Origin of the sequence: Lonsdalea quercina subsp. quercina (assembly GCF_000688655.1) — a bacterium.
In the GTDB taxonomy this organism is placed as follows: Bacteria; Pseudomonadota; Gammaproteobacteria; order Enterobacterales; family Enterobacteriaceae; genus Lonsdalea; species Lonsdalea quercina.
Genome location: NZ_JIBO01000005.1, coordinates 1 through 57,671, shown reverse-complemented (window position 1 = coordinate 57,671; position 57,671 = coordinate 1). Strand labels below are relative to the sequence as shown.

Annotated in this window: 42 protein-coding genes and 9 pseudogenes (1 of these 51 running past the window's edge); 33 read left to right on the top strand and 18 right to left on the bottom strand. The window is 50.9% G+C overall.

Going from position 1 to position 57,671, the window contains the following annotated elements:
• A protein-coding gene (sseB, locus tag RZ35_RS05035; RefSeq protein WP_026742312.1) for an enhanced serine sensitivity protein SseB crosses the window boundary here: on the top strand, positions 1 to 703 show its 3' portion. The gene continues 92 nt to the left of window position 1, outside the view; only the last 703 of its 795 coding nucleotides appear in the window; the start codon falls outside the window, past its left edge; the stop codon is at positions 701 to 703.
• A 294-nt stretch (positions 704 to 997) separates the two neighbouring features.
• Here the strand turns inward: sseB and sseA are convergent, their stop codons facing one another.
• Complete coding sequence (gene sseA / locus RZ35_RS05030) at positions 998 to 1,858, bottom strand: 3-mercaptopyruvate sulfurtransferase (protein WP_026742311.1); 861 nt, start codon at positions 1,856 to 1,858, stop codon at positions 998 to 1,000.
• Positions 1,859 to 2,255: 397 nt separating this feature from the next.
• On the opposite strand from sseA, the gene ndk reads away from it, so the two are divergent.
• The 10 genes from ndk (at position 2,256) to RZ35_RS04980 (ending at position 12,280) form a co-directional block, all read left to right on the top strand.
• Positions 2,256 to 2,687 carry a nucleoside-diphosphate kinase gene (gene ndk, locus RZ35_RS05025; protein WP_026742310.1) on the top strand — a complete coding sequence of 144 codons (432 nt, stop codon included), beginning with the start codon at positions 2,256 to 2,258 and terminating at the stop codon, positions 2,685 to 2,687.
• A gap of 154 nt (positions 2,688 to 2,841) precedes the next feature.
• Positions 2,842 to 4,020, top strand: coding sequence for a bifunctional tRNA (adenosine(37)-C2)-methyltransferase TrmG/ribosomal RNA large subunit methyltransferase RlmN (locus RZ35_RS05020; RefSeq protein ID WP_026742309.1), 1,179 nt, complete (start codon positions 2,842 to 2,844; stop codon positions 4,018 to 4,020).
• A 136-nt stretch (positions 4,021 to 4,156) separates the two neighbouring features.
• Complete coding sequence (gene pilW, locus RZ35_RS05015) at positions 4,157 to 4,915, top strand: type IV pilus biogenesis/stability protein PilW (RefSeq protein WP_036152732.1); 759 nt, start codon at positions 4,157 to 4,159, stop codon at positions 4,913 to 4,915.
• The gene (gene rodZ, locus RZ35_RS05010) at positions 4,905 to 5,897 is read left to right on the top strand and encodes a cytoskeleton protein RodZ (RefSeq protein WP_026742307.1); all 993 of its coding nucleotides are present in this window, start codon (positions 4,905 to 4,907) and stop codon (positions 5,895 to 5,897) included. Before pilW ends, rodZ begins: the two co-directional genes overlap by 11 nt.
• A 36-nt stretch (positions 5,898 to 5,933) precedes the next feature.
• Positions 5,934 to 7,055: a flavodoxin-dependent (E)-4-hydroxy-3-methylbut-2-enyl-diphosphate synthase gene (ispG, locus tag RZ35_RS05005; RefSeq protein ID WP_026740089.1), complete on the top strand. Its 1,122-nt coding sequence runs from the start codon at positions 5,934 to 5,936 to the stop codon at positions 7,053 to 7,055.
• 134 nt (positions 7,056 to 7,189) lie between these two features.
• Complete coding sequence (gene hisS / locus RZ35_RS05000; protein WP_026742306.1) at positions 7,190 to 8,464, top strand: histidine--tRNA ligase; 1,275 nt, start codon at positions 7,190 to 7,192, stop codon at positions 8,462 to 8,464.
• Positions 8,465 to 8,477: 13 nt separating this feature from the next.
• On the top strand, positions 8,478 to 9,092 hold the full coding sequence (locus RZ35_RS04995) for a YfgM family protein (protein WP_026742305.1): 615 nt from the start codon (positions 8,478 to 8,480) through the stop codon (positions 9,090 to 9,092).
• Between the two features lie 10 nt (positions 9,093 to 9,102).
• Positions 9,103 to 10,284, top strand: coding sequence for an outer membrane protein assembly factor BamB (bamB, locus tag RZ35_RS04990; protein WP_026742304.1), 1,182 nt, complete (start codon positions 9,103 to 9,105; stop codon positions 10,282 to 10,284).
• Positions 10,285 to 10,430: 146 nt separating this feature from the next.
• Positions 10,431 to 11,924, top strand: a complete 1,494-nt coding sequence (gene der / locus RZ35_RS04985; protein WP_026742303.1) for a ribosome biogenesis GTPase Der — start codon at positions 10,431 to 10,433, stop codon at positions 11,922 to 11,924.
• A gap of 113 nt (positions 11,925 to 12,037) precedes the next feature.
• Complete coding sequence (locus RZ35_RS04980) at positions 12,038 to 12,280, top strand: zinc ribbon domain-containing protein (RefSeq protein ID WP_026742302.1); 243 nt, start codon at positions 12,038 to 12,040, stop codon at positions 12,278 to 12,280.
• Positions 12,281 to 12,310: 30 nt separating this feature from the next.
• Here RZ35_RS04980 and RZ35_RS04975 read toward each other — a convergent pair whose 3' ends face one another.
• The 3 genes from RZ35_RS04975 to xseA all read right to left on the bottom strand — a co-directional run bounded on the left by RZ35_RS04975 (position 12,311) and on the right by xseA (position 15,160).
• On the bottom strand, positions 12,311 to 12,652 hold the full coding sequence (locus tag RZ35_RS04975) for a protealysin inhibitor emfourin (RefSeq protein ID WP_394296478.1): 342 nt from the start codon (positions 12,650 to 12,652) through the stop codon (positions 12,311 to 12,313).
• Positions 12,627 to 13,688 carry a M4 family metallopeptidase gene (locus RZ35_RS04970; protein ID WP_026742300.1) on the bottom strand — a complete coding sequence of 354 codons (1,062 nt, stop codon included), beginning with the start codon at positions 13,686 to 13,688 and terminating at the stop codon, positions 12,627 to 12,629. The genes RZ35_RS04975 and RZ35_RS04970 overlap by 26 nt, the downstream gene beginning before the upstream one ends.
• 116 nt (positions 13,689 to 13,804) lie before the next feature.
• Entirely contained in the window at positions 13,805 to 15,160 is a 1,356-nt protein-coding gene (gene xseA / locus RZ35_RS04965) for an exodeoxyribonuclease VII large subunit (protein ID WP_026742299.1), read from the bottom strand.
• Positions 15,161 to 15,330: 170 nt separating this feature from the next.
• Between xseA and guaB the strand changes: the two genes are divergently transcribed.
• The 3 genes from guaB (at position 15,331) to RZ35_RS04950 (ending at position 20,021) form a co-directional block, all read left to right on the top strand.
• Positions 15,331 to 16,800: an IMP dehydrogenase gene (gene guaB / locus RZ35_RS04960; protein ID WP_026742298.1), complete on the top strand. Its 1,470-nt coding sequence runs from the start codon at positions 15,331 to 15,333 to the stop codon at positions 16,798 to 16,800.
• Positions 16,801 to 16,894: 94 nt separating this feature from the next.
• Complete coding sequence (gene guaA, locus RZ35_RS04955; protein ID WP_026742297.1) at positions 16,895 to 18,472, top strand: glutamine-hydrolyzing GMP synthase; 1,578 nt, start codon at positions 16,895 to 16,897, stop codon at positions 18,470 to 18,472.
• Positions 18,473 to 18,770: 298 nt separating this feature from the next.
• Positions 18,771 to 20,021, top strand: a complete 1,251-nt coding sequence (locus RZ35_RS04950) for a tyrosine-type recombinase/integrase (protein ID WP_026742296.1) — start codon at positions 18,771 to 18,773, stop codon at positions 20,019 to 20,021.
• 20 nt (positions 20,022 to 20,041) lie between these two features.
• Here RZ35_RS04950 and RZ35_RS17635 read toward each other — a convergent pair.
• From RZ35_RS17635 to RZ35_RS17215, 5 genes and pseudogenes are all read right to left on the bottom strand, one after another.
• Positions 20,042 to 21,552: pseudogene (locus RZ35_RS17635) on the bottom strand (IS3 family transposase).
• A gap of 46 nt (positions 21,553 to 21,598) precedes the next feature.
• On the bottom strand, positions 21,599 to 22,096 hold the full coding sequence (locus RZ35_RS18170) for an SIR2 family protein (protein ID WP_200873747.1): 498 nt from the start codon (positions 22,094 to 22,096) through the stop codon (positions 21,599 to 21,601).
• Between the two features lie 8 nt (positions 22,097 to 22,104).
• On the bottom strand, positions 22,105 to 22,632 hold the full coding sequence (locus RZ35_RS18165) for a hypothetical protein (protein ID WP_200873746.1): 528 nt from the start codon (positions 22,630 to 22,632) through the stop codon (positions 22,105 to 22,107).
• 527 nt (positions 22,633 to 23,159) lie between these two features.
• Positions 23,160 to 23,370: pseudogene (locus RZ35_RS18580) on the bottom strand (helix-turn-helix domain-containing protein).
• 26 nt (positions 23,371 to 23,396) lie between these two features.
• A pseudogene (locus RZ35_RS17215) lies at positions 23,397 to 24,531 on the bottom strand (IS3 family transposase).
• Positions 24,532 to 24,606: 75 nt separating this feature from the next.
• On the opposite strand from RZ35_RS17215, the pseudogene RZ35_RS17800 reads away from it, so the two are divergent.
• Positions 24,607 to 24,785: pseudogene (locus tag RZ35_RS17800) on the top strand (integrase core domain-containing protein); the annotation flags it as partial.
• A gap of 373 nt (positions 24,786 to 25,158) precedes the next feature.
• Entirely contained in the window at positions 25,159 to 26,526 is a 1,368-nt protein-coding gene (locus RZ35_RS04925) for a hypothetical protein (RefSeq protein ID WP_139171528.1), read from the top strand.
• Positions 26,527 to 26,834: 308 nt separating this feature from the next.
• Here the strand turns inward: RZ35_RS04925 and RZ35_RS17200 are convergent.
• Positions 26,835 to 27,078, bottom strand: a pseudogene (locus RZ35_RS17200) (IS3 family transposase); the annotation flags it as partial.
• Positions 27,079 to 27,110: 32 nt separating this feature from the next.
• Positions 27,111 to 27,955, bottom strand: a pseudogene (locus tag RZ35_RS04920) (IS3 family transposase); the annotation flags it as partial.
• Positions 27,956 to 28,061: 106 nt separating this feature from the next.
• Between RZ35_RS04920 and RZ35_RS18160 the strand changes: the two are divergent.
• Positions 28,062 to 28,262 carry a hypothetical protein gene (locus RZ35_RS18160; RefSeq protein ID WP_200873745.1) on the top strand — a complete coding sequence of 67 codons (201 nt, stop codon included), beginning with the start codon at positions 28,062 to 28,064 and terminating at the stop codon, positions 28,260 to 28,262.
• Positions 28,263 to 28,384: 122 nt separating this feature from the next.
• Positions 28,385 to 29,065 (top strand): annotated as a pseudogene (locus RZ35_RS18155) (IS110 family RNA-guided transposase); the annotation flags it as partial.
• A 236-nt stretch (positions 29,066 to 29,301) separates the two neighbouring features.
• Here the strand turns inward: RZ35_RS18155 and RZ35_RS18275 are convergent.
• Positions 29,302 to 29,559: pseudogene (locus tag RZ35_RS18275) on the bottom strand (transposase); the annotation flags it as partial.
• A gap of 2,548 nt (positions 29,560 to 32,107) precedes the next feature.
• Here RZ35_RS18275 and RZ35_RS04905 point away from each other — a divergent pair.
• From RZ35_RS04905 to RZ35_RS17625, 12 genes and pseudogenes are all read left to right on the top strand, one after another.
• The gene (locus RZ35_RS04905) at positions 32,108 to 32,725 is read left to right on the top strand and encodes a fimbrial protein (protein WP_026742292.1); all 618 of its coding nucleotides are present in this window, start codon (positions 32,108 to 32,110) and stop codon (positions 32,723 to 32,725) included.
• Between the two features lie 160 nt (positions 32,726 to 32,885).
• Positions 32,886 to 33,497, top strand: a complete 612-nt coding sequence (locus RZ35_RS04900) for a fimbria/pilus periplasmic chaperone (protein WP_235195085.1) — start codon at positions 32,886 to 32,888, stop codon at positions 33,495 to 33,497.
• 150 nt (positions 33,498 to 33,647) lie between these two features.
• Positions 33,648 to 36,218: a fimbrial biogenesis usher protein gene (locus RZ35_RS04895; protein ID WP_051625482.1), complete on the top strand. Its 2,571-nt coding sequence runs from the start codon at positions 33,648 to 33,650 to the stop codon at positions 36,216 to 36,218.
• A gap of 54 nt (positions 36,219 to 36,272) precedes the next feature.
• On the top strand, positions 36,273 to 36,839 hold the full coding sequence (locus RZ35_RS04890) for a fimbrial protein (protein ID WP_026742290.1): 567 nt from the start codon (positions 36,273 to 36,275) through the stop codon (positions 36,837 to 36,839).
• A gap of 77 nt (positions 36,840 to 36,916) precedes the next feature.
• Entirely contained in the window at positions 36,917 to 37,834 is a 918-nt protein-coding gene (locus RZ35_RS04885; protein ID WP_139171529.1) for a hypothetical protein, read from the top strand.
• Positions 37,835 to 38,279: 445 nt separating this feature from the next.
• Positions 38,280 to 38,567, top strand: coding sequence for a Bor family protein (locus tag RZ35_RS04880; RefSeq protein WP_026742288.1), 288 nt, complete (start codon positions 38,280 to 38,282; stop codon positions 38,565 to 38,567).
• Between the two features lie 1,394 nt (positions 38,568 to 39,961).
• Complete coding sequence (locus tag RZ35_RS16920) at positions 39,962 to 40,780, top strand: winged helix-turn-helix domain-containing protein (protein ID WP_026742287.1); 819 nt, start codon at positions 39,962 to 39,964, stop codon at positions 40,778 to 40,780.
• Between the two features lie 4 nt (positions 40,781 to 40,784).
• A complete protein-coding gene (locus RZ35_RS04870) occupies positions 40,785 to 41,240 on the top strand; it encodes a hypothetical protein (protein ID WP_051625481.1) in 456 nt (151 codons plus the stop codon).
• Between the two features lie 420 nt (positions 41,241 to 41,660).
• Complete coding sequence (locus RZ35_RS04865) at positions 41,661 to 42,359, top strand: DUF1120 domain-containing protein (RefSeq protein ID WP_081825698.1); 699 nt, start codon at positions 41,661 to 41,663, stop codon at positions 42,357 to 42,359.
• A 57-nt stretch (positions 42,360 to 42,416) separates the two neighbouring features.
• Entirely contained in the window at positions 42,417 to 44,777 is a 2,361-nt protein-coding gene (locus RZ35_RS04860; RefSeq protein WP_026742285.1) for a fimbria/pilus outer membrane usher protein, read from the top strand.
• Positions 44,749 to 45,453: a fimbria/pilus periplasmic chaperone gene (locus RZ35_RS04855; protein ID WP_026742284.1), complete on the top strand. Its 705-nt coding sequence runs from the start codon at positions 44,749 to 44,751 to the stop codon at positions 45,451 to 45,453. Before RZ35_RS04860 ends, RZ35_RS04855 begins: the two co-directional genes overlap by 29 nt.
• Before the next feature lie 237 nt (positions 45,454 to 45,690).
• Positions 45,691 to 45,914, top strand: a pseudogene (locus RZ35_RS17625) (transposase); the annotation flags it as partial.
• 118 nt (positions 45,915 to 46,032) lie between these two features.
• Here the strand turns inward: RZ35_RS17625 and RZ35_RS04845 are convergent.
• Together RZ35_RS04845 and RZ35_RS18670 are read right to left on the bottom strand one after the other, a co-directional pair.
• Complete coding sequence (locus RZ35_RS04845; RefSeq protein WP_026742283.1) at positions 46,033 to 46,725, bottom strand: hypothetical protein; 693 nt, start codon at positions 46,723 to 46,725, stop codon at positions 46,033 to 46,035.
• Positions 46,722 to 47,354: a DUF3289 family protein gene (locus RZ35_RS18670; RefSeq protein ID WP_455709697.1), complete on the bottom strand. Its 633-nt coding sequence runs from the start codon at positions 47,352 to 47,354 to the stop codon at positions 46,722 to 46,724. Before RZ35_RS18670 ends, RZ35_RS04845 begins: the two co-directional genes overlap by 4 nt.
• A gap of 1,355 nt (positions 47,355 to 48,709) precedes the next feature.
• Between RZ35_RS18670 and RZ35_RS04835 the strand changes: the two genes are divergently transcribed.
• On the top strand, positions 48,710 to 49,765 hold the full coding sequence (locus RZ35_RS04835) for a glycosyl hydrolase (protein ID WP_051625480.1): 1,056 nt from the start codon (positions 48,710 to 48,712) through the stop codon (positions 49,763 to 49,765).
• Positions 49,766 to 49,905: 140 nt separating this feature from the next.
• On the opposite strand, the gene RZ35_RS04830 is transcribed toward RZ35_RS04835, so the two are convergent.
• The 4 genes from RZ35_RS04830 to RZ35_RS04815 all read right to left on the bottom strand — a co-directional run bounded on the left by RZ35_RS04830 (position 49,906) and on the right by RZ35_RS04815 (position 55,560).
• Positions 49,906 to 51,003 carry an MBL fold metallo-hydrolase gene (locus RZ35_RS04830; protein WP_026742281.1) on the bottom strand — a complete coding sequence of 366 codons (1,098 nt, stop codon included), beginning with the start codon at positions 51,001 to 51,003 and terminating at the stop codon, positions 49,906 to 49,908.
• Positions 51,004 to 51,315: 312 nt separating this feature from the next.
• On the bottom strand, positions 51,316 to 52,860 hold the full coding sequence (locus tag RZ35_RS04825; RefSeq protein WP_026742280.1) for an efflux transporter outer membrane subunit: 1,545 nt from the start codon (positions 52,858 to 52,860) through the stop codon (positions 51,316 to 51,318).
• A 1-nt stretch (position 52,861) separates the two neighbouring features.
• Positions 52,862 to 54,430 carry a DHA2 family efflux MFS transporter permease subunit gene (locus RZ35_RS04820; protein ID WP_026742279.1) on the bottom strand — a complete coding sequence of 523 codons (1,569 nt, stop codon included), beginning with the start codon at positions 54,428 to 54,430 and terminating at the stop codon, positions 52,862 to 52,864.
• Positions 54,427 to 55,560: an HlyD family secretion protein gene (locus tag RZ35_RS04815; RefSeq protein ID WP_051625479.1), complete on the bottom strand. Its 1,134-nt coding sequence runs from the start codon at positions 55,558 to 55,560 to the stop codon at positions 54,427 to 54,429. The genes RZ35_RS04820 and RZ35_RS04815 overlap by 4 nt, the downstream gene beginning before the upstream one ends.
• Positions 55,561 to 56,415: 855 nt before the next feature.
• Between RZ35_RS04815 and RZ35_RS04810 the strand changes: the two genes are divergently transcribed.
• Positions 56,416 to 56,934: an Hcp family type VI secretion system effector gene (locus RZ35_RS04810; RefSeq protein WP_026742277.1), complete on the top strand. Its 519-nt coding sequence runs from the start codon at positions 56,416 to 56,418 to the stop codon at positions 56,932 to 56,934.
• Between the two features lie 212 nt (positions 56,935 to 57,146).
• A partial coding sequence (gene tssI / locus RZ35_RS04805; RefSeq protein ID WP_157755369.1) for a type VI secretion system tip protein TssI/VgrG occupies positions 57,147 to 57,671 on the top strand: 525 nt, incomplete at its 3' end.

Genomic DNA, 57,671 nt, shown 5'->3' with positions numbered 1-57,671 from the left:
GACGGCTACAGTGTACGTACTGGGAAACAGCGACGGTAATACCACTTTTGGTGAGCAGACGCTTCAGGCCGGAAGCCATGTGCATCTTCAGCATTGGGAGAAGCCGGATGGCACTTCGGCGATCCCATTTTTTTCTTCCCTTGAGGCTTTACAGTCAGCCATCACCGAAGAACAGTCCTTTTTGGCCTTACCGGCGCGAGCGCTGTTCGAACTGACACAGGGCGCCGTGTTATTCCTCAATCCGAAATTGCCTTACGGGAAAGAGTTTCTGCCGCAGGAGGTTGAACACCTGTTGGCTGGCGAAGGCACCGGACTCGTGACGAAAAAGGTGATTGAGGAGGACACTCAAGTCCTGATTGGTCAGCCGGCAGAAATGCCCGCGCAGATGATCGACTCTTTGACCCAGCTGTTTGCGAAATATCCCGGGGTGCGCCGTGCGTTTCTGGTGCAAATCAAGGAACCGGACGAAGAACAACCGCATCTGTTGGTTGGCATCGACGTGGATGAAGATGTGGAAGCGATCATTCAGGCGGCAGGCACCGTTGCCAGCGACACGCTGCCGGACGATCGCCCAATCGACCTCTGCGTCGTTGCCGACAACGAGCCGGGCATCAGTCATTATATGATCAAGCACACCACGCCATTTTATGAGCGTAAGTGGGGCAGCTTTCTTCGCGACTTTAAAAACAGCGGCCACGCCTGAGCGGATAATGTTGCTTGACCGCTTGACCGCTTGACCGCTTGACCGCTTGACCGCTTGACCGCTTGACCGCTTGACCGCTTGACCGCTTGACCGTATAGCTGCAAAAGCCAAACGCATCTATGGCGCTGCGCGCGAACGCGCCTCATGATCGATAACGATAGCGGCCCGTTCGGCCACGTCAGGCAAGAACCTTATCTACCGCTGAGTGTGTGATACCTGCTATCACTCACGCTGTAACGGCCACGTTGAGTGGCCGTTTTCACGAGGCTATTTTCGATTTCGGGCGGATTGGCCTTAGCGATCCGCGCCAGTTTCAATAGGCAGGTCGTCTCGGCCGCCCCATTCGCCCCAGGAGCCGTCGTACAGTTTGACTTGAGGAGCATTCAGCACATACAGCGCTAATACGATCACCGCTGCCGTCACGCCGGACCCACAGCTTGCGACGATGGGACGTTGAATATCAATCCCCTTCTGTTTGAATACGGCGGCCAGCTCCTCCGGCGTTTTCAGCGCGCCGTTTTCCACCAGCTCATTCCACGGTACGTTAAAGCTGCCGGGAATATGCCCGCGGCGCAGTCCTGGACGAGGCTCATCGACATCGCCAGCAAAGCGTGGTGCCGGACGGGCGTCGACAATCTGCGCGGAATGATCATGGGTGATTGCCAGCACGACCTCGGCCTGACAGATCACGCCGGCGTCCAGCCGAGCGTTGAATGTCCGGGTCTGATGGGAGACATTTCCCCGCTCCAGTGGTCGTTGCCCCTGTTTCCATCCGGCCAGCCCGCCAGCCAAGATAGAAACCTTGGTCACGCCGAAAGTTCGCAGCATCCACCAGGCGCGAGGTGCTGAAAATAAGTTACCCTCATCGTAAATGATGCAGTGTTGGTCTTCGCTCACGCCTAGATCCCCCATCGCCTGAGCGAAGGATGTGCTATCCGGCATCATATGTGGCAAAGGCGAAGCCGCATCCGATAGCGTTTCGATATCGAAAAAAGCCGCTCCTGGCAGGTGTCCGGCTTCATATTCGGCCTGGATATCCCGCGAGGTATCACCAGGCGGAAGCATCCGCGCATCAAGCAGTGTGATATCCGCGTCGTTAAGATGAGAATTCAGCCAAGCGGCGGTGACAAAGATGTCGGAGCTGGATACAGACATGTGACCTCCCGTGCGGGCTGTCGATATAGCCCGAGATAAGATGAGGATTGAATTGTCAGTGATTTTTTAGCAACGGACAAGTGCAAACCTGTATCTCATGCCAGTTTCGGCGCACGCTATTTCAGGAATGCGTGCGTGATTGGGACACACGGATGAAACAGATGAAAAGCGGTGGTTTGTTTGCTATCCGTGCCGCAGGTCGGGCAGAGAGTGAGTGTCAGACAAGGATTCAGCGTTATAATGATAGGAAAAGGACGATAAGATAACGTTATTTTAAAAAAATGTTATTTGACCGTAGGCAAGATGGAAGAGCAACCCTATAATCTGCGCCACTTTACGGTGCCGGAGTCATCATTTTTAACCGGCAGTTATCAGACAGTTATCAAATGAGGTCACTATGACGGTAGAACGTACTTTTTCTATCATTAAGCCCAATGCGGTCGCCAAGAATCTGATTGGCGCTATCTACAACCGCTTTGAAAGCGCAGGCTTCAAGATTGTTGCTGCCAAAATGCTTCATCTGACTCGCGAACAGGCCGAAGGCTTTTATGCTGAGCACAAGGGCAAACCTTTCTTTGACGGTCTGGTGACGTTCATGACTTCCGGTCCCATTATGGTTCAGGTTTTGGAAGGTGAAGATGCCGTGCAGCGTCACCGTGACCTGATGGGGGCGACGAATCCTGAGAATGCGCTGGCGGGCACGCTGCGCGCTGACTACGCAGATAGCCTGACTGAAAATGCGGTGCATGGTTCGGACTCTCAGGCATCCGCCGAACGCGAAATCGCCTATTTCTTCAGTGCGGATGAGTTGCACGCACGCACCCGCTAAGCTGAGACCAAGAATTAAAAGCTGAGTGGCTCTGGCACCGCTCTATTAAACTTTGTACAATGCCGCGCCCCGGAGCGAGCAGGCGCTCGGCCGGGGCTTTTCTTTTATCACTTCTTTCGAGCCATAACGTGTAACAACGAGGCCATGAGTCAATATGTCTGAGCAAACCGTATCCCCGATCTCCAACGAGTCTGACGCTATCGCTGTTAAGCCGACAAGCACTGAAAAAATCAACCTGCTGGATCTTAACCGTCAGCAAATGCGCGCCTTTTTTGCCTCAATGGGAGAAAAGCCATTTCGTGCCGATCAGGTCATGAAATGGATCTATCACTACTGCTGTGATGATTTCAACGAGATGACCGACATCAACAAGGTGCTACGCACCAAATTGCAGGAGATCGCTGAAATTCGCGCCCCTGTTGTGGTGGATGAGCAGCGATCCTCTGATGGTACGATCAAGNGGGCCATCCTGGTTGACGGCCAGCGCGTGGAAACGGTCTACATCCCGGAAGATGAACGCGCGACGCTGTGCGTATCTTCTCAAGTCGGTTGTGCGTTGGAATGTAAGTTTTGCTCAACGGCGCAGCAAGGGTTCAACCGCAACCTGCGGGTTTCTGAAATCATCGGTCAGGTATGGCGGGCGGCGAAAATTATCGGTGCGGCCAAAGTCACCGGCCAGCGTCCTATCACTAACGTCGTGATGATGGGCATGGGCGAACCGTTGCTGAACCTGACCAACGTGGTGCCGGCGATGGAAATCATGCTGGACGATTTCGGTTTCGGTCTGTCTAAACGTCGCGTGACGCTGTCGACTTCCGGCGTCGTGCCTGCGCTGGATAAGCTGGGCGACATGATCGACGTCGCATTGGCGATCTCGCTGCACGCGCCGAACGATGAAATCCGTAACGAAATCATGCCGATTAACAAAAAATATAATATCGAAACCTTTTTGTCGGCAGTACGGCGTTACCTGGATAAATCGAACGCCAATCAGGGGCGTGTCACCATTGAATACGTCATGTTGGATCACATCAATGACGGAACGGAGCACGCGCATGAATTGGCGGAATGCCTGAAAANCACGCCGTGCAAGATCAACCTGATCCCGTGGAACCCGTTCCCTGGCGCGCCGTATGGACGCAGCTCCAACAGCCGCGTTGACCGCTTCTCCAAGGTACTGATGGAATACGGTTTCACCACCATCGTACGTAAAACGCGCGGTGACGACATTGATGCAGCTTGTGGGCAGTTGGCTGGGGAAGTCGTTGACCGCACCAAGCGGACAATGAAGAAAAAAATGGTCAAGGATACAATAGCCGTCAAAAGCGTATGATCGCTGTCAGCCTGAAAGGGGCAGACAGATGATAATTACATTTCAGAGGCTTATCATACTATGCTGTAGTAACGGCGGCCTCATGGGCTGAGACCGCTTGCCTTCGGCGAGAGACAATGGCTAAGGATAGTCAGAAATGAATTCACGGTGGCAGGGAAGGTGGCGGCGCGCTTTGGCCGTCGTATGCGTGATGATAAGCGGGTGTGTGAATACCTCGGAAACAGTCTTGCTCTCGCCCCAGGCGCAGACGCGTTTGCAATTGGGGTTGGCGTACCTTGAACGCGGGCAGTTAGACGTTGCCCACAGTAACCTGCTCATCGCCTTGAGGGCGTCCCCGAATGACTATCGCACTCAACTGGGGATGGCGCTGTACGAACAGCGAATCGGCGAAAATGCGGCGGCGGAAAAGCGTTATCGCCAGTTGTTGCGACAGAGTCCCGTCAATGGGAGCGTAATGAATAATTACGGTGCGTTTCTGTGTGGTTTAGGGCAGTATGTAACGGCGCAACAACAGTTTAGCCGCGCAGCGCAGCTCGCGGATTATCCGCCGGTTGCTGATGCTCTGGAAAATGCCGGTTATTGTTTTTTAGACGCCGGGCAGCCTGATGAGGCGAAGCAATGGCTTAGTCGGGCTTTGAACCACGACCCGCGCAAAGGCCAACGCTTACTCGCGGAAGCCGAGCATCGTATGCATACCGGCCATCCGGAACAAACGCGGATGCTCTTGAATATACATCAGCCGAAATTTCCGGCGAGTGCCGAAAGTTTATGGCTACAGATTCGTTTCGCCGCGCTGGCGGGGGATACCGATGACGCGATGCGTTACGGTGCGATGCTGGCGCGAAGTTTTCCACAATCTAAACAGTACCAGCAATTCTTAGCTAATGAATACTGAAGCCAATCAAGATAGAACAGCATCACCCATAGCCACTCCTGGGGAGCGACTGCGTCAGGCGCGTGAAAGCTTAGGGTTGTCGCAGCAAGTCGTCGCGGAGAGGTTGTGCCTGAAAGTCTCGACCGTTCGTGAGATTGAAGAAGGCAACACGCCTGCCGGGCTTGCTCCGACATTTCTGCGTGGATATATCCGGTCTTATGCCAAGTTGGTGCATCTGCCTGAAGACGAACTGCTGCCGATGCTGGAAAAACACGTGGTGCCGAGCCGCACCTCCAACGTTTCCCCTATGCAGCACCTCGCGCTAGGCAAAAGCCGCAAGAAGCGCGACGGCTGGCTCATGACCTTTACTTGGTTGATATTGTTGGGCGTTTTGGGGCTGACGGTCGCCTGGTGGTGGCAAAATCATCAGGCGCAGCAGCAGGAAATCAATTCCATGGTCGATCATGCGAACGCTACGCAGACTTCGCAGGATGGACAGTCGCTGGATTTGGGCAATGGCGAACCGGACCCGGTCGTACCGGACGATAGCGCCACGAGTGGCGCAGCTAGAGAAGTAACGCCGCCTGCCGATGCGTCTTCTGCAACAACGTCTGCGCCAACGGCTAATTCGCCTGCGCCGGTCGCTCCCGCCACGCCGGCTCCTGCGCCGAGCGTGTCTCCGACTCAACCTTCTCCAGCGCCATCGCCATCCTCCGCGGCTCCGGCTGTTGAGACTCCGGCGCCTTCCGTGCCTGCGTCAAATGCATTAGCGATGTCGTTCTCTGCGGACTGCTGGCTGGAGGTGGTGGATAGCACCGGCAAAAAGCTGTTCAGCGGTATGCAACGCAACGGCGGTTCGCTGAATCTGAGCGGACAACCTCCTTATCGGCTCAAAATCGGCGCCCCTGCTGCTGTTCAGATTCAGTATCAGGGTAAACCGGTTGATTTGAGTCAGTACGTCAGAAGCAATCAGGTTGCACGTTTAACGCTGGCCGGCCAGTAATTTTCCGGCCGGTAGCGGCATTTTGGAGGTGAAGTTGTGAATAACCCCGCACCCATAACCCGTCGCAAATCAAAGCGCATTTACGTTGGTAAGGTGCCCGTCGGTGACGGCGCGCCGATAGCGGTGCAGTCGATGACGAACACCCGCACAACGAATGTTGAAGCGACGGTGAATCAAATTAAAGCGTTGGAACGCGTGGGCGTCGATATCGTTCGAGTCTCTGTCCCCACCATGGATGCCGCTGAGGCATTCAAGTTGATCAAGCAACAGGTGAATGTGCCGCTGGTTGCGGATATCCATTTTGACTATCGCATCGCGTTGAAAGTCGCTGAATACGGCGTGGATTGCCTGCGCATTAACCCCGGCAACATCGGTAACGAAGAGCGTATCCGCGCTGTCGTGGACTGCGCGCGGGACAACAACATCCCGATCCGTATCGGCGTCAACGCCGGCTCATTGGAAAAGGATCTGCAGGAAAAGTACGGCGAGCCTACGCCGGAAGCGCTGCTCGAATCCGCCATGCGCCACGTCGATATTCTGGACAGACTCAACTTCGACCAGTTCAAAGTCAGTGTGAAGGCGTCGGACGTCTTCCTGGCTGTTCAGTCCTACCGTCTGCTGGCGTCCCGCATCGATCAGCCGCTGCATCTTGGTATCACGGAAGCGGGCGGCGCGCGGAGCGGGGCGGTTAAATCCGCCATCGGTCTGGGGCTGCTGCTCTCCGAAGGGATTGGCGACACGCTGCGTATCTCGCTGGCGGCCGACCCGGTGGAAGAAGTGAAAGTCGGTTTCGATATTCTGAAGTCACTGCGCATTCGCGCGCGCGGCATCAACTTTATCGCCTGCCCGACCTGCTCGCGTCAGGAGTTTGACGTGATTGGCACCGTTAACGCGTTGGAGCAGCGACTGGAAGATATCATTACGCCGATGGACGTCTCGATTATCGGTTGCGTGGTCAACGGACCGGGCGAAGCGCTGGTGTCGACGCTGGGCGTGACCGGCGGCAACAAGAAAAGCGGCTTTTATGAAGACGGCGTTCGCCAGCGTGAACGTTTTGACAATGAACAGATGATCGACCAATTGGAGTCTAAAATCCGCGCCAAAGCGGCGATGCTGAACGAAAGTAACCGCATCACCATCAACGTGGTCGATAAGTGACGGCGGTGGCATCGCATGAGATGCCACCCTGTCGACAGCTTCCCAACCCGACGGCGACGGCCGCGCATTGATGCCGCAGTGCCGCTCCCTCTATAATCGGGCCTATTTTCGAGAAAACGGATTAGAGAACTGACGTGGCAAAAAATATCCAAGCCATCCGAGGCATGAACGATTACCTGCCGGCCGATACGGCTCTATGGCACCGCATTGAAGCCAGCTTGAAACAGATCCTCGCCAGCTATGGCTATGGCGAAATTCGTACGCCTATCGTTGAGCAGACTTCTCTGTTCAAGCGCGCTATCGGTGAAGTGACCGACGTCGTAGAAAAAGAGATGTACACGTTTGAGGACCGCAACGGCGACAGCCTGACGCTGCGTCCCGAGAACACGGCGAGCTGCGTCCGCGCCGGCATCGAGCACGGTATCCTCTACAACCAGGAACAGCGCCTGTGGTACACAGGCCCGATGTTCCGTCACGAACGTCCTCAGAAAGGCCGCTACCGTCAGTTCCACCAGCTCGGTTGTGAAGTCTTCGGCCTGAAAGGCCCGGATATCGATGCCGAAATGATCATGATGACGGCGCGCTGGTGGCGCGAACTGGGCATCGCCGAACACGTCTCGCTGGAACTGAATTCTATCGGTTCGCTGGAAGCGCGCGCGCGTTATCGCGAGGCGCTGATTGCGTTTCTGGAACAGCATCAGGATGTCCTGGATGAAGACTGCAAACGTCGTATGTACACCAACCCGCTGCGCGTCCTGGATTCTAAAAATCGCGATGTGCAGACGCTGTTGAACGACGCGCCGGTGCTTACCGATTACCTCGATGACGAGTCGCGCGAGCATTTTAACGGCCTGTGTGAACTTTTAACTCAGGCGAGCATCCCATATAAGGTTAATCCGCGCCTGGTCCGTGGGCTGGATTATTACAACCGCACTGTGTTCGAATGGGTGACGACCAGCCTCGGTTCACAGGGTACTGTGTGCGGCGGCGGACGCTACGACGGCATGGTGGAACAGCTGGGCGGTTCCAGTACGCCTGCGGTCGGTTTCGCGATGGGTTTAGAACGCCTGGTGCTGCTGGTTCAAACGGTCAATCCGGAGTTCAAAGCGCTGCCGGCTGTGGACGTTTACGTCATTTCTTCCGGCGCGGGAACCCAAAGCGCGGCGATGCTGCTGGCGGAATCGCTGCGTGATGCGCTGCCCGGATTAAAGCTGATGACCAACTTTGGCGGCGGCAATTTTAAAAAGCAGTTTGCCCGTGCGGATAAAAGCGGGGCGCGCGTCGCTCTGGTGCTGGGCGAAAATGAAGTCGCGGCAGGACAGGCAGTAGTGAAAAACTTGTCCAGCGGCGAACAAGAAACTCTGGCGCAGGCTGACGTTGCAGCCCGGCTGACGACGCTACTGGATTGAGGAGAAAGACACCGTGGAAGTCTATACCACAGAAAATGAACAGGTTGATGCGCTGCGACGTTTCTTGAGAGAAAACGGCAAGGCGTTGGCTGTCGGTGTAGTCCTGGGTATCGGGGCGCTGGTAGGTTGGCGTTTCTGGCAAAGCCATCAGGACAATAGCGCGATGGAAATATCGTCGGCTTATCAGCAAGCCAGTGAAACGCTGACGGCAGGTAAGGGCACCACGGCGGTGGAAGCGTTTGCTGCCGGCAACAAAAACAACTACGGCGCGCTTGCTTCGATGGAGCTGGCGGCTCACTACGCTGAATTGAAAGATTTCGCCAAAGCAGAGCAGCAGCTGACTCAGGCGCTGTCTCAGAGCAACAACGCCGATCTGCAAACGCTGATCAACCTGCGCCTGGCGCGGGTCCAGCTTGCACAGAAAAAAGCGGACGACGCGCTGAAAACGCTGGATGCCATCAAGACGGAAAGCTGGGCCGCGATGATTGCAGACGTTCGCGGCGACGTGCTGGTCAGCAAAGGCGATAACCAGGGCGCGCGCAGTGCGTACGAAAAAGGCATTGAGTCTCAGCCTCCTCAGGGGCTGCAGGCCCTGTTACGAATGAAACTGAACAACCTGTCCAGCTAAGAGGAATTCCATGCAATTGCGTAAAACACTTTTGGTAGGACTGGTTTCAACTGCCCTGCTGAGCGGCTGTTCGCTATTCGACCGTGAAGAGGACGTCGTTAAAATGTCCCCTCTGCCGCAGGTAGAGAATCAGTTCACGCCGACGAAAGTCTGGAGTCGTTCAATCGGCAGCGGTATCGGTGATTTCTATTCCAATTTGCGTCCGGCCTGGCAGGACAGCCGTGTGTATGCGGCTGACCGACGCGGTACGGTCAAAGCGATGGACTTGAGCAACGGCGAAGAAAAATGGAAGGCTGACCTGTCTGAGAAGACGGGGCTGTTGTCGGCGAATCGTCCGGCGCTGCTGTCCGGCGGCGTCTCGGTTGCCGGTAATCACGTCTACGTCGGCAGCGAAAGAGCGAAGATGTTCGCCCTGAATGCCGATGACGGTTCACGGGTCTGGGAAACGCCGGTCGCAGGCGAAGTCACTTCCCATCCGGTTATCAGTGATGGCGTAGTGCTGGTGCACACCAGCAATGGTATGCTGCAGGCGCTGAACGAATCTGACGGTGCCGTCAAGTGGACGGTAAACCTGGATATGCCGTCATTGTCGGTACGCGGTGAATCTGCTCCTGCGACTGCCTTTGGCGCAGCCATCGTTGGCGGCGACAACGGTCGCGTGAGCGCCGTACTGATTAATCAGGGGCAACTGATTTGGCAGCAGCGAATTTCCCAGCCGAGCGGCGCCACTGAAATCGATCGTCTGAACGACGTCGATACCACGCCAGTGATCGTCGGCGAAGTGGTCTATGCGCTGGGTTACCACGGCAACCTGACGGCGCTGGACCTGCGCTCCGGTCAGATTTTGTGGAAACGTGAGCTGGGTTCGGTGAATGACTTCATCGTTGATGGCGACCGTATCTATCTGGTCGATCAGGACGATCGTATCGTGGCCTTGAGTACCAACGGCGGCGTGAGCATCTGGCGTCAGAGCGAATTGTTGCATCGTAATCTGACGGCACCGGCGCTGTATAATGGTTATCTGGTGGTTGCGGATGCTGAAGGCTATATGCATTGGGTCAACACGACCGATGGCCGTTTCGTTTCTCAGCAGAAAGTGGATAGCTCCGGATTCCTGAGCAATCCCGTGGTAGCCAGCGATAAGCTGCTGATCCAGGCTAAAGGCGGAGAGGTTTACGCCTTTACTCGCTAGTACACGTGTTTTACTCCGGGCTAAGGCGCCAGAAGGCCTTCGCCCGTCGAACGGCTCCTGACGCTATCAGGAGCCGTTTCGTCTTTGATGATCAGCCGGCTAAGCTCGCTGTAACGAATTGAAATATAAGCAATGAGGTTGTAACAATGATACCTGTCGTCGCGCTGGTCGGGCGCCCGAATGTGGGGAAATCCACGCTGTTTAACCGCTTGACGCGTACTCGTGACGCATTGGTGGCGGATTTCCCTGGGCTGACGCGTGACCGCAAGTATGGTCGTGCCGAGGTGGAAGGAAACGAGTTCATTATCATCGATACGGGCGGTATTGACGGTAGCGAAGAGGGCGTGGAAACGCGGATGGCGGACCAGTCTCTGCTGGCGATTGAAGAAGCGGATATCGTTCTGTTCATGGTTGACGCCCGTGATGGATTGATGCCGGCGGATCTGGGCATCGCCCGGCATCTGCGCAACCGTCAAAAGTCCACCTTCCTGGTCGCCAACAAAATCGACGGTATTGATGTGGATACCGGCACGGCGGACTTCTATTCGCTGGGCCTCGGGGAAGTCTACCCGATTGCGGCATCGCACGGCCGCGGCGTGACCAGCCTGCTGGAAAAAGTGCTGCTTCCGTTCGCGGAAGACCAGGACGAAGAGCCGCAGGAACTGACGGAAGAAGAAGCTAATGCCGCTTATTGGGCGGAGCAGTTGGCCATCGAAACGGAGGCCGAAGAGGACGCCGAAGCCGAGGATAACTTCGATCCGGAGTCTTTGCCGATCAAGCTGGCTATCGTCGGTCGCCCTAACGTGGGTAAGTCGACCTTGACCAACCGTATCCTGGGTGAAGACCGGGTCGTGGTTTACGACATGCCTGGTACGACGCGCGACAGCATTTACATTCCTATGGAACGTGACGAGCGCGAATATATTCTGATTGATACCGCAGGGGTGCGTAAGCGCGGCAAGATCACGGAAACCGTCGAAAAATTCTCCGTCATCAAAACACTGCAGGCGATTGAAGACGCCAATGTGGTACTGCTGGTGATCGATGCGCGCGAAGGGATCTCCGATCAGGATCTGTCTCTGTTGGGCTTTATCCTGAACAGCGGTCGTTCGCTGGTGATCGTGGTCAACAAGTGGGATGGTCTTTCCCAGGATGTAAGAGAGCAAGTGAAGGAGACGCTGGATCTGCGTCTGGGCTTCATTGATTTCGCCCGTATTCACTTCATTTCCGCGTTGCACGGCAGTGGCGTAGGTAACCTCTTTGAGTCGATTACAGAGGCCTACACTTGCTCGACTCGCCGGGTCAGCACTTCGCTTCTGACGCGCATTATGCGTATGGCCGTTGACGACCATCAGCCGCCGCTGGTGCGTGGGCGCCGCGTGAAACTCAAATATGCGCACGCTGGGGGCTACAACCCGCCTATCGTCGTGATCCACGGCAACCAGGTGAAAGATCTGGCCGACTCTTATAAACGCTACCTGATGAACTACTTCCGTCGTTCGTTGGAAGTGATGGGAACGCCGATTCGTATTCAGTTCAAAGAAGGGGAAAACCCGTTCGCGAACAAACGTAATACGTTGACGCCAAACCAGCTACGTAAACGTAAGCGGTTGATGCAGCACATCAAAAAAGGCAAATAAGCCAACTTGGAACGGTAACTCCGACCTGCGGGGCAGAATATTTTCTGCCCCGTTTTTATTTCAGGACGACAAGACGGATGAGAGGGAACAACACGATGGAAAAAGAGAGTGGCATGACCTTTTTATGTCCACGGTGCCAGCATGAAATGAGAGAGCGCAGCGATGAGCGTTTTCGCTGTGCCGAGTGTCAACAGGATTATCGGCGTGAGCCTCTGTGTCCGGATTGTGGGCAGCCGCTACAGGTGCTCAAAGCCTGCGGCGCGGTCGATTATTTTTGTCCGCAGGAGAAGGCGTTGGTTTCAAAAAAACGTGTGACGTTTCGCTGCCAACCGGTTCTGCCTGACGCGCTCCCCTGATGCCGATGGTTTGAGTTGCCGCTGCTGACATCAGGGTGCTGGCTGTGCGTTCTGCCACAGGACGTCCAGTTCCGGCGCAGCCCGTTCGGGAACCAGCCACACCTGAGGGGGCGCGCCGCCGCCTGAATCGCCATGGAAAATGTGAATCCGGTAGTAAAATTGATCGCCCCGGCCGGGGCGATCGGCCGGATCGTCGGTCTGTGCTGAAGGCAACACGCTGTGCAATATCGCACGGATCCGTTGGCGTTCTTCCGCAGGCAGTTTGGCTAAGACCACCCATCTCGGGCCGGATAATTTAGGTATCCAGGCGATGCCGCCTTCTCGCGCCAGTTCGATAATGGCGTCGTCAGTCAAGCGGGGCTGTGCGTTCATACTCATTCGGGAGTCCTGTATCCACACCTACTCGATGCCAGGCATGTAGCACGGTATTGGCGACCGCCATGCCGAAGCGCTGTTCAGCATGATTCACCGTGTATTGGGCAAACAGTGTAAAGTCGGCGTTCTGCGGTAGAGATTTGTCGCACAAAACGTCATACCAGATGACGCCCGCTTTCTCCCAGGCATACCCGCCCAGATCGGTCGCCGCCAGATAAAAGGCGCGGCTCGGTATTCCGGAATTAAGGTGTACGCCGCCGTTATCCTCACGGGTATTGATGTAATCACGCATGTGGGCTGGCTGCGGGTCTGTGCCGAGCAGCGGGTCGTCATAGGCTGTTCCCGGCCGGGCCAGGGATCTTAACCCCTTGCCGTCGATCTCCTCAGTCAGCAAGCCAGCGCCGACAATCCAGTCCGCCTCCTGCGCCGTTTGCTTGAAATAGAACTGTTTCACCATAGCGCCGAAGACGTCGGACAACGATTCGTTCAGTGCGCCGGACTGGCGGGTGTAAAGAAGATTCGCCTCGCTCTCCGTGACGCCGTGCGCCAGCTCGTGGGCGATGATGTCGATGGCGGTGGTGAAGCGGTTGAAGATTTTTCCATCGCCGTCGCCGAAGACCATTTGCTGCCCGTTCCAGAAGGCGTTCTGATAATTCTGACCGTAGTGTACGGAGCCAAGCAGCGGCAGCCCGGCGTTGTCCAGAGAGTTACGGCCGAAAATCTGCCAAAAGAAATCATAGGTGGCGCCCAGATACTCATAGGCTTCGTCCGTGGCGATATCGCCCGTGGCGGCCTGGCCCTCTTCTCGAACGAGCGTTCCCGGCAGCGTTTGCTGATTTTGCGCATCATGAATGTGGCGGTGGACCTGTCCGCCGGGAAGCGCGTCGTGCTCGGGGAGAGGCGTTTGGGCGGAAACCATCAGCGACTGCACGTGCATCAGCGTCTGCTGAGCGAGTCGACGCTCTTCGTCAGAACCGTTGCTGACGATGCGATGAAGGATATACGGGGGTACTATGCTATGAATCGCTTTCATACATCATCTCCACATGGATGCATATCTCTCGGTATGAGCGGACGTCCATAACGTAGATAACCAGCAAAGGAGCGATAAGTATAGTTCAGGAACTCATTTTCAGACGAAGCCCGAGATCAGGCTTTGTCGACCGAATGAATGGCGGTGACCTGGCTTTCGACCCATCCCTCTTGCAGCCGCGTGCTGAGGGTATCTCCGGGGGTAATCTGTCCCGCCTTTTTCAACACTTCGCCCGATGAGATCGTGGTGACGCTGTAGCCTCGGCCCAGCGTGGCCAGCGGACTGACGGCTTGCAGGTGGGAGCAGGCCTCGCCAAAGCGCTGTTTGTTCTGAGCGATCTGCTTGTCGAGCGCGTGTTGCAGCCGATAGTTCAACTGCTGAAGGTGTTGCTGAGCGCGATGGATCCTCGGCTGCGGCGGCTGTTGCATCAACCGTTGCTGGAGGTGCTCTTGCCTGCGCAGGCTTTGGCGCAATCTGAGTTGTACGGCATCGTCCAGTCGCCGACGCAACCGGATAAGCCGGTTTTGCTGACGCGCCAGCCTCAGTTGAGGGTGTTGCTGTTGCAGGCGGTGGTGCAGACGCGTGAACAGGCTCTGACGCTGCGCCAGATAGTAATCCATCGCCATTTCCAGCCGTTGGCGCTGGATTGTCACCTGACGCAACAGCTCCAGCTGATTGCGGCTGACCAGTTCTGCGGCGGCAGAGGGCGTCGGGGCGCGTAAATCCGCGACGAAATCAGAGATGGTGACATCAGTTTCATGACCGACGGCGCTAACGATGGGAATGCGGCTGGCGAAAATCGCTCTGGCGACGCGTTCGTCGTTGAAGCTCCACAGATCTTCCAAAGAACCGCCGCCGCGGCCGACGATCAGGACATCGCACTCATCGCGAAGGTTAGCCAGTTCGATGGCGCGGATGATTTGCGGCGGGGCATCGGTTCCCTGAACGGAAGTCGGGTAGATGATGACCGGCAGCGACGGATCGCGTCGTTGCAGCACCTGCAAAATGTCATGTAATGCGGCGCCGCTTGCGGATGTGATCACCCCTACGCGTTTGGCCGGTTTCGGCAGCGGCTGCTTGAACTGCTGGTCGAACAATCCTTCGCCGGACAAGCGCTGCTTCAACTGTTCAAACTGCTGTTGCAACAGGCCGTCGCCGGCAGGCTGCATGCTATCCGCCAGCAGCTGATAGTCGCCTCGTGGTTCATACAGCGTAATCATGGCGCGGATGAGCACCTGCTGACCGTTCTGGGGTCGGAACGTCACACGACGGTTACTGCCACGGAACATGGCGCAGCGCACCTGCGCTCGCTCGTCTTTCAGCGTGAAGTACCAGTGGCCGGAGGACGGTTGGGAAAAGTTGGAGATTTCTCCGCTGAGCCAGATATGGCCCATCTCGCCTTCCAGCAGTTGTTTGACCGTCTGATTGAGGCGGCTGACGGTAAATATGGCGCTTGAAGGAGTCTGTGGCATGAGAGAGAGATCGCGTTTCTAAGCAGTGGGTTAATCTTTTCATACTACCGGGCAAAGGGCTGCACGCAAGGCTTTTTATAAAAAACGCTGGAGGCAATCATACATGCTCTGTATAATGCCGCGGCAATATTTTATCTAATCTTCCAACCCTCCTCGGTGAGATATTGCCCATGTTACGTATCGCAAAAGAAGCATTGACGTTTGATGATGTCCTGCTCGTTCCCGCACATTCTACCGTTCTTCCCAACACGGCCGAACTCGGCACTCAACTGACCAAAAACATTCGCCTGAACATCCCTATGCTGTCCGCCGCCATGGATACGGTAACCGAATCTGCTCTGGCGATCGCGCTGGCTCAGGAAGGCGGTCTCGGCTTCATTCACAAGAACATGACTATTGAGCGTCAGGCGGAAGAAGTCGGCCGCGTGAAGCGTCACGAAAGCGGCGTGGTGGTTGAACCGCAGACCGTCACTCCGGCGACGACGCTCCAGCAGGTGAAAGACCTGACCGAACGTAACGGCTTTGCCGGTTATCCGGTGGTGACGGAAGGCAACGAGCTGGTCGGTATTATCACCGGCCGCGNCGTGCGTTTCGTGACCGATATGAACAAGCCGGTCAGTGCCGTGATGACGCCGAAAGAGCGTTTGGTCACGGTCAGCGAGAGTGAAGCGCGCGAACGTGAAGTCGTGCTGCACAAATTGCATGAACGCCGCATCGAGAAGGCGCTGGTCGTCGACGAGCAGTTTCGCCTGAAGGGCATGATCACCGTCAAAGACTTCCAGAAAGCGGAGCGTAAACCGAACGCCTGTAAAGACGAACGCGGCCGTCTGCGCGTTGGCGCAGCCGTTGGCGCGGGCGAAGGCAATGAAGAGCGTATCGACGCCCTGGTCGCCGCCGGTGTCGACGTCCTGCTGATCGACTCTTCCCACGGTCATTCCGAAGGCGTATTGCAGCGTATTCGTGACACTCGCGCCAAATATCCTGACCTTCAAATCATCGGCGGCAACGTGGCAACCGGCGCGGGCGCCTTAGCTCTGGCCGAAGCGGGCGTCAATGCGGTGAAAGTCGGCATCGGCCCTGGCTCTATCTGTACGACGCGTATCGTGACCGGCGTGGGCGTACCGCAGATTACGGCGATCTCAGACGCGGTGGCAGCATTGGATGGCACGGGCATTCCGGTGATTGCCGACGGCGGTATCCGCTTCTCCGGCGACATCGCCAAAGCGATTGCCGCTGGCGCGGCCTGCGTGATGGTCGGCTCCATGCTGGCGGGTACGGAAGAATCTCCGGGCGAAATTGAACTTTATCAGGGCCGCTCGTTCAAGTCGTACCGCGGCATGGGGTCTCTGGGCGCAATGTCCAAAGGCTCTTCAGACCGGTATTTCCAATCAGACAACGCGGCCGACAAACTGGTGCCGGAAGGTATCGAAGGCCGTGTCGCCTATAAAGGCTACCTCAAGGCGATTGTCCATCAGCAAATGGGGGGGCTGCGTTCCTGCATGGGGCTGACCGGTTGTCCGACTATCGATGCGTTGCGCACCAAGGCTGAGTTTGTCCGCATCAGCGGCGCAGGCATTCAGGAAAGCCATGTTCACGACGTTACCATTACTAAAGAATCGCCTAACTATCGCATGGGTTAAGCGCTTTTGTTGACTGATTTAACGAACAGAACCCGGTAATATTTATCGGGTTCTATTTTTCATTCGCTTCTATCCGTATTGGAATACGCCTCTCATGACAGAAAACATTCATCAACACCGCATTCTTATTCTGGATTTCGGTTCGCAATATACGCAACTCGTCGCTCGCCGTGTGCGTGAGTTGGGCGTGTACTGTGAACTTTGGGCATGGGACGTCACCGAAGCGCAGATTCGTGAATTCAATCCGAACGGCATTATTCTCTCCGGCGGCCCGGAAAGCACCACTGAGTTCAACAGCCCGCGCGCGCCTGAGTATGTATTCCAGGCTGGTGTACCTGTGTTGGGCGTTTGCTACGGCATGCAAACCATGGCGATGCAGCTGGGCGGAAAAGTTGAAGGCTCCAACCAGCGTGAATTCGGTTATGCGCAGGTGGAAGTGAAATCTGCCAGCGCGCTGGTTCGCGACATTCAGGACACCGTCAGCGCAGCAGGCGAGCCGTTGCTGGATGTGTGGATGAGCCACGGCGATAAAGTGACCGCGATCCCGCAAGGTTTTGAGACCGTAGCCAGTACCGATACCTGTCCGTTTGCCATTATGGCGAATGAAGAAAAGCGTTTTTACGGCGTACAGTTCCATCCTGAAGTGACGCACACTCGCCAGGGCCAGCGCATGCTGGAACGTTTCGTCCTCGATATCTGTCGTTGTGAAGCGCTGTGGACGCCGGCGAAAATCATCGACGATGCCGTCGCCCGCATTCGTGAACAGGTCGGTGAAGACAAAGTCATCCTTGGCTTGTCTGGCGGCGTAGACTCCTCGGTAACTGCGATGCTGCTGCACCGCGCCATCGGCGACCGTCTGACCTGCGTCTTTGTGGACAACGGCTTGCTGCGACTGAACGAAGCCGATCAGGTGCTGGAAATGTTCGGCGACCAGTTCGGTCTGAACATTGTTCATGTCCCGGCTGAAGAGCGTTTCCTGAGCGCGCTGGCGGGCATTGACGAGCCGGAAGCCAAGCGTAAAACCATCGGTCGTGTGTTTGTTGAGGTCTTCGATGAAGAAGCCTGCAAGCTGACGGACGTCAAATGGCTGGCGCAGGGCACCATCTACCCGGATGTAATCGAATCCGCCGCCTCTGCCACCGGTAAAGCGCACGTCATCAAATCCCACCACAACGTGGGCGGCCTGCCGAAAGAGATGAAGCTTGGCCTCGTCGAGCCGCTGAAAGAGCTGTTCAAAGACGAAGTGCGCAGAATCGGTCTGGAACTGGGCTTACCGCATGACATGCTGTTCCGTCATCCGTTCCCAGGACCGGGTCTGGGCGTGCGTGTACTGGGCGAAGTGAAAAAAGAGTACTGCGATCTGCTGCGTCGCGCCGACGCCATCTTCATCGAAGAGCTGCACAAGGCCGATCTGTATCAGAAGGTCAGCCAGGCGTTCACCGTCTTCCTGCCGGTGCGCTCCGTGGGCGTGATGGGCGACGGCCGTAAGTACGACTGGGTCGTCTCTCTGCGTGCGGTGGAAACCGTGGACTTCATGACCGCGCACTGGGCGCATCTGCCGTACGAGTTCCTCGGCCGCGTCTCCAACCGCATTATCAACGAAGTGGACGGTATCTCCCGCGTCGTTTACGACGTCTCCGGCAAACCGCCTGCGACGATTGAGTGGGAATGATCCAAGGTTCTTCAAGAACTATCGCTAACTATCGAAAAATCGCTATAACAGTTTGATTTATAATTAAATAGGTTGTGGCGACTATCGGTGACTATCGCCGGCCAGCAGAACAGGCTGGCGGTAGACGCGACGGTAAATCAAGAGACCCGGATTATGACCCTCCCGTTGATGATTGATTNTTTTTCGGTCATGACGGTAAAAATCCCCGCCAAAAGCTAGACGTGATGCGGCTTTCGGGGCATCTTCAGACTTCCTGACCCCTGACGGTAAAACCGCCATTGAACAGGAGGAAAACGCGATGCTCACCGACACCGCACTACGCAATCTCAAGCCCAAAGCCAGACCGTACAAGGTTTCCGACCGGGACGGCATGTATGTCATGGTATCCATCGCCGGTACCGTCACCTTCCGCTACGATTACCGTCTTAACGGACGGCGCGAAACCCTCACTATTGGCCGCTACGGCCCCGCCGGTATTTCTCTGGCGCTGGCCCGCGAAAAGCTGCTGGATGCCAAGCGTGCAATTAGTGAAGGGCGTTCCCCGGCACATGAAAAACAACGTGAGAAACGCCGTTTGACCGCTGCCAAACATTTTGATGATATGGCGGCCCGCTGGCTGGTGGACGCGCGCATGGCCGACAGCACCCGCTCTATGCGCAAAAGTATCATGGAGCGCGATATCCTGCCGGTTTACCGTAACCGGCTACTCACCGAAATCAGCCCAGATGATTTACGTGCCTTGTGCAACAAGGTTAAGGCGCGTGGCGCTCCGGCGACGGCGGTGCATATCCGCGATATCGTTAAACAGATTTATGGTTTTGCCATTTTGCATGGGGAGAAGGTCACTAACCCGGCCGATGAGGTCAAAGCCGCCTCGATTGCCACTTTCGCGCCGAAGGAAAGGGCGCTCTCGCCAACCGAGATCCGCCTGGCGTTCCATCAACTTGAGTCTGTGGCTTCTTACCCGACCATCCGTCTGGCTCTGCGTCTGGTTCTGTTGACCCTGGTGCGCAAAAGCGAGCTGGTGGAGGCTACCTGGAATGAAATCGATTTCGAGAACGCTACCTGGACCATCCCTAAAGAACGGATGAAGCGACGAAACCCACACGTCGTTTATTTGTCCCGACAAATGCTGGATATTTTTGTGGCGCTGCATACCTGTGCTTCCGGCTCAAGGTTCGTGCTGCCTTCACGTTATGACGGTCATCGCAGCATGTCGCACGCCACGCTTAATCGGGTCACGCAGCTTGTGGTTCAGCGTGCTCAGGCCAACGGTTTACCATTGGAGCCGTTTACCGTTCACGATTTGCGTCGCACCGGCTCTACATTGCTTAACGAGGTGGGGTTCAACCGGGACTGGATTGAAAAATGCTTGGCGCATGAAGAAGGTCGCTCCTCGCGCTCGATCTACAACAAGGCTGAGTATGCGGAGCAGCGTCGGCATATGCTGCAAGAGTGGTCCGACATGGTCGAAGCCTGGATTGATGGCCGGAACTACGTACCAACGCTGATGCCGGAAAGTGTCACGGTGCCGGTATTGAGAGCATAGGTATGAAGCATTATTCGTTTTTATGCTGCCGTTTTCAGCCCAGTTTCTGGCTTCTCCGGATTCAACATCACCACCTCGACCCGCTGCCATTGACGGCATGAGGTTGACCATCGTTCCGGTCGGGCTTTTTGAGCCGTCTCATATAAGGTTTTTCGTTTTGCCAGCAGGCTTATATCTTCCCCCCGATGCCGTTGGTCCGGCGTCACATAACCGATGGCGCTATGCCGGTGCTCTTCGTTATATCACTGCCTGANCACCTCGACCCAACGCCGCGCTTCATCCAGGTCCAGGAAGCCTGATGACGGCCAAGCCGGAACATATTTTAGCGTCCTGAACAGCCACTCCACATAGGGATTATCGTTGCTGACTCATGGGCGACTGTGCGAGCCGGTGATATTCAGTTCTTCCAGTTTCGCTTTCAACGTCTGGGATTTCATTGGCGCACCATTGTCGGCATGCAGCACTAACGGATGTCGGTAGCACCCTTCACGTAAGGAGCGCGGCGGCCTGCTCGCCGTTTTTCTCTTCATGAACCTCGTAACCGACGATTTTTCGGCTAAAATATCTTCTATTAAATAGAGATAAAAATAGCGACCACGAACCCGTGAGGCTAACCAGGTGACGTCCCACGTCCACACCTGGCATGGCTCAATAGCCTGATAAGTGGTCGGTTTATTCACTTTCTGTGGTGCCCGACTACGGCCACGGTGATGTACCTAGCCGTCTCGCCGGAGCACCCGGTAAAACGTCGACTCACTGGCCAGGTAGATACCCTTGTCCGCCAAACATGGCACGATCTGTGCTGGCGGCAGGCTGGCATATTCCGGCTCGTTACATACCGCGACTATTTGATGCTCTTCTTCAGCTGTCAGTTTATTGGCCGGGACCGGACGCACGGCCGTGGGCCGACGGTCTTCAGCCTGGCCGTTCCAGCGCCGCCAGGTGCTCAGGCTTAACCCCACTTCCCGGCAAGTAGAGAGCAGACGTGCGCCGGCGCGCATGGCTTCACGTATCCATTGGATAAATTGCGTGCGTTCGTGAGCGGGGGTCAGTCGTCCTCGTCCTCCACACCGTAATAGTGATTCAGCTTTTTTCGCAAGACCAGCAACGCAGCCGCCTCGGCCAGGGCCTTTTCTTTGCGCGCCAATTCGCGCTCCAGCCCTTTGATTTTCTTTTGGGCCTGCTTTTGCGACTGGCGGGTATCAGCTTGTGGCGTCTGGAGAAAAGCCTGTTTCCACTGGGCGATTTGTTCAGGATAAAGTCCTTTGCGACGGCAGTATTCACTCAGTTCGGCTTCACTGAGTGTGGCGGTTTCGACGATGACCGCAAAGCGCGCTTCTGTCGACCAAAGGTCGGTGGTTTTGTTAGCTCCGGGCACCGGTTTTCCCACCAGCTTGGCTTGGGTTCGCCAATTATAAAGGGTAGCTTCCGATATCCTTTCCTGTTGTGCAAGTGCGGTAACGGTCATGTTGTAGGGCGGCAGTAATTTGGACAAAACGGCGGCTTTACGTTCCGGTGAATAGCGTTTCATAACAGGCTCCGTTGCCCCCATAGAGATTTTCAGTAAGGGGTGTCAACTATCCTGCCAGAGGGGGATTAGGATAAATCATCAATTGATGAGCAGTAGTCCCGGCAAGACCCGGTGCTTTTAAGTATGGTTCGGTACTTTCCGCACCAAAGGGAAGGCCGACGCGATGGATATCCTTCTTAGTTTGCACCCAGTCAACCGAACCGTGAAGCTTGGTATAACGCGCGACACCTTCCAAGTAACGCGGTTCTCCACGAATGCCGGGAGGATTGTAGTGCATATCTAAATCTAACCGAGAGGAACGGAAAATAGGCATAAGGTTGCCCAATAAACGAACTAATAAATGCAATCCAGCCAATTCAGCACCTGCTTCAATGAGCCGATCATAGTTAGTTGTGAAAATATTTAGTCGATCCCGCACCCCGGTACGGCTGGCAAAACTCATCAGAAAAGTAACCAGAGTATTGAACGCCTGCTCTCGTGTATGTTCCGCAGCAATCGCGATACCTTCTTCACTCTTCAGAATTGAATATGCGAAATTTTGCATGCCGCTTTTTAGTTCTGCACAAATAGCTTCAGCCTCAGTTTTTTTTGCAATATCTCAAAGCCGCGGAGTAACTCATTAGCAACTCGCAGTTGATCTTCGAGATTGCATTCTTTGCGTCCAGCAGCGATGGCTGCTTTCTTTGTGGCTTGATTAATTTCGGTGCGGTGGTTGCTAAGAGGCAGAGTATTCATACCAGCAGCACCTTTCCCGGTAGCCAGATAGTGAATCGCATGTGTTAAGCTGGAACCAGCCAATAAAGAAAGGTGCTCTGACTGAAACAGTGAAGTTAGCCAAGGTTCGATGTGGTTGCGCAAATCTTTAGACCCAAATGAATCAGAGCTTAGCCAAGACACCTCTATTCCTTCAGTCAATTTAAATTTGGCAGTCTGATTTTCATCAGCGATGAACTGTAACGGTACGTGGTCATCGCGCACTTTAATTATGTTGATGTTTGGTGTTTTCTTCTCATCTTGGGATGCCGGAGGGGTAGCTGTTTCGTCACTATCAGCTGAGAATGAAGACTCATTAGCATTCACAATTACTGCTCCTTACTATGTGCATGTAAAAATTTGATAGCATTACTGCGTGTTGCGGATCGGTATTTTCTAACTAAAATGTTTATAACAGCGTATTCAATTATTCTTCAGACGAGGTGGCAACAATTCTGCAACGGTTGTGTTTTTCACTACCGTTTCAACTAAAAATGAATATAAACCGAAGAGACATGTGTTCGGTAGACATCTTATAGGCGATTAAGATAACGAAAATGTGACGATTGGCGGAAATTGTTAATGTCTCCTCCTTGCTCATAACAGACAACAGGAGTCTTCTATAATATTCTGCACGAGAGTATGAATTATTTGGGTTCTCCGAAAAGACGAAGATCTCTAACTCCTCAGTGCATTTAGAACATGGCCAAGACTCGGAAATTGCAAATAATGTGTGGAGCTAATAACATTATGCATACAGTTATAATATTTTCTTGGCTAAGAATAAATATTATCAATCATCTCTCAAGGTTTCTCTGATTATTTATTTTGTAAATAATTGCAGCTAGAGAATTTTAAAAATCATACAAAGCCTTAAAATCAATCCCTAACTCATCAGCAATCACCCCATCACTTCCAGCGTCGGATTTCCAACGCCTCGCTCAATACCACTAATATAGGTGCGATCCAAACCACACTTATCGGCGAAAGCCTCTTTGGAGAGTCCGGCCTGTAAGCAAAGTATTTTACGCGTTGTCCAAAACGGACGGTGATGTTTTTTGTGATCCTACCCACGTAATGTGGACACCGCCCTAAGCGAGGTTCTGGTTTTCAAATTGTTCCGGGCTGAGACCGCTGCAGGCACTGTGCCGGTGCCAGCGATTGTAATCACACTCTATATAATTAAACACTGTGCTTCGCATTATTTCACGGCTGGCGAAGTGTTCACCGTGGATGCATTCCACCTTCAGTGAGTGAAAGTAGCTTTCTGCACAGGCATTATCATAACAGCAGCCTTTTGCACTCATACTGCCACGCAGATTATGCCGTTTCAGTAAAGTCTGGTAATCCGCTGAACAATACTGACCGCCTCTGTCTGTATGAACAATAACCTGTTCCGGCCGCTTCCGACGCCACATCGCCATCTGTAACGCATCGCAAACCAACTGTGACGTCATCCGCGAGGACATCGACCAACCGATAACTGACCGGGACCACAGGTCGATAACGACCGCAAGGTAAAGCCAACCCTTCATCTGTTCGTAAGTACGTGATGTCACCCGCCCACTTCTGGTTCGGGCCGCTGGCGATAAAGTCCTGCTTCAGCAGGTTTTCCGATACTGGCAGGCCGTGTGCACGGTAGCTGACCGGACTGAACTTCCGGCTGGCTTTTGCTCTCAGCCCCTGACGATGCAGGCTGGCGGCGATGGTTTTCACGTTGTATTCCGGTAGTTCGACTGCAAGACGCGGCGCACCATACCGTTGTTTTGCCGCACTGAATGCCTTGCGAACAGCATTATCGCAGTTAAGGCGGAACTGCTGACGCGGGCTGACCTGATAACGGCGCAGACGCCAGGCATACCAGCCGCTGCGGGCGACAATGGCCTTGATGCTGAACTCAGACTGATATTTTTCGATAAAGACATACTCCATTTCAGGCGCTTCGCGAAGTATGTCGCGGCCTTTTAAAGAGAATGGCCAGCTCCTCATCCCGCTCGGCCAGCTGTCGCTTTAACCGAGCACTTTCTGCGGCCAGTTCACTTTCATGTTCTGAAGAGGTCATTTGTTGCTGTTGCTTACTGCGCCAGGTATAGAGCTGCGATTCATAATGAGCTGGCGGGCAGCAGCAGCAGCGACGATGCGCTCAGCCAGTTTCAGGGTTTCATCGCGGAATTCAGGTGTGTGTTGTTTACGGGGCTTTTTGCTGGTTGATGTCGGTTTTGTCATGAGTCGCCTCTGGTTGAGAGTTTACTCACTTAATCGCGTGTCCACTATTGCTGGGTAGGATCACGAGGTATAAGGATTGACTTTTCGAGGCCTGGAACACCCACAGATAATGCCACGGTGGAGTCTTTTAACGGCAGACTGCGGCAGGGGTGCCTGAATAAAACGGATTTATGTCTCAGGAGGATGCACTGTGCTAAATCAAGGCCTGGCGCATACTCTATAATCAGAGCCGCCCCCATTCTGCGCTGGGATGAACGACCCCTGCTGAATTTGCCGAAAAATCTGCCGGTTGCCAGAATATGCAACCAACCTGAAGCCGGTTATTTATGATTATGTCCAAATCAGATTTGGGATCATGATCAAGGTAAAATATCAAGGCATGAATCCAGTCCAAATATTCAGTAAAAATAAGGATATGCAGCCAAGAGATGTCGGGTCATTGTTGTATTTTTCTATAGATGTAAGAAGAGATTGAAGGTAATATATGCTTCTACAATTCCATTATCTAACACAGGTTAAAAAATGAATAAAAGGAACTTCATCCACTATGGATTATACTTAGTCATAGCCTTAGTTATGTCACTTATCTACTATAAAATAAGTCAAAGAATAAACATAAATTCGGATATGGCTTCTGGGTTCCTTGCCGCTAGCGATTTAAGTAAAGGTAATATATATCTTAAAGGCTGGAGTCTATCAACTGTTCCATTTTACTTTACAGAATTAGTTTGGTATTCACTGGTGATCCTCATCGGTGGATATAATTATATGTACAACTATGCTCTACCAGCAATATATCTAGTGGTTTTATGCACCCTCATAATAATGTGCTGTGATAATAAAAAAATAGGTTTTTTTCTTACATTTTTCTTGCTGGGAACACCGGGCCTGTTTTTGACAAGTAACATACTAGTTCCCGTAATTCATATCGGCGCATATATTTTTAGCCTGACATCTCTATTACTTACTATGAAATACGTTAAAAGCGGTTTGAACTGTCATCTCATCATCAATTATTTTATACTAACGATGGTTTTTTTCAGTGATAGTATCTCTATATTTATAATACTTGTCCCTTTTTTAACTGTTTCTTTTGTCACGTTTATACAAGGTAAGATAAGTAAGCGCTGGTCTGCACTTACACTAATATCCTTAGTTTCATATGGATCATCATTGTTAATATGGAATCTATTCAAAAAATACGGGTTTAATGTTCCAGGATATTCATCCCCAACATTTGTATCATTGGATGATTTTTATAGTAACCTAAATATTTTAGTTGAAGGTTTTTTACGATTACAAGACTCTTTCTTTTTCGGTGCAGATCCACACAACCGCCAGACTATATTTATTTGTTTATCCTTTGCATGTCTAAGTTATATTATGATCATGCTTTTTTTAAAATTAAAAAAAGCAAAAGACTTTGATAGCCTTGATGTTTATCTTTGTTCAGCAACCTTTGTTATGCCCATAGCTTTTGTAGTAAGTAGCGTAAATGTTGGGGTATCATCAATCAGATATATAATTCCATTTTTTATTTTTACGACAATACTCCTTAGTAGAAAAAATGATGGAGAATGTAGCAACACACGATTGAAGTATCTTGTATTTTTTGTAATGTTTGTTGTATCTATTTACAGTATTTACAACATGCTAAATACTCCTAAAGCCCTCAATCAAATGCATAATGTTTCTGAAATTATCAAAAAAAATGGTCTAAAAAAAGGCTATGCTGAGTTTTGGCATGCTTCATCTATTTCAGTATATGGTGATGTACAAGTAGCACCAATATATTATGATGGTATGAAGCTGATAAAGATGAAATGGCTAAGTAAAGATGAGTGGTATAACTCAGGAAATAATTTTGTCATCGTTAACAACAATGATATTGAGGCAACTGTTGTTAGGCAATTCGGTAATCCCGACAAAGTAATCGAAGTAGAAGGCGTAAAAATATTTATTTGGAATAAAAACCTCATAGCTTCAGATCATTGATAGCATAAAAATTTATAATACCAGATTTTCAAACCGCCCCCAAATTGGGGGCCTTATACTAGCTAAAAATTTAGTAAAACTGCCACTGATGACAGTTTTAATCCACTGATAATCAAAAGTAATCGACTTAAAGTTAGCTGCATATTCTGACAACCGGCGGATTGCGGCTCACGCGCAGCACAAGTAATAGCTGTCTTTCTCTGCAGTGGGCACGCCGGCGGCAGTTTTTTGCCAGCACATCCTGCAGCATCATCTTGTCGAAGTGAATCGCCACGAAAAATCCAGACACTTTCGAGTCGATGATAATATTAGTTTTCGTATTCTGCCGGTGGAATCTGATTGCTTGAACCATGCCGACGCTTACAGTTATAAAACATTTCGATGTAATCAAAAATATTGATGCGGGCTTCTTCCCGCGTTCCTTAAATCTTTTTCTTTATCCGATCGCGTTTAAGTAGCTGGAAAAAGCTTTCCGCAACTGCGTTATCGTGACAGTTACCACGACGCTCATGCTGCCTTCAAGACCGTGTGATTTAGGAACGACTGCCACTCATGGTGTAAGTGTAAGCACACCCGTTTTAGTTTCACGCATTTTTTGAGAGTTTCAGTTTTTCAGCCATTAGCCGGTACTCTTCCGGTGTCAGGTTATTCAGGGATTCATGAGGCCGCTCGCTGTTGTATTCCGTCAGCCTGCGCTCTGTGATTTCCCGTGCCTCGTTCAGTGTTCTGAACAGGTAAAAATCCAGTATTTCTGTCCAGTATGTCCGGTTAAAGCGTTCGATAAAAGCATTTTGCGCAGGTTTACCCGGCTTGATTAACTCCAGCATCACACCATGATCCTCATCCCACTGTGCCAAAGTCAGCGAGACTAATTCCGGCCCATTGTCCATCCGTATCTTCAGTGGATATCCGCGGTGTGCCACTATCCTATCCAGTACCCGGACGACATGCTGAGCCGGGATATTCAGATCGATTTCTATCGCCAGCGCCTTACGGTTAAATTATCAACCACGTTGAAGGTTCTGATACGTCTGCCGCAGACGAGCGCATCGTGAATAAAATCGATGGACCAACTCTGGTTCAGCGCTCCCGGTGTGGCCAGCGGAACCGGATTACGCAAGGGCAGTCGTTGTTTTACTTTGCGACGAAAATTCAGTTTCAGCAGGAAGTAAATCCGGTGTACACGCTTATGATTTCAGGTATTTCCCTGCCTGCGAAGAACCTGAAATAGCTTCTTAAATCCGTAGCGAGGATAGAGTTCAGCCGCCTCAGTCAGGCTCTGGATCACCGGTTCATCACGCCGTGTATCCGGTTGATAACGAAACACCGTCCTGCTCAGCGATAACGTCTTGCATGCCTGGCGTATGCTCATCGTAAACTGCGTCGTCAGATGGCTGACAAGCTCACGCTTTATCGATGGTTTTAAAGCTAATGGAATGGTTCGCTCCCACCCGGCTTGCTAAAATTTCACTTGTTGTCAGCCTTTATATTGGATGTGTGTTATGTCGAGAATAAAGACACAGTCCCTGAGCAGAATGGGTATTGATATCGGTAAAAATAGGTTTCGTTTAGTCGGGATGGACGACAAAGCAAATATCCTGATTCGGCGATGTTTTACCCGCGATAAATTAATTGAGTATCTGGCCCGTGTACCCCAGATGACAATCGGCATGGGGGTTGCCATTGGCTGGCCAGAAAAGCTAAATCATTTGGATATACGCCCTTCATTGTCCTAGCCCAATTTGTAAAACCTTTCGTTAAATCAAACGAGAATGATCTGATTGGTGCTGAAGCAATCGCTGAAGCTATCTCTCACCCTACTATGCGAACAGTGATACCATAAACAACGGCACAACTCGATCTGCAGGCATTACATCGGATCAGAGAACGCATGGTGTCTCATAAAACAGCGGTGGTTAATCAGACCAGAGCATTTCTCCTGGAATACGGGCTGACTATTCATAGTGGGATTGCGAAATTTACACATGGTATGCCTTCACTGTTAGCAGACGAGCAAAACGAGTTGAGTCCATCAATGAGGGATATACTCACTGATCTCTGGCAGGAATACCGTGCCCTTGAAGAAAAGCTTTTGCACATTCGTCGCCGTATTGAATCTATCGCTGATGCGGATGGAATAGCTAAAAGGCTAACGTCGATTCCCGGCGTAGGAAAATTGACAGCGACAGCAATGACGGCGTTTGTCGGTAATGGTCAACAATTTAAATCAGGGCGCAATTTAGCAGCCTGGCTTGGCCTTGTCCCCCGAGAATACTCAACAGGAGGCAAGCAACGTTTATTAGGTATGAGTAAACGTGGTAATGCATACCTTAGAAAACTGCTTATCCATGGTGCCCGAACCTGTGTTCTGCATTTAAACAGAACAACAAATCTGCTGGGACAGTGGATACAAATTATGGAAGAGCGTGGGGTACACCGCAATAAGGTTGTTGTTGCACTGGCGAACAAAATTGCCCGAATTATCTGGGCTGTCATGACTCGACCGGGCACTTTCTATTTACAACAACGAGATGTCTAAAATCGCTTAAAATCTTACCAGTGTGCAGGGTATGTGATGACAAAACTGTGCAATGGCGTCTTGTAAACCTGGGACAAAAAAGCGGCTTTAGCAGCCGAAGAAGTTTATCGAGAACTTGACGCGCTTATTCCATCATGGCCTTGCTGCCAAAAGCAGCTGACTTGCAAGAGGCCGGATACATTAACGCAAACAGCTTTTATCATCGTGTGCTTGCAAAACGGTAGCGAACCATACATTTTTGTCAGCTCGTTCTGTAGCATGGCCTTATCGAGGCTCTGGTCGGCCACCAGCTTCTTCTGCCTGAGATTATCTTCTTCCAACTGCCGCATGTGTTTTAGTTCTGAAGGCGAAATCCCGCCGTATTTCTTACGCCAGGCGTAAAAAGTGGCGTCGTAGATACCGAACTTGCGTCAGATGTCCGGCACAGAGGTTCCAAGCTTTGCCTACTTAAGGGCAAAAACAACCAGCTCTTTAGTGAATCGTGATCTTTTCATCGGCACCACCTCCGTTCAGGGGGGAGGTTATCATGCCGGAATTTTGTTTCTGAATGGAGCAAGATTTCGGGTCAGGGTCAGGGTCAGGGTCAGGGTCAGGGTCAGGGTCAGTGTCTTTTAACTGCTTGTCAGAAAGCAAAGGGTCCGAAAACGCTTCTTGGTCAAGTCAGAGCATTGCGCAAAGAGCGGCTCAGTCAACCGTGCAGCATCCTGGATGGCGGCAATCCTCCTTGCAAAAGCCATGGCGAAGTACTTGTTGACTATCAGGATCTTTTGGCAAAGCCATGCTACGGTGTGAGTATTCGAGTACTCACTGCCATCATGGGGATAAATGACGGAATTGGCGAAGTGCGCATCCGAGTGATGTTAGGAGCGGTAGGTAGATTTTGCGCTGCAATGATAGTTCACCAAAAAGCGAATATGGCCGCGACGAACCAGCGAGGCTTTGGTGCCACTACGGTGGTCAAAACAGTTACACTTAGGATATGAGCACATCACCTCAGATAGTTGATGACGTTGTGCGCTGCTGTCGCAGCGACCTCTTGATGTCCCAGAGTAAGTGCTGTCTTCGACTGCGAAAGACCACAACGCTATGCATAGCGGTCATTATTTTGACTCATTAAACGTCTGAATTGGGTCTAGAGCAGTCTTTTTCCACTGGCCGCTTTTGGTTGGCAGACGCTTGCTGCAATCGGTTGGAGTCGTCCAGAATCAGACGGTTTTGTGGTGGTCTGAACGGGTTATTCTTGAAGCTTGAGTGCTAGGCGAACTTTATGAAAGACAGTAGCCATTAAGAGGCAATGGCTAAGCTTTTATAGGCCGATCCGTCTTATACGGCTGAGTTGTTGGCTAAGGGTGCTCGTGATGATGATCTGGCTGTCTTTGAACGGTAGCTATCGGCTAGCTTTGCCATTAGCAGCGCTAACCCGTCCTCTTAGGTAGTTTTTTGACTCTGTATGGCATTTTTCATAGCCTTACGATTCCGGAATATATGAATGTTATGTTTTATAATGAATTTATTGATTGGTTGATAATCTTGTTGGAATGATTTCGCTTCTGGCAACAGCCTGCACGTATAAGCAGTAAAAACACCTCTAAGCCCGCGTAACTGCGGGCTTTTTTGTTTTTGTGTCTGGCACTTTCTGGCAGCGGTTAGCTACGGGGAAGCACGGTTTTTCATGGAGGGATCGGACTGCAAAACCACATTTAGGAGGGGCACACAACCACTACCGGCGACATCAGGCCTGTGCCGAATATTAAATATCTTTATTTAACAATGTGTTACGAGTTTATTTGTCAGCATGTAATCGGCCAGATGTGTTCGTCTGACACACCTTACTCCACTTATAGCGTGGGGTTAATGTTAATAACCACACAATAAATAATATTTAGAAACGAATCACCTGGTGACATCTCGAATCTGATTTTATTTAGACAATAAGTAATTTAACCGAGCTTCTTTGAAAAGCTAAACGTGGGTTAAACGAGTGGCGTCAATTTAATTAAAAAGGTGTGTCTTGATACATCAAATTCCATCTATCGCGTGAGTCAGTGTTAAACATTTCAGAATGGGTGATATTTTAAGACGAACAACATCACTACAATTTGTATCTGTTCTTTTCTCGAAAATATATATTCAAAATTGTGCTTTATTATAAAATTAAATGGAAGTTAAACGGCTAGCGTTAATTTAGATAATGAAATCTGTTGCCATTTTGTTTATTTCTCACTTTTAACGATTGATAACGTGTTTGCGAATACATGATGGGAAAGTTAATTTCCTTATATATAACAGTGATTTTACTTGTGTGTGAGTTTATTTTGATGATCGGAATCAGCGATCGGTGACCCAATATTTGATTTGTATTAACTATTAAAGTTGCTTGATTGATCGCCTTTGACGATCGGTTTGGTTTATGGATAATGCACCAAGTCAATTTGAGGGGTGAAAATAAAATAATGCCAATTTGATTTGAATCAATCCTCAGGTGTGGGGGTGGTGAAAATTAATTAATCTCACATTCTTACGTCAACGAAATCGCTGTGGATCGGATAAAACCAGAGTAGATGAAGCGGTTATAGTGAAATAAGTCCCACTTCGTAGGTTATGGCGCTCAGGAGTGAAGGAGCGGAAGTTGCCGGTGTAATTAATATTTTGGTGAGTGTGAAAACTGTTTTATTACTTAAGATAACTAACGTTATTTTTATTTCAATCAAACGATATTGCTTAACTTGGATTTGTTTCCACATAACTTTAGTTAGCTAAGTCTTTTTTACTATGGCTGTTTTTCTCTGATTTGATGAGGCGTTTTATTAGTTTCTGGGGTTACTTTAATAAGAGGTATTACTGTCTTTAAATGTTTTTATTTGTTTAGCACTTCATTTTGTCAGGTGGAAGTATGGTCTTGCGAAATCCAGGGAATACATTTGTCTATTTACTGAGTGGACAAATGTATTCGCATGACATGCGAATGAAGTATGACATCAAGAACGTGGTGTTTTTGACTGTCTAATGAAATATATGAATATCAAATAGCAGGATTTTTAAATGAAAAAACTCATTCTGGCTTCATTGTTACCGGTATTAATGGCTGGGTCGTTCACTTGTCACGCAGATGACGAAGGTGGTGGCGGTGATGAGCCAACGACGGTTTCCCCTAAAGCGATTAGTGTTGATGGTGGCAAAATCAACTTTACGGGTTCCGTTGTTGCTGCGCCATGTGCGGTAGATAGCTCTTCGAATGGTCAGAGTGTCACTCTGGGGCAAATTGCCACCAATCAGTTGGCAACAGAAGGCGCCACCGGCTCCGCAGTACCATTCACCATCAAGTTGGTGGGTTGTGACTTGTCACCGCAGGCGGGTGCGGCTACCGGGACGAGCAACTACACCAAAGCGTCCATTACGTTCAATGGGTCTACCGTGGATTCCACCACCCTGCAGTTGACCGCTGATGGAGCTGGCTCTACGCCGGCCAAAAACGTAGGTATCCAGATTATGCAGGCTGGACAGACTGTCACGGTTGATGGCAGCACCAGCACCAAATCACAGAACATCATTGCGGGTGAAAATGAAATTCCTTTCACTGCAACCTATGTGGCGACTGGTACGTCTGTTACCGCTGGCGCAGCAAATGCCTCCGTTAACTTCAAAGTGAACTACGAATAATCGCAGAGTCACTGTGTCCGCGACATGAGTGTCGCGGACATCGGTTTCATCATCATCAGGGGAAACAATCGTGCCCGGTTTTAAAATACGAAACACCTTAATAGCAGTATTTATGTCGACAGTATGTCTGATGCCCTCCTTGGCAAATGCAGGAGGCATCATGCTGGGGGGGACCCGCATTATTTACCCGGCAAACCAGAAGCAGGTCCCTATGTCCGTGCGCAATACCTCGGAACAGAGCAGCTTCCTGGTCCAGTCTTGGGTAGAACAGGCAGATGAGAAAAAGAGTCAGGATTTTGTTGTTACCCCGCCACTATATGTTAGCGGGCCGGGTAATGAGAACACCCTTCGTCTGATGTATGTCGGCGCATCGGCAGCGCCTGACCGGGAAACCCTTTACTACTTCAACACTAAAGCTATTCCCTCAATCGACAAGAAGAAGATGGAAGGCAAAAACATGCTGTTGCTGGCGGCGGTAACGCGCATCAAATTATTCCTGCGCCCTGCCGGACTGAAGCCGACCGTAGATAAAGCGCCAACTGAACTGACCTTTCACCGTGCCGGCGGCCAGATACGAATTGATAATCCGACGCCTTATTATCTCACTTTGGTCGAGATGAAGGTCGGAGGGAGCAAGCTGCCTGACACCATGGTTTCACCGCGTAGCAGTGCCACGCTAGCGCTTCCGGCTTCACCGGGAGGAACGGTGACGTATCGGACAATCAACGATTATGGTGCGGCGACACCGGAAATGCGCTCAGAGCTGAAGTAATGCTGTTCTTTTTTTTTACTCAGGTTTGATTTGGGTGCTTGCTGAATGCAGATTTTACATGACAACAAACAACACAAGGGAAAGACAGCACCAGAGAACAGGCGGTTTTGCGCCATATCATCTGTGGCGGCCTGGGTTACTGCAGCACTGATGCTGCCGTTGTGCGCGCACGCTGAACTTTATTTCCCGGCGGAGCTTATTGCCTCGGATGCACAGATGGTGGCGGATCTGTCCCGTTTTGGGAAAGAGGGCGCTCAACTGCCCGGAAATTATCAGGTTGATATTTATGTTAATCATCAACAGGTTGCAAGTCGCAACCTGCGGTTCACTGAGGCTGTAGGTCATGGTGATCCCCGTTCAGGGGCCTCGGGGGCGGAAAAGCAAGACGCATCGGACATCTTGGATAAGACAGGATTGATGGCTTGTCTGACCCGTCAGGACCTTGAGGAGTTTGGGGTGAATCTGACGTCATTCCCCGTTCTGAACGCGATTAAGGACGATGCGTGCATTTCTCCCGGAAGATACATTCCGCAAGCATCCACCTCATTCGATTTTCAGAAAATGAGGCTCGATATCAGTATTCCACAGGCTGCCATGCACAATCGCGCACGGGGCTATATTTCGCCGAAAAAGTGGGATGAGGGGATCAATGCAGCGCTGTTGAACTATAGCTTCAGCGGCAATATCAATCACGGACGTTACAGCAACAGTAGCAGCCATTACCTAAACCTGAATAGCGGACTGAACGTGGGGCCATGGCGACTGCGGGATTACCGTACGTGGAATGAATATGAAAGCCGTTATTACCGTTACCGTAAATGGCAGCGCATAAAAACCTACGCTGAGCGTGCGATTGTTCCGCTGCGCAGTGAACTGGTGATGGGCGAGAGCACAACCAGTGGTGATGTATTTGATTCGCTCGGATTCAGAGGGATGCAAGTGGCGACGGATGACAACATGTATCCAGACAGTCTCCGAGGATTCGCGCCCGTTATTCGGGGCGTGGCCACTACCAATGCGAAAGTCAGCATTAAACAGAACGGCTATAGGGTTTATCAGACCTTTGTTTCCCCCGGCGCGTTTGCAATTAATGACCTTTATCCGGTGTATTCCAGTGGCGACCTTGAGGTTACCGTCACTGAAGCGGATGGCAGCACACATACTTTTACCGTGCCTTATTCGTCCGTACCCGTGTTACAGCGTGAAGGTCATCTTAAATATTCCTTGACGGCGGGGCGGTATCAGGCGGGAAGTGACAGCTACAACAGCCCGGAGTTTGCCCAGGGGACGCTGATATGGGGGCTGCCTCATAACATCACTGTTTACGGTGGCATGCAGTATTCGCAGAACTATCTGTCCGGTCTGATCGGCGGTGGGCTGAATCTGGGGCTGCTGGGTGCCTTTTCTGCTGATATCACTCAGGCAGACAGTACCCTTGTGGATGGCTCCCGTCATCAGGGGCAGTCACTAAGGTTCTTATACGCTCGTTCGCTTAACTCGCTGGGTACGACGTTCCAGCTAACGGGGTATCGTTATTCCACTCAGGGTTTCCACTCACTGGATGAAACGGCCCTGAAAGGAATGACGGGCTGGCGTTATGACACAGATACCGTTGACGTTGAAGGTAAACCAGTAAAGCGGCCCTATACCGATTATTACAATCTATATAACAACCGGCGGGCGAAAGTTCAGGCAAGTATCTCTCAGCGGGTAGGAAAGATCGGCTCTGTATACCTCACAGGGGTCAGGCAGACATATTGGAATCGCACTGGCGCCGCTGATTCTCTGCAGGCTGGGTTTAACAGTTCCGTTGGAAGCGTTAGCTACAGCCTGTCATGGAGTTACAGCCGGGAAACCGGACAGAGTGGCGCGGATAAATCGCTGTATCTATCCCTGTCCGTACCGCTGGATGCCTTTTTGTCGGGCGATAGGGAGAACCGTCACCATCCTGTATATGCCACCTACAGCGCAGGGCAGGACACTACCGGGAATATTACTCATCAAGCCGGCCTTAGCGGCACAGCACTTGAAGGGAACAACCTTGGCTGGAACGTATCCCAGGGATATTCGCGCACCAGTGGCGACAGTGGCAGCGTAAGCGCGAGCTATCAGGGCGGGTATGGAAGTAGTAACGCGGGCTACAGCTATAGCAGCACCTACAAGCAAGTGAGTTATGGCGTCAGCGGGGGAGGGCTGCTGCATGCAAACGGTCTGACCCTGGGACAGCAAATAGGTGAGACCGGCGTCTTGATTGCAGCGCCGGGGGTATCCGGCGTGGCGGTAGAAAACGAAGCCGGGGTCCGCACGGACTGGCGCGGGTATGCGATTAAGCCCTATGCCACCATCTACCGGGAAAATCGGATCGCGCTGGACACTGCATCGCTGGATGACCATACCGATATTGATTACGCGGTCAGCCGTGTGGTGCCAACCCGTGGAGCTATTGTGCGAGCTAGGTTTAAGGGGTATTCCGGTAGTCGAATACTGATGACGCTGATGTATAGAGGCAAACCGGTGCCTTTCGGGGCGATGGTGACGGCCGGTGAGCGGTCGGGCATTGTGGGTGATGATGGTCTGGTGTTTTTGTCCGGGATGCCGCGGGAAGGGACGGTCAATGCGGATTGGGGCGACGGAGCTGGCAGACGGTGTTCCGCTCCTTGGTCCTTGCCCGCGGATGCTGAAAAACAGTCCGTAGTGAGGATCAATATGGAATGTCATTGAACAATCACTGATTCAGCGATGGGTTACTTACTGGTATCAAAATGAGATTAATAGGTGGGTTCGAAAGTGAAGTTAAAAACACATGCAATCACTACTGTTTTTGCCGCAATGTTACTGCTTATCAACAATCTGTTTAGTTATGTCTATGCTGCCGACGACACTGCGACAATTACTATAACAGGCACTGTCAAAGCTAACACATGTGCTATTGACGATAATTCTAAAAATCAGACAGTCCCTCTGCCCGATATTTCTGACAGAGATATCCAAAAAAGTAAAACGGCAGGGGAAAGAAGTTTCAATATAATCCTCACCGGATGCGGCGCCGCCGCCTCTGCCGTCAAAGTGACGGCGTCAGGCACCGCAGATGAAAATGATGTCATGGCTTTTGCGAACAACGCGAGTAGTAGTGAAGGGGGGGCAACAGGCGTCGGAGTTTATGTCTACGAGACAGATAACGCGACGCAATTTAAACCCGATGGGAGCACGACAGAAACCAGTACTTTAACCCCTTCTCAGGATAATACATTAACGTATAAAGTTGCCTACGTCGGAACCCAAAATACGGCCACTGCGGGAAAATTTAGTTCGATAATGAATATGAAATTCGAATATCAATAAGTTACACATATTATATGAAAGAGAGTACCCCCCCTTATTAAGATAAGGTGAAACATCCCTTTGGAAATATAAATCTCATGAATCTAAAAAATAGAACGCTTAATCTGGCTGTTAGCTTGGCAATATTCCTTTCTCCCATAGGATATTGTGGTGTAGGTGGTCATATTTCATGGTATGGAACGAGTGAAGGAAATGATGGTTCGGGAATAGCAACTTTAAATTTGCCACCTCCCAGTCAGAAGACAAGCTCCGCCTCTATTAGCCAAGGCAACGTTTGGGTCAGCGAGAGTCCTGATGAGTATGACGTGGATTCGCAGTGCATCGCCTTTTCAGGAAGCCTGGAAGCGGATATTACCTATAAAGTTCATCGTGGTGGAGCAGCTGATAATGAAAAAGTCGTATTTAGTTCTGACTTTTTTCTGTCAAATGCCCATCTCGATGGCCCTGGGGTCAGCAAAGCAATGGATGCAGTAACCATCAATAGTATTGATACGTCATCCCTTAAAGTGACGAACCAATGCGCTGATAGCAAAACGATAAAAATTTCCAGAGTAATCAGTGTCGGTGAAAACCACTGGGATCTATATCTATCTGGGGAAGTTCCCTATAAATCTCAGTGTTCATTATCCACAGATGCGCTGGTGGATCTTGGTGATATCGCCATAGCTGAGCTATCAAGCGCGGGGGATAGTTTACTATTCAGTAAACAAAAAGAACTGCCGGTGAAATGGCAGTGCACAGAAACTCCGACAAAAGTAAATTTGACTCTTTCAACCAGTAAAAGTGATGGCGCCTGCATCGGCACAGATAATGACTCATTACGATATTGTGTATTTAGAAATCAAGTGGCTATCGACATGACAAATAGCACATCCTCGGTAGATGTAGCGGAAGACCAAGGTGATACGGTCTTGACGATTATTCCAGGCGCCGGGAAAACACCGGTAATAGGTAAAAGCCAAGGGGTGATGGTCATGAAGATTGAGCCTGAATGAATCGCCACGAATAATTTGAACACCCCAGGTCTGTTGTTGATCTCTCTTGCTGAGGTCGACAATTTACGGCGATGACCTGTGATCAAAAAATGACACGTGCAGGCAGGTCAGCGCGAATTCGGATTAACAGAATCAGTCGGTCTTAGGGACGCTGTTATGTAGATCCGATTCATTCACCGAAGCCATGTGATGACTAAATTAAAACAAGGCTGGGGTACGCGGATTAACGGCTTTTCAGGTGCGCCAGATACCGAATTATGGTGCGATTAACCCGATGGTGGCTGAACCAAACTTTACAGAGAAAATTTTTCGAGGCGCGCTGTATGGCAGTTATTTATCATTTTTTTGAATGAATAATGTAAGTGCTTTCTATTTAAGCCCGGTTTAGACACACCAAGAAATAGTATGAAATAATCTGTCTCCTTTCGATTTAACTGAGGCTTTTATGAAAAAAGTTTTAATGGTGAGTTTAATGGTCATGCTCAGCGGTTGTGCAAAACAGGGCTTTGATTTCAAACAGAATGTGCCGCTCAGTCCCACAAAAGTAGAAACGCATCATTTCTTTATTTCTGGGTTGGGTCAGGAGAAAACTATTGATGCAGCAGCTGTCTGCGGCGGGGCCGATAAAGTTTCCCGAACCGAAACGCAGCTCACCTTCATGAATGGCTTCCTCAATGTCATCNCCTTCGGTATTTATACGCCGCGTGAAGCTCGCGTATATTGCGAAAAATAAGCCTGCTAAGCGAATGGTCCGTTCGATGTCCGGATGAACTATTTCGTCGACCGGAGAAATCCGGGTCGTCTAAGCCCCAATTGTGAGATCAGCGTAATGAAGCATCGTTATATACAAAGATGGATACTGCCTATCGGGGCACTGACCGTGGTCATGATGCTCACGGGCTGTGAGGGGACACGTCTGGGGCTTGGGAATATGAATCAGAAAAACGATATCTGCCCTGCAAAAAGCGCTCAAACGCTCGATCCGGGTAAATGTATTTGATAGTTGGTCGGGGCGTATCGTCTTTTTTTGGGCGATAATACCGNCCCAGCCATGCCACAAGCCAGCCTCTCTTTATAGGACACTTACCAGTGTCCACTTTCAATAAGCACTCTTTAACACCGTTGGGGAAATCCTGTAGCGCGTTAATTATTTTGGCTTGGTATCTTAAACAGGTTATTTGCGTAAATAGTCGAAATATCAGCTACAGATCTGATGATGAATAATAGATTAACCACCGTAATCATTATTCATAAGACGCTTATGTTATTACTGTCGGAGAACGATACTTTCTCCTTACACGGAAATCGATGACTCAATGTCATATTTATTTTCTGCCTAAATAGTGTTGGATGTTAATATGACTTTGTCATTGAATCTCGTCATGGAAAGGTGTGTCTGAGGAGCAATTCAGTTTGATGATATACACGAGCCTATTTTCAGTCGAGGTTATGCTCTTTTAGATATTGAGTTTTAAGTAGTCTTTCCTCAATACTAACTTATTCATCCATCCGACCACGACTGCCTGCCTGCACGTGTCATTTGGTTTTACTTGTGGTTGATCGTCATCGCTTCCCGACCTGCGCATTATCATCACACAGCGTTAAATACGCACTCCGAACAGCAATCCGTCCGGTTTTCGGTGGGCACGACGGATAAGTCCCGGGATAACCTTCCTATCAGTCACGTTATTGAGTGGGAACCGTCAATATCACCCGCCATCACCGGCGTCCACCGGCAGGGGCAGTGACCTTTTTCCTGCCTACGATTTTCACTTTCTCTTCGCCAATACGGAAACCTTCAGTCCTGTGGAGCGATCACGCGAGGGTGTTGTTGGCTCCGCATACCCCGCCTGGATGAACGAATCATCAGAATAGCGCAATCGCGGACGACACCCTCGAGCGTCTTACTCTAAGTTGTTCAATCTGAGATTTTTATTGTTGCCACGCTATGCTGTTACAGGATGGGGCATGTGGTGATTTAACCCTCATTACGGCCAATGGTTCGGTTTGTTCAACAAAGCCTAAATAAGCTTGAAATTCCATAAATAAATATCATTCACAATGCTAGGAATGCTTTATAAGAGGGTTCAATCCTACATGTTTGAATAGCATTTTTGGGAGATATACTTGAGCAGAAAAATAACAATAAATAAGATAGTGACATTTGAGCCTGATAAAAAAATCATTTCCGGGAAAAAAAACGCCATCCGGCTTAGTGCTTCTGCAACCCTGTGTCTGGAACTGCTGATTGATAACCTTGGCGTACTAGTGACTCACCAACAATTATATGACTTTGCATGGCGTCGTTTTGGAATGGAGCCTACAGCCACGTCGTTGTATCAGAATATCTCTAATCTTCGGCGAGCGCTAAACAGCACGGGGCTGAAAGAAGAAATAATACGCACTATGCCGCGTCGCGGATTTATTCTTTCCCCCCTTACCGACATTCACTATGAACGCAAGCCACCCGTCGACACTGACAATCAGACGCCGGATGACACTGATATAAATGTCAATATAGAAGAAAAATTAAGCCCTGATGAAGAGGTGACTAAGATCTCAGCTAAAGATGACGGGTTCTTGAGACGTTATGTTCTTAGTTTATTCAAAAAAAACTTTTATTTCTGTACGGTTTGTTTTCTACTTACTGTATTAGTAGGGGGGGGAATGATAAGACAGCAGTCTGCTGATGAGAGGGTTTTATATCGTCCAATAAAACTCAAGTTCAGAGAGTGTCACGCTTACACCAATGCCGACAATAGTATGGACGATGCCAAGCTAGAAAAAATCATGGAATCCTCACGTCTCAACTGTAAAAAGAAAAAATTTCTTTATGTGACAACCTACAAAAAATCAGAACGTAGTTCCATTCTTCTTTGCCAGAATGCTATTGGCTTGAATCAACGAGCAAACTGCAACTCTTATTATTACATTGAGCACATATAACACCATGAAATCAGTATTAGCTATTTTATTTATCACTTTTGCAGCAGTATCTATTGTTTTTTATTACAAGAAAGGAACGGTGCTCTCGTGTAAATCTGAACTAACCGTGATTAAGAAAAACACACAATTAGATATGATTACTATGCTGTCACTTAGCTCTGGAAAAGGCGTAATGACGATATCGGGCGTTCTTTACGATGGAAAAGATACCTCGGCGCATATCAGTAAAAACATCCGTTTTACATACGAAAAAAATGGTGAAATATATATTTTAAAGTCCGATATTATTGTTAATTCGCCCCTCATGGTTATGTCACCCGAGCTTGAGAAAAAATGGTTCCCTGGATTTTATAGCCATCAAGGACAGGTCATGGTCCTGAAAATCAGGCCTGTGGGCGAGCAAGGATGGTTCATCTATTCAGGCGTGGTTCCTCAATACCTCTGTGAAAAAGAACCATAGAACTTTAGGTGATAGCGAAAAAAATGAATGAAGCGTCTCCTATACGTCTTTTACGTTAAGAGATGTACAGGAGCGGCCTACCTAATATTAAAAAACAAATTTTCCCTCATCAGTATACGCTCCCACTTACTAATAAACGTCGAATGTCACCTCGATTATCTGAATGTTCATTTGATAACCTCATCAATCTATCTATTTATATCTTCACTGGGCATTAATTTTTCTCTCAACCTCTGTAAATACCTGTGAAATCTCTTGAATTATTCAAGATTAACAAAGAGAACGGTCTTAATGTGTTGAATTTACTGCATATTATTTATTTATAAAGCTTGAGAGAGATATTAATGCCTTGTTTTTCGATACGGCCAGGTAATATTTTCTGGCCGGAATGGCCGGTAATTCACGTACTCGATAATATAAATGGAAGACAAAATGCCTATAAAAAAAATTGCAGCAGTTCTATCAATCAGCAGTAGTGTACTGTTATGTGGCAATGCCTATTCCGCCATGAACATTAATGTACATGGCATCATCGCCCCCAATGCATGTATTGCCACTATCGTGGGTGGGGATAATCTGGACTGGGGTATCACGCAGCACGCGAGTTTAAAGCAGAAATCGCTGAATAACTTTCCTGCAAAAAAAGTCACCTTGCAGTTCAATTGTCCGTCAGACCAAAGTGTAGCATTCTGGGCAACTGACCCTAATCAGGACAGTGCTCTGGTTGGGGAAAATATTGATGGCAGAACTGGTCATGCCGATGTCAACCGTATATTCGGACTTGGTTTTGATCCTGTGACTGGGAATAAACTCGGTAATTTCACCCTGAATCCCGTATCAACGACGGTTGATGGTATTACTAATGATACCTCTTTTGGTTATATGGTCAGTGGCGCTCATAATGGAACCGCATTCGGTAGAGTTCTGACTAAGTCATGGGCCTATAAAAAGACCGAAGACTACACGCCGTGGAATGAAACCACAAATAAACCTGCAGTGGGGAAATCATTCTCATGGGTATTCGATATTGAGCCTCAGCTCAACAATGGTGAAATGATTACTAATGCGGAACAGGTTGACTGGCAGGGGACGGCACAGGTTAACGTTCGTTATTTCTGACTCTAACTTCCATTAATTTGTGGCAGGCATCTTGGCTTGCTGAGATGCCTATTTATTATGATAAAAAATCTGCGTATTCTTTTTGCTGTTTTCGCGATGTTATATGCTTTTATATCATCGGCACAAACACTGCATTTTGACAGAAACCTTCTTGAGGCTAATGGAATTACCGCAGGGCAGCTAAATGATGCCCTTAATAGAAATACTGCACCCCCCGGTTTTTCTGTGGTTGACATTTATGTGAACAATAAGTATGTGTCAACTGGTTCAATATTTTCGGAGAATAATATTATCTATTACTCGGAAGATATAAAGAATAATGCAGGAATATCTTCTGAATCATGGACGTCAACCAAAGTCGTTAATAACGCCAAATTTCACCGTCTTAATCATTCGATACGGACGGAATACGATCGTTCTGATGCAACTCTGAGGCTTGTCGTCTCAACCAAACTCCTCATCAATCCTGATGGTATGAATCGCGTTACGGGGGGGACCGGCGCGTTCGTCAACTACAACGCCTACGGATACCGTTTCAACGGAGGTGAAAGCCAGCTCAGTAGTCTGAATGCCGATTACGAAGCGGGCATTAATACCCATAATATGATTATCCGGGCGCACGGCACTTATAGCGCCTTCCGGAGCCATGAAACTCACGCTCGTTATAACCATATCCGCGACGGTTACGCTGAGCGAGATATCGGACAGATCAGGATCCGCGCCGGCCGCTCCATGGTCAGTGACGGTGGATTTGGCACTGGCTTTATCGATGGCGCGATGGTGTCTTCTTCAACTGGCAATAATCAGGCTTTTGTCGATTTTGACTATGACGCTTCCGAAATTCTGACCATTGAGTTCTTGCAGAATAATCTGCTGCTATGGAAGCAGACGGTGCAGAAGGGCCACGCCGAGCTGAAGAATATTCCGGTGTCAGGCTTCGCTGACGATGTCATTGTGTTAATTAAACGAAATGACCAGGTTATTGACTCCAGATTAATCGTACGCGGGCAAATTAATGCCGCTCAGGACGGAAGCGCCGGGTATTACGCTTTTTCGGGACGTACGACCAGTGGAAGCCGTAGTCCGGTCACCGGTGCTGGCTTTAGTCACCGATTCAGTGACAAATTACGTCCCGCAGCAGCAATGGTCTCCACCTCCCGTTACCACGGCATTGCGCTCAGTAACTATTCAGATATCGGACGATTACGCTCTAACCTCTGGCTGACTACTGTCCGTAATGAAAACCGTGAAATGGGTTCTAGCCTGAATCTCACTGTCAGCTTTATGAATTCAAGCCTGAGTTACATGCAAAATAGCCGGCACTTCAGTTACCTCGATCAGGCTTTATTGGGGGGCGTTAATAGTCAACGCAGCAGTATCGGTATTGCACAAAGCCTTAGGCTGAACGACCGCATCACCGGGAATTTTTCATTCACCCATTACAACTTTTATGACGCCCCAGGTTTTAACTCGGTGTCTACCGGTTTGAACCTGGCTCTGCCACGGGCTTCGGTGGGGGTAAACCTCTCATATATGTCGCCCATACAGAGACGTAAAGAAGCAGATAAAGTCAGCATGAATCTGTTCCTTAGCGTTCCCCTGAATTTTGGTGAACATCAGGCCACCTGGCGTAGTCAATATTACAATTATGCCGGTACGTCGCGATTAATGAACTCGCTGGGTGCACATGTCAGCGACAATTATACGCTGACCGCTAGCCAGATGCGTACGACGGGTGCGCAACGAAGTGACGCGTTTTCTCTGGATAATTCGGTCACCACGCCTTATACGACCGCAGATATTTCGCTGTCGCAGAATAAACAAAGTGGCCTGTCTTCCCAGACAACGGCGGTCTATGCTTCCGGAGCCATTGCCGCAAGTCGGAAAGGCATTATCTTTTCTCCGTCGCGTGTCAGCGACACCTGGGCGGTTGTTGATACCGGCGTCCGTCAGTATCTGAAGGTCTCATCGTTGCAGGGGGGCGCCGTCACCAATCACGACGGCAAAGCGATTATCAGTCCAATAACCGACAGCGGTAATGATTTCATCCGAGTCAGTCCGGAAGGGTTACCTCAAGGGGTTGTTATTGCGAATAATATCCGGGAATTTTCGGCCAAACGTGGTTCGGTGGCACACTTTAATTTCAACGCCTATAGAAACCGTTTACTGCTTTTAAAATGGAGGAATAAACCCGCCAAAATTAGTCAGAGTGACGTCTTTTACGACAGCAATGGAAAAATGCTTGCCCGTTTCATTGACAAGGACATTCTTATTATTGATGAGGGAGATCTAAAAAAATTAGAAAAGGAAGGGATGTCTTCACCTTCAAATATCAACGTTAAATACAGACTGTTGCCCAGCAGCGTTCAGAAAAAGGAAAAAATTAAAAATGTCATTTTCAATAGTGTCAATGCGTAATGTTTTTATTGCCATGCTGATTTCACTCGCAGCCACGCATTACGTTTCTGCTGAAATTCATCCTTCCTCATCCGCGGTATTAATTCCTGCAGGTAAAGAGGAAACGACCATCGATATTAAAAACAGCGGAGATGAGAGCGNTTTACTTTACAGCAAGATTAATCTTCTCCCGGACGATGATCTGGCTAAAGGCACAATCATCACTGATCCACAGACTGTTTTGATGGCGCCCGGTGAGACTCAAAGCATCCGGGTGATATACCAGACCAACACCCCCGACACCAAAGAGCATATTGCCCGGGTGATTTTTTCAGGACTTCCTCCTACGGGAGACGTGAGCGATGGCAAGGTAAAAATCCTTATCGGACACGATTTGCCCGTCGTGATCAATGTGCGAAAAGATATGGCACAAAAAGATATCTGGGAGCGTATACGCTACAGCATTACTGATTCAGGTTTGTGTCTGTTGAATCCGACGGCGAAAGTTTTTCGCTTCTCACCGACGATAGTTGCCGATGAAAGTAAAATAGAAATCACTTTCAAAAAAGCGTATATCCTTCCCGGCGAAGCGCTGTGTGCATTACCCAATCGCGCGCTGAGTAAAGGTATGCATATCAACCTGACAAGCGTCAGCGATTATAATTATCGTATTAAAACCAATAAGGTCGTTTTATAAGTCAATTTTTTGAAAGTATGCCGCATAAGGGGGGCATTCACTTTTAACGATCTTCCGGCATACGGATTTTTCCCCATTGAGTTGCTGTTTACATCAGGCATCAGGAAAAGGAAAGCCTGTGCCTGTAGTGGCACTCTTGATATACAAATAGTGCAATTGACCTTCCCCCCAGAAAATAGTTTCAGTCTAAACGGAAGTACCCGGTCTTTCTTCTATCACCCAGAGAGGCTCATTGCCATGAAAAAGACCCGTTATATCGAAGAACAGATTGCGTTTGCGCTGAAACAAGCCGAAACCGGCACCCGCTTAGGGGAAATTTGTAGAAAGATGGGAATTTGTGAGGCTACTTTTTACAATTGGAAGAAGAAATTCGGCGTGATGATCGGGCGTTCACCCACCGCATCCGAGAGATAGCGGAAATCCGGATACAATATGGCTGTCCGCGTATTCATATCCAGTTGTGACGCGAGGGCTGGTGGGTTAACCATAAGAAAACACATCGTATTGATTGCCTGGAAGGTTTCTGTAAGCGGCGCTGAAAGAAGTGCTCAGCGTCGCGCTGTTTTTTACTTAGTGGGGTTAATCGCAGATAGAGCGGCGAGAACCATCGGGTTTGATATCGAAAAGATTCATTTCTGACGGGTCACCATTACAGTTAAATGCATAACCGTTATAAAGCCAGAACCGTGTAAGGCCATTAAAACCTTTAAACTTACTTCTATTAAAATAAATCATAAAAGCTAATTGATGGTCTTCGGTATTTTGGTATTTTTGATATTCGCTCAACATGGACTGATCCCACCAGTGAGCTAATGGCCTCTTACCACTTAGCGGAGAATCAACACTTTCCTCATAAAAAACAGCAGAGTATTCATCACTGCTCTTATCAAAGGGATGCTGTGCAAAATAATCCATGATCAAATCAATGAGCGCATGCTGTCCTTTGGGCGGGTTATTTATCACGTAATGAACATTATTTTCAGCAAGTCTCATTGTCGGTTTTGAAAAAGATAAATAGGCTGAAGCAGGGCCAATATAATTAATCCATAGCAATGTAAAAGCATATAGAAATGTATTCCATCCCACGAAACGCCATTTATGAGCAAATCGACGGCGTAGAAAGATAAGCGTACATACAGGACTCAGGACTAACATCAACGGCAGCATCGTGGAATAGTGCATGTACAAAAAGGAGTCTGCATCGAATTGATAAAGTCGTCCTACGACCAGGATGAGGTAATTCACAACCAGAAAAGCAAAGGTAAAATTCATAACGTTCCCTTTATGGGGTAGTCCATTTCCATAACGGTGATGAATGGTTTATACCCGAACTGCTTCATATGTTGCAGGATAAACCAGCCTCGGAACCCTGCAAGCATGCCATATTTTTTTATAGAGCCGTTGGTCGGATCGGGGCCGATGTCTGGAATATCTAACCCAAAATGGTCGTAGAACGTGACGCGAACCTTACCGGTATAAAAGCGTCCTACGCGGTCATACTTAACCAGTTCTGCTTTAGCTGCCCAGACATCGTTAATTGACATGGTTAATCCACCAATGATATCTGAAACATTATGAAAAGCTGGAGGCCGTAATTTTTTGTCATTATCCCGATCATATTCGCTCATCCACAATTCCAGAGGTGAATTATTTATTTCACCACCTTGAGATCGAATTACCGTGTTGATACCTGACTGTAACCTAGTGACAAACGCTTGAGTATCTGGATGCGCGCGCACCGCGCGTGTCAAATCTGGGTGGCTGAACTCTCCGCCTTCCTTCTTTTGGAATTTGGCGATCATTGCCAATATAACCATTTCCAACTTCCCCGTAGAAAAAAGGCTGGTTGCCATTTCTCTGAATTTATAAAAGAAAATATCAGGGGAATCGAAGTCAACCATCCAGTCATCCACTGCAAACATGTGCGTATGCATATAGGTGGGAATGTCTGTGATCTCTTCTTTGGTCATATCACCGTAAAGCATATCCGCCGCCGGCGTCCCATTGGCGTTCAATCCCGGCTTTCGCTTGGTCTCGTACACCAAAATGGGGAGATCAATCCGCGTCGCACTGGTGGTGTCGGTCACTTCGGTGACCTTGAGCGTCGGCTCGGGTTCGGTTCGCGGCGTGGCAGGNCGGGGCGCAAATCCCCAGCCCGCTTTCTGTGCCGGCGCATTCACCCTGGCGCGGTCATAGGCATTCCGGACGGTATTGGCGAAATCGCGGTTGGCGTTNATGTCTAAGGTGCCTGCCGTTAATGAACAACAGGCGTGCTCTTGCGAGCCTAATACGACGGTTTGGGCGTCCAGCGCACTGCCTTTTTCGGGCGATAAGATACGCGTAAATTCATCTGGGGTGAGTTCATCCAGACGCTTGGTGATCAGCATGTTTCATTCCCTGTAAACAGATCTATCCCTGTGAAGCGCGAATAGTCTATGCGCAACTTATAATTATGTAAATGAACGATAGGCCACGAAAAAACCGCCAAAATCGGCGGTTTAATTTTCCCGGTTGTCAGCATGTGTTTTTAGTATGCAGGCTTATAATGACATCAGAGCTGTTTATTTTATAAACGTTTATACAGAACAATTTTTCATTTCGATCGGTATTGCCGATCGCGTTGTGAGGTTATGCTGCTGCTCAGTGCGTTAGGTGGCGTTGATGAAATTGATCCTACCCACGTAATGTGGTCACCAAAGCCTGGGGGAAAAACACGCACACTGGCCGAGCGTTATCTGGGCGTTAGGCGACTCTTTCGCCGAGCGCTAGCAGCGACGACGGCACTGTGGGTGACCGCCTTGATCCTGCTGCTTTTACAACCTTAACGATGATCCTCTGAGAAATCACAGTGCACTTATCATCGATTCACCATCGCTTATAGGGATGACGAGTCAGTGAAAAAGGTGATATCCCCCAATATTATCCCCTCACGCATGACGTGATTTATACACCAGAATATCGTCCATTACCGTCAGGTGATTAATTTTTTTCGTAATTCCAATGAACTCTTCCTTCATGAAAAATCATTGTCGCGATAAATAGCCATAAAACTAAACCTCTCCCACTAATTGATTTAAGGCTTTATTTCGTGCGCTGTGTATTTATCTAAAAATAATTCAATGAGTTTGTGTTGTGCTATTTCCTATACAACAGCTAGTCATTTATTGTGTTATTTGCAGTGATAACCTCATTAGACCGCGATTAAGTATGGCGGAAATGCATATTAAGACATCATTCAATAATGAGGAATATCACCATGAACAATACAACAGAACTGACCACGGCAAATGAAAATGCGGATGATACGGCGGTTAAGGTTTATCACTGGCTCGCCGAGTTACCGGCACGTTCAAATAAAAAACTCATCTCCGGCGCATTCGGCGGTTACACCCACATTACCGGCGAGGATGCGTTCTCAATGCGCCAGGCGGAGGCGATTCACGCCGCCACGGGGCAGTACCCCGCTATTTACGGCGCGGACTACGCCCGCGGTTGGGATATTACCGAGCCGGGCGAGGAAGCGAATTTAATCGACTACGGCTGTAACGCCGAGCTGATAACACATTGGGAGAACGGCGGATTAGTCGCCATTAGCCATCACCTGCCGAATCCCATTTATGCGGGGAACAATCCGGGAACAGGGCAGGGCGCGCTGAAGCAGCCGATCAGCAATGAACAATATTCGCGGATTCTCGCGTTGGGTTCCGATGAGCGCCAGCGCTGGCTGGCAATGCTGGATAAGATCGCCGAGGGGCTGATGGCGTTAAACCGTCGCGGTATCACGGTGTTTTATCGGCCTTTGCATGAAATGAATGGGGAGTGGTTTTGGTGGGGGGCGTCCGGCTATGAAAATAGCGATACCGTACGCATGGAGCTGTATAAAATGCTCTATCAGGACATGTTTAATTATTTTACCTATCACAAAGGGCTGAATAATCTGCTGTGGGTTTATTCGCCGGATGCTCTACGCGGATATAAATCGGACTATTATCCCGGCCATCCGTATGTGGATATTACTGGGTTGGATATGTATCTGGATAATCCGCAGACACTGTGCGGTTATCAGGAGATGCTGAACCTCAATAAACCGTTCGCCTTTCCGGAAATAGGGCCAATGACCCTTGATGGTCAATTAGATTATGGCAGCGTGGTGGATGTGATTCTCTCGGCCTACCCTAAGACTACGTTTTTTATGCCGTGGAATAATGCCTGGGGTCCATTGAAAAATAAAAACATGGCAGAGGCGTATAATCATGTTCATGTGATCAATCGGGGCGATGTCTGGAGTGGCGACGTGCTCAGTCAGACGTGATTGTGAGAAATTATGTAGATGAGTGAGCCGTTCAGGCGCGAATAAAGGAACCCAACGCCCTAAGTCTGGCGCTGGGTTCCTTTATTCGCGCGTTTTTCCCTCGCTAAATCAAGTTATTTTCCCTCAGGCGTCGGGGGCGATCAGCGAGAGACCGTTTCCCACCAGCGCTCAAACGCCGTTTCGCTCTCGTCTAACCACAGCGGTTGACCGATGAGCGGCGTCAATAGCCGCCAATCATGATTTTTGCTGGCTTTGACGATACGGATAAACGGATCGTTCCAGTCATGCTGCGCCAAGGCGAATTTGCCGATATGCCCGGGCAGCAGGGCGCCTGTCTTCAGGTCCGTCGCCGCCTGAGCCGCTTCTTCCGGCCGCATGTGAATGTGCGACCAGCGTTCGTCATATTGGCCGCTGTCGAGTGCGACGAAATCAAAACCGTCGAACTGCTCGCCGATTTTCTTGAAATGCGCGCCGTATCCCGAGTCTCCGCTAAAGTACAGGCGTCGTGCAGCCGTTTGCAGGGCGAAAGACACCCACAACGTCTGGTTCTTTTTAAATAAACGACCGGAAAAGTGCCGTGCGGGTAAAACTGAAATGTCGATACCATCCCCAAGATTCAGTTCGGAAAACCAGTCGGCTTCATGAACGCGTTCTGGAGCAAATCCCCACGCGCGAAAATATTGGCCCACGCCAAGCCCGCAGACCACCTGCTTTACTTTGGGTTTGAGCGCAATCAGGGTGGCGTAATCCAGATGATCCCAGTGATCGTGCGTCATCAGTAAATAATCAATGTTGGGCATATCGGCTGGCGTGTAGGGATTAGTCCCCTGAAATACGCGATTGCCGAACGGGACCGGCGCGGCGTTTTGGCTGAGCACGGGGTCGACCAGCAGGCGTTTTCCCGCCAGCTGCACAAAAAAAGAGGAGTGGCCGAGCCAGATAACGACGTCCCGGTCAGCGGGTAACGCCAACAGTAAGGTCTTGACCGTGGGGAGCGCCTGTTTAGGGCGACGGCGCGGGTTGCCGTGGAGCAAAAATTCCAGCATCAACTTGGCAAAGCTCCCGCTCCCGGTCAGCACGGGAGTCGGCTCGACGTTGTGAAATTGGCCTTGCCGGTAATGGTCCGAGTCCTGTGCTTTCACTTCAGGAACGCTGATTTTGACAAACTCGGGCCGATAAAGGTAAACGACGGGAATGACAATGAATACCACTATTATCGCTAATAAACTCAATAACATGATTCTACCCGTACCTGAACGCAAAGAGTTGTAAGAGAGGATATTGTCCCATTCAGTGTACTGCATTGTGTCGTGTTCTGCCGTGGCGAACCGGCGTGCGCGCTCCTCCTTCACAGATCAGGCTTTTGGGGGTGACGTCGTGATTTTCCAGAAGGCGCGGCGCAAAGTCCTCCGCTCCTAATGAAATCCTTCCGTGATGACCTGCCGCTCGGAGCGGCAGGGAAGGGAGGAGAAAAACCGCCAGCGCGAGAGAGGCGTCTGGCGGTAAAGAACGTGCGTGAATTGACGTGATAAAACGGGGTGTTTCGACCGTCAGGATGAGCTTTCAGCCGGACCGAACACTGAGAACTCCGGCAGTTTGACCTGCTGGTAAGGTTCCCAACCGCCGCCTAAGGCTTTATACAGCGCGACCAGATCCAGATGACATTGCACGCGCGCCATAATGGCCTGTTGTTTGGCCTGTGCGAGCTGCCGCTGTGCGTCCAGCGCCTCGATAAACGACGTCAGGCCTTTGCTGTATCCGTCACTCGCCAGGTCGAACGCGTTTTGCTGCGATTCGACGGCGCGTTCGAGTTCTTCGACTTGCTGCTGATCGGTCCGGTAGCTGATCAGCGCGTTTTCCACGTCCTGCAAGGCGGTGAGGACCGTCTGACGATAGCCTAACGCCGCGCTGGCCTGTTCCGCTCGGGCCAGTTTGACGCCGGAGACCAGACGGCCGCCCTGGAAGATAGGAATGGAAACCGACGGGCCGAAGCGGTAGAAGTGACTGCTCCAGTTATCCATATAACTAAAATCGGTATTGCGCATGCCGAGCTGCCCGGTGAGCGACAGATCGGGGAACAGCTGTGCGACCGAGACGCCGATGTTGGCGGTGGCGGCGTGCAGTTGCGCTTCCGCCTGACGGACATCCGGGCGGCGTCTGGCCAGTGTCGACGGTACGCCGACCGGCACGGCTTTAGGCAACGTCGGTATGGCTTTCGTGGCCGCCAGTTCATTATCCAGCGCGCCNGGCACTTGCCCGGTCAGCACGGCCAGCCCGTTCATCGCCTGCCGCACTTGCGCCTGATACTGCGGCAGTTGCGCTCGCAGCGAACTGAGCTGAGCTTGCGCGTTCTCGACGTTCATCTGCGGCGAGAGGCCGTTGCGCTGCTGGCTCTGGGTCAGCGTCAGCGTCTGTTGCGCAATCTCAATCTGGCTCTCCAGCGTCTGATAGGCGGCCTGCGCGCCTCGCAGCTGCAAATAGGTTCTTGCCACCTCGGCTTCCAGCGACACCAGCGCATCATTGCGGCTCTCTATCGACTGCTGCTGCTGAGCGTCGGCGGCTTCCACCTGACGACGCACTTTGCCCCACAAGTCCAGCTCCCATGACGCGTCAAAACTTCCCTGATACAGTCCGACGGACTGGGTCAGGCTATCGAGCGAAGACGTCAGATTGGGATCGACCTGATCCACCTGACCGTACACGTCATGAGACTCCATCAGCCCCTTCAGACCCAATTGCTGCCGCTGCGCTGAAGCGCTGGCGTTGACCGATGGCAGCCAGGCTCCGCGAGCCTGATTCAGCTGCTGGCGCGATCCGGCGATGCGCAACACCGCCTGTTGCAGGGTGAGGTTGCCGGCGATCGACCGGTCGATCAGGTTGTCCAGCTGTGGGTCGTTAAACGTTTTCCACCAGCTGGGGTTGATCTCCGCGGCCAGCGTTGGTGATGCGCCGTCAGATGCCATGTCCTTGAACGCGCCCGGCGCGGCAGGGGTCGGCGCCTGGTAATCGGGCCCGACGGTACAGGCCGACAGCGCCAGCACAACCGCTATCACCGTAGCGATGGGGGAATACGAGTAGGGTAGAGAAACCTTCATGTTAATGTGCTCCAGCACTGCCTTTGCTCTTGATGGGAGAAAGCAGCAAACAAAGAGGAATGAGAAGCAGAGCGATAACGCTGAGGCCCGTGAAAACGTCTATATAGGCAAGGATACGCGCCTGGGCAATCATCTCTTTATACAGTTGACCGGTTGCGATGGACATCGGATCGCCCGCCATCGTGGAGAAGTTCTTAATCGCGTGGGTCAAACGTTCCAACGCCAGATTGAACGGCTCGTTGAGCGGGGTCATGTTATGCACCATGCTGGCGCTATGCGCCTGCTGCCGCTCGGTAATCATCGCGGTGGACAGCGAAATGCCGATCGACCCCGCCACGTTGCGGCACATGGTGAACAGGGCGGAGGCATCCGCGTTCAGCCGTTGCGGAATCGACACAAAGGCGATGGTGGTCAGCGGCACAAACAGGAAACCGAGTCCGATGGTCTGAGCGCTACGCATCAGTATCAGCGTATAAAAATCCACGTTTGGCGCCAGCGTTGACGAATACAGGAATGAGGCGGCCAGCGAGGTGAATCCGAACGCAATCATCCAGCGCGTCTGCACCAGCGGCATCAGTTTCAGCGCGACCGGGATCGTCAGCACCACCAAAATCGCCCCCGGAGAGAGGATCATGCCAGACCAGGTCGCGGTGTAGCCCAAATCCTGCTGCGCCAGCTGCGGGATGACCACCGCACTGGCGTACATCACCAGCGCCATGCCAGCCATGAGCAAGCAAGACACCGCGAAGTTACGATCTTTCAGGCAGTGGAGATCGACCACCGGCTTTTTGGCGTAGAGTAGCCAGTAAACTGCGCCCACCAGGCCGATCGCCGTCAATATGGCAAAGGTAATAATGAAATTGGAGTGGAACCAGTCGTCGTCCTCGCCGCGGTCGAGCATGACCTGCAGACATCCCAGCCCCAGCGTGAGCAGGCTGATGCCGATGTAGTCGATGCTGAGCGTGCCTTTCTCCGATTTGCGCTCCCATGGCGGATCTTCCAGCAGATGGTAGATGGCCAGCACGCTCAAAATGCCGATGGGGATGTTGATGAAGAACACCCAGCGCCAGCTGTAGTTGTCGGTGATCCATCCGCCGAGCGTCGGCCCGATGACGGGGGCGACAATCACCGCAATCGCGGACAGGCCGAAAGCTTTACCACGATCCTCCGGCTTGAAGTAATCCAGCAGCACCGATTGTTGTACGGGCTGAAGACCGCCGCCAAAGAAGCCCTGCAAGATGCGGAACAGAATGATCTGCCACAGCTCCGTGGCGACGCCGCAGAGTAAAGAGCAGAGGGTAAACATCACAATGCAGAGCAGAAAGAAGAGCTTACGGCCGAAGACTCGGCTCAGGAAGGCTGAGATGGGCAGCACAATGCCGTTAGCCACCAGATAAGACGTCAGCACCCATGTCGACTCGTCATAGCTGGAGGACAGCGAGCCGGCCATATGCGGAAGCGCGACGTTGACGATCGTGGNGTCCAGGATCTCCATGAATACCGCCAGCGTGACTGTAATGGCGACCAGCCAGGGATTCCCGGCCGGCTGCCAAGTCTGGTTCTGGCTCATTCCACCGTCACCTTCGGCTCAACCGACAGGCCCAGCGGCAGCGGCCTTTCCGGATCCAGCCCTTTATCGATGACGATTTTCACCGGGACGCGCTGCACGATTTTTACATAGTTGCCGGTCGCGTTTTCCGCCGGGAACGCGGAAAAGCGCGAGCCAGAGCCCATCTGTACGCTGTCGACGTGGCCTTCGAGCTTCATGTTGGGCCACGCATCCACGGTGATATTCACTTTATTGCCCGGCCGCATCCGCGCCAGCTGGGATTCCTTGAAGTTGGCGGTAATCCAGGTATTCGGCGACACCAGCGAGAACAACGCCGTACCCGGCTGCACCAGACTGCCTACCTGCACGTTGCGGCGAGTGATGAAGCCGTCGTACGGGGCGCGGACTTCGGTGTAGGAGAGATTCAGGTTGGCGGTATTGAGCTGGGCTTGCGCCTGCTCAACCTGCCGTTGACGCGCTTCGACGTTGGTGGCCTGCTGGCGGATTTGCAACGCGACCTGCGAGGCGACTTCGACCTGCGCCTTGGCGCTTTCCAATTCCGCACGGGCGCTTCTTAGCTGCGCGCCTGCCGCATCAATGTTGCGCTGCGAGGTGGCTCTCGGGTCGACGCCCCGCTGACGTTTGTCATCTTCCAGCGCATTAACGTAGTTGGCCTGCGCTTTCGCCAGCGTTGCCAGCGCCTGATCTTTCTGTGCGGGATACTGAACCTTCGCCAGATCTAACGCGGCCTGCGCCTGATGCAGCTGCGCCATCGCCAGTCCCAACTGAGCCTGAGCCTGATCGCGCTGCGCGGTATTATCACGGGGATCGATGATGACCAGTAAGTCGCCCTGCTTAACACGCTGGTTATCTTTTACCCGCAGCTCAGTTACGTAGCCCGAGGCTTTGGGAGCGATGGTGACCGCATCGGAGTCGGTAAATGCATCATCGGTGGTTTCAATATTGCGGTTGGCCAGCCAGAAAAACAGGCCGACGATTAGCATGAGTACAACGACGATGGCCAGAATAATCAGTGGCTTCTTACCGGGCGTCTTGCGTTCCGTGGGAGCGCTGTCTGGGGTGTGATTCTGCGGGTTGTCGTCCTGATGACGCGGGTCATTCTCAGACGGAGAAATAGATTGATTAGCCATAGTTCTCATCGATAAACGACGGACTCAAACCAAGTCCGCGAAATGAATACTGCCATTATGAGACGGACGTTAAATCCGGCACTCCCAAGTACAGGCGATTGCGGATGGAGGTGATCGGCGTAACTCGCGCTGCTGTATCCCTTCCTCTACGCTTTTTTCGACCTTAGGACTAACGCGTCTGTCAATCAAGGTAGGGTTAAGTAAATTCATGGAAAAAATTCAGGAGTAAGCGTCAAAATGTGCGTCCATTCTGCAACCGATCCTCGGCGTTTTGGGCGTTGACCCGGTGCGCTTTTCGCGCAGAAAAAATCGCTACATTGCTTCTAATTAGCCGGAATATCGTCATATTTCGTCGGTGAATCGCCGTATCGGTTTCGTCATGACATCGGCATCAACGGGGCTTTTCATCTGGGCTGAACAGGTGATTTTTAGGAAGAATACGTGACATGATTTGTAACGATATTTTCCGTGGGTTTCTTTTTGTCGCCTGCTAAGTGCTTGAAAGCTTATATTTTCACTCCCGACAGACAGGGAATGATGTGCCAGTGACGTGACAAAATTAAGATCTGTTTCGGCAGCGTGCAGTACGTTTTTTATGCGTTTGTCAGTTCATGTGTCTTTGCGCAGAATAATTGCCAAATCTGCGCAACTTCTTGCGCACTTTCCAGCATAAATCACTTTTTGCGCAATGTTTGCAAACGATCTGCGCATTCTGCGCAACTTTTTGCGCAGATTTTGAATAGGCTGAAATGTATATTTTAAATTCCATTATAAAACAATAAGATAAAAGTTGGCATAGTCATTGCATTGTCAGACGGCGAAAGTAAAAACCGTTCAACAACAAGGAGCAAGACTATGCCAACCCCATGTTATATCAGCATTGAAGGGAAAACTCAGGGCAACATCACCGCCGGTGCCTTCACGTCCGACTCCGTCGGCAACATCTACGTGCAGGGCCACGAAGATGAAATGCTGGTGCAGGAATTCAAACACATCGTGACCGTCCCGACCGACCCNCAGTCCGGTCAGCCGTCCGGCCAGCGTGTGCACAAGCCGTTCAAATTCACCGTGGCGCTGAACAAAGCCGTTCCGCTGATGTACAACGCCCTGGCGTCCGGCGAAATGCTGCCGACCGTGACCCTGAAATGGTACCGCACCTCGGTTGAAGGCAAGCAGGAGCACTTCTTCTCCACCACGCTGACCGACGCCACCATCGTGGATATCGNCTGCCAGATGCCGCACTGCCAGGACCCGTCCAAACTGGACTACACCCAGCTGATCCAGGTGTCCATGTCCTACCGCAAAATCGACTGGGAACACACCGTCGCCGGAACTTCAGGCTCCGACGACTGGCGTGCGCCGGTCGAAGCGTAATACCGACCACCCGGGCTGCGGCCCGGGTTTTTCCGTTGTATTCGGGTGTTGCGGCGTGGGCAGACCCAGGCCACAGCAAAAGCAAAAGCAAAAGCAAAAAGATAAAAGCACACAAGAGTACCGACCACCATTACGGCGGCATCGCAGGCGCACGGAGCCACACTCCGGGGAGTGCGGTAGCCGTGGCGTCAGGGAAAAAGGAGAGGGATAACGTGGCAAGCATGACCGGGCTTCAGTTTACCGTAACGATAGGCGCACTGCCGGAGAGCACCTTCTCGGTAGTGGATTTTCAGCTGGACGAGGAGCTGAACCAGCCCTTTGCGCTGGGGTTGTCGCTGGNGAGCGCGCTGCCGGCGGTGGACTTCGGCGCGGTGCTGGACCAGCCGTGCGAGCTGCGGGTGTGGTACGAAGGCGAGCTGCAACGGCGGGTGAGCGGTATCGTCAGCGAGTTCGGTCAGGGCGACACCGGCTTTCGGCGTACGCGTTATCAGGCGGTGGTGCGTCCGGCGCTGTGGCGGCTGGGCCTGCGCNCCAACGCCCGCATCTTCCAGGCGCAGAAGCCGGAAGAGATTATCAGCGTCCTGTTGCAGGAGGCCGGTATCACCGACTTCGCCTTTGCCCTGCGCAACGAGCACGCCCAGCGGGAATACTGCGTGCAGTACCGGGAGAGCGACCTGGCGTTTATCAACCGGCTGGCGGCGGAGGAAGGGCTGTTCTACTTCCACGAATTCGAGGCG

Coding starts and splice junctions, on each gene's coding strand:
- sseA (WP_026742311.1), bottom strand. CDS start 1,858: ATGTCTGTATCCAGCTCCGACATCTTTGTCACCGCCGCTTGGCTGAAT.
- ndk (WP_026742310.1), top strand. CDS start 2,256: ATGACGGTAGAACGTACTTTTTCTATCATTAAGCCCAATGCGGTCGCC.
- pilW (WP_036152732.1), top strand. CDS start 4,157: ATGAATTCACGGTGGCAGGGAAGGTGGCGGCGCGCTTTGGCCGTCGTA.
- rodZ (WP_026742307.1), top strand. CDS start 4,905: ATGAATACTGAAGCCAATCAAGATAGAACAGCATCACCCATAGCCACT.
- bamB (WP_026742304.1), top strand. CDS start 9,103: ATGCAATTGCGTAAAACACTTTTGGTAGGACTGGTTTCAACTGCCCTG.
- der (WP_026742303.1), top strand. CDS start 10,431: ATGATACCTGTCGTCGCGCTGGTCGGGCGCCCGAATGTGGGGAAATCC.
- RZ35_RS04980 (WP_026742302.1), top strand. CDS start 12,038: ATGACCTTTTTATGTCCACGGTGCCAGCATGAAATGAGAGAGCGCAGC.
- RZ35_RS04975 (WP_394296478.1), bottom strand. CDS start 12,652: ATGAACGCACAGCCCCGCTTGACTGACGACGCCATTATCGAACTGGCG.
- RZ35_RS04970 (WP_026742300.1), bottom strand. CDS start 13,688: ATGAAAGCGATTCATAGCATAGTACCCCCGTATATCCTTCATCGCATC.
- xseA (WP_026742299.1), bottom strand. CDS start 15,160: ATGCCACAGACTCCTTCAAGCGCCATATTTACCGTCAGCCGCCTCAAT.
- guaA (WP_026742297.1), top strand. CDS start 16,895: ATGACAGAAAACATTCATCAACACCGCATTCTTATTCTGGATTTCGGT.
- RZ35_RS04950 (WP_026742296.1), top strand. CDS start 18,771: ATGCTCACCGACACCGCACTACGCAATCTCAAGCCCAAAGCCAGACCG.
- RZ35_RS18170 (WP_200873747.1), bottom strand. CDS start 22,096: ATGCAAAATTTCGCATATTCAATTCTGAAGAGTGAAGAAGGTATCGCG.
- RZ35_RS04925 (WP_139171528.1), top strand. CDS start 25,159: ATGGCTTCTGGGTTCCTTGCCGCTAGCGATTTAAGTAAAGGTAATATA.
- RZ35_RS18160 (WP_200873745.1), top strand. CDS start 28,062: ATGGGTATTGATATCGGTAAAAATAGGTTTCGTTTAGTCGGGATGGAC.
- RZ35_RS04905 (WP_026742292.1), top strand. CDS start 32,108: ATGAAAAAACTCATTCTGGCTTCATTGTTACCGGTATTAATGGCTGGG.
- RZ35_RS04900 (WP_235195085.1), top strand. CDS start 32,886: ATGCTGGGGGGGACCCGCATTATTTACCCGGCAAACCAGAAGCAGGTC.
- RZ35_RS04895 (WP_051625482.1), top strand. CDS start 33,648: ATGCTGCCGTTGTGCGCGCACGCTGAACTTTATTTCCCGGCGGAGCTT.
- RZ35_RS04885 (WP_139171529.1), top strand. CDS start 36,917: ATGAATCTAAAAAATAGAACGCTTAATCTGGCTGTTAGCTTGGCAATA.
- RZ35_RS04870 (WP_051625481.1), top strand. CDS start 40,785: ATGAAATCAGTATTAGCTATTTTATTTATCACTTTTGCAGCAGTATCT.
- RZ35_RS04865 (WP_081825698.1), top strand. CDS start 41,661: ATGGAAGACAAAATGCCTATAAAAAAAATTGCAGCAGTTCTATCAATC.
- RZ35_RS04860 (WP_026742285.1), top strand. CDS start 42,417: ATGATAAAAAATCTGCGTATTCTTTTTGCTGTTTTCGCGATGTTATAT.
- RZ35_RS04845 (WP_026742283.1), bottom strand. CDS start 46,725: ATGAATTTTACCTTTGCTTTTCTGGTTGTGAATTACCTCATCCTGGTC.
- RZ35_RS18670 (WP_455709697.1), bottom strand. CDS start 47,354: ATGGTTGACTTCGATTCCCCTGATATTTTCTTTTATAAATTCAGAGAA.
- RZ35_RS04835 (WP_051625480.1), top strand. CDS start 48,710: ATGAACAATACAACAGAACTGACCACGGCAAATGAAAATGCGGATGAT.
- RZ35_RS04830 (WP_026742281.1), bottom strand. CDS start 51,003: ATGTTATTGAGTTTATTAGCGATAATAGTGGTATTCATTGTCATTCCC.
- RZ35_RS04815 (WP_051625479.1), bottom strand. CDS start 55,560: ATGGCTAATCAATCTATTTCTCCGTCTGAGAATGACCCGCGTCATCAG.